The sequence below is a fragment of the Gilliamella sp. wkB18 genome, assembly GCF_001690875.1.
In the GTDB taxonomy this organism is placed as follows: domain Bacteria; phylum Pseudomonadota; class Gammaproteobacteria; order Enterobacterales; family Orbaceae; genus Gilliamella; species Gilliamella apicola_A.
Map to the genome: position 1 here is coordinate 1 of NZ_LZHM01000026.1, position 57,671 is coordinate 57,671.

Sequence of the window (57,671 nt, forward strand, 5' to 3'; positions counted from 1 at the left end):
TTGCCATTCTTTTACCGATTTATTTTTTTGTAATAATAGATAGACATAACCTTCTCTTAAGGTTCGATAAGCATATTTAAAATGGGTTAGCGCTTCTTCTGGCTCTCGGTCTGTTAGGGATAACATACCTTTGTCCCATTCAATCCCTTTAAAGTTTTTAGGTACCACACTTTTTCTAACTAAAAAAAGAGGAAAGCCCTTTTTTTGGCATGCACCACATTTACCATTGTTCAATATCATGTTTTCCTTGGCTTCATTAATCAGCTCAGGTGTTACAACTGGTGGCTCGTTATTGGCTTGAAGATCGTTGTCGTTAAATTCTGAGTTAGTATTGTTAATCTTTGTATTGTTTGCATCCATTTTATTTCCTTAGTTATTTTTATAGTTATTAAATAATCTTTGAAACGTTAAGTTTAAAATACATTGTGATAATAGCCTTTACGTGTGAAAAGCAATATGATTGTTCATAATAGGGATTTTTTTATGTTGGTACTGAGCACTATATTGTATTGAATCAAAAAAAGTAGTTTGAGCAGAGATATCATTTTTAGTCGATTGATTGAGCAAGGATTGTAATGTATTTACCTCGATATTTTTCTTTAAAAGATCAATCATAATTAGAGGTAAATAACGCAATAATCGATAAAATAACAAGGGCTGTTTAGCTACAACAATATTTTTTTGTCGATAACGCTGTTGTAATTGTTGCTGATGGAGATTGCTAAATTTATCCGTTTTCCAAACGGCGTGATAGCATCGGCTCAATAATGTTTTTTTTCCAATACATAAATGAAACCATACCAATGTGGTTTTAGCTTTTTCTTTTAGAAAGAGTAGATAATTGTTAAGTAATGCGAAGCTAGTTAAAAAGAATAATTGCCTTGCTCGTTGTTGTATTATATCCATGCTGATTTTAATAATCTTATTTTTAACTTTTTATTACTAGTATTGAATAATTAACATAGGTAATTTTTTGTTCGCCATAAACTACGTGATTTTTGGACATTATGCAATCTTTATTTATTCATTTATTCTTTAATTAAATTAGTTGGATAGCTTGAAAAAAGCGGTAATTAAGTTGATTTTTCCCTTATTTTTAATAAAGTTATCATTTTTTGTTTTGTTAATGTAGTTAATAATTTTAAAATTTATTTTTTATTAATCTAAGCGTTATTCTAGGCGTGAATTTATTATAAGATTAATGAAATTTTTATTTAATAATGCGTAAATATAATTTTTTGGTAAGACATTTTTTAACAATTAGGGTAAATTATTAAGTTATTAGTTGTACGATTTTTGATGAAATTTATTACTATTGATCGATAACGGATTATAGGATTACATATGCGTGATAACGAACCACAGGTATTAATGTCAATATTGACACAAGACACATGTTTGTCGCAAATTAAGGAAAGAGTTTCTGCATTAAATCAATTGTCTTATGTCGTTAACGAGTTGTTACCTTCACCATTAAATCAACAGTGTCGGGTGTCAAATTATCGTCAAGGAGTATTAATTATTGAAGTGAGTTCAGCTAGTTGGCTAACACGATTAAAATACGAACAAAGCAATTTGTTGTCAGGCATTCGTAAAAAACTTTTGCCTTCTTTATCTTCTATTCAATATCGAATTAACCCAGATATATTGATAATGCCATTACCACGCACCGAAAAATCAAAAAAAATAAATAATAATCAAAATTATATGACGATTAATAGTGCTAAGTATTTATACACTTTAGCACAACAAGCACCCGATAAATTAAAAAAACAATTGATTAAACTTGCTAACCATGCAAAATAAGCGCAGAGATTTGAGTACGATTTTTTATGCAATTTTATTATGAATAAATACAAGGAGTAAATATGGACAAAGATATAGTGATCTACCTTATTATTGGTTTTGCCGTAGGGTTTATTATCAGTTTTATTATTATGAATGTGATAAGCCCTAAAGCACGTAAGTATGCAAGTGTAAAACGCGAACTTGAGCAAGCGCAAGAAGAGTTGAAAACCCAAAAGCAGATCATTGCTAAACATTTTTCACACAGTGCAGAAATTTTAGATAATATGGCAAAAGATTTTCGACGCCTTTATCAACACATGGCAGAAAATTCTCAACAAATTATTGGTAATGATAATATACCCAATATTCGGATTGATTCAGAACCTAACGCGGATACCCAAAATAATTTGGTTTTTGAAAAACAGCCCAAAGATTATTCTGAAACCCCTCCAAATTTGTTTAAAACAAATGAAAAGTAATATCGATTTCGTTTTTTATATTAATTGGATCTTTCGTAAATATTATATTTTTTGAATAGTGAGAGTTGTAAAATGAACAATTCATTAAAAAAACAAAAAAAATTGTTAGGTGTAATTGCATTAAGTATCAGTATGAGCTTGTCCGTTTTTTCAAATGCTCATGCAAGCTTTTCAGCTACTCAATCCGCTGATAATACTGAAGTACCAAGTTTAGCACCTATGTTAGAAACCGTATTACCTTCCGTGGTGAGTATTAAAGTGGAAGGTGTGGCAAAAATGCAAAATACGATGCCAGAAGAATTTAGACGTTTTTTTGGCTATCCTGAAAATCAATCAAGAGCATTTACTGGTCAAGGTTCTGGTGTCATTATCGATGCAGAAAAAGGGTATGTGGTAACCAATAATCATGTTATTGAAAATGCAGATAAGATTACAATTAATTTAAACGATGGACATGAATATACCGCAAAATTGATTGGTAAAGATCCACAAAGTGATATTGCGTTACTTAAAGTCGAAAATGCTAAAAAGCTAGTATCCATTAAAATTGCAGATTCCGATAAATTACGAGTTGGTGATTATGTTGTCGCTATTGGTAATCCATTTGGTATTGGTCAAACAGTAACTTCTGGTATTATTTCAGCTCTGGCTCGTAGTGGACTTAGTATGAGTGGTTTTGAAAATTTTATTCAGACCGATGCGTCAATTAATCGTGGTAATTCTGGTGGTGCACTCGTTAATTTAAAGGGTGAATTAGTTGGTATTAATACGGCGATTATTGCACCAAGTGGTGGCAATGTAGGTATAGGTTTTGCAATACCAAGCAATATGGTTAAAAACTTAGCATTCCAACTTATTGAATTTGGCGAAGTGAAGCGTGGTGTGTTAGGTATTAAAGGTAATGAGTTAACCTCTGATATTGCCAAAGCTTTTGATATTGATGTGCAAAAAGGCGCTTTTGTTAGTGAGGTTATTGATGATTCCGCTGCGAAAGAAGCAGGTATTAAATCTGGTGATGTGATTATTTCTATGGACGGTAAACCTGTAGATAGCTTTGCTGAATTGCGTGCCAAAATTGCAACAACTGGGGCTGATCGTATCGTTAAATTAGGTTTAATTCGAGACGGTAAAAAAATTACGGTTGATGTTAAATTGAAACACAGTGATGAATCGAATACCGAGGCAAGATCACTTCATCGTTCACTTGAGGGGGCAATCTTAAGCAATGGAGAAGTTAAAGGTCAAAAAGGAGTATTAATTGAAAGTATTGCTAAAGGTTCAGCCGCTTCTCGGTTAAGTTTGCAAGAAGGCGATTTGATTACTGGTGTAAACAAAGAGCGTGTGAATAATATTGCTGATCTTCGTAAGATTATTGATAGTAAGCCGTCAGCCATTGCATTAAATATTATCCGTGGAAATAGCCGATTATATTTAATTCTTCGCTAAGTTTTATTAGTCATTATCGCTATTTTCTTCTTTTCGCCGGTGTTTTCACATCGGCGGAAATCGTCAATTTTAACATTTAGATAGATGTGTTAGAATCTGCCTACGTTCTTTTTTATAATCTAAATAATCATGCTTAAAAAAATCTTATGGCCAATATTGATTGGAGCCGTTTTAGCACTCGTTCTTTTGATTATTTTTCCGACTTTACGTAATGGAACTCAATCGAGCTTTTCAAGATCACTTTTTGATAATGCGCCAATAAGTTACTATGATGCAGTTAGAACAGCTGCACCTGCTGTGGTTAATATTTATAGCCGTTCGGTTAATGCCGTTTCTCATCAATCACAAAATAGTGCCATTACGCCTCTTGGATCGGGCGTGATTATTAATAATCAAGGTTATATCATTACCAATTATCATGTTATCGAGGGGGCAGAACAAATTATTGTTGCCTTGCAAGACGGACGAATTTTTGAAGCACTCTCAGCAGGGGCTGATAAGCTTGTGGATATTGCTGTGCTTAAAATAGAAGCAACGAATATCCCAACTATTCATATCAATACCTCGCGCGAACCCAAAATTGGAGATGTCGTTTTAGCTATCGGTAATCCTTATAATATTGGGCAAACAATTACTCAAGGTATCATTAGTGCAACAGGCCGTGACGGATTAAGTCCTTATCGACGACAGAATTTTATTCAAACTGATGCTTCAATTAATCATGGTAATTCTGGCGGTGCTCTTGTTAATACTAAAGGTGAATTAGTCGGTATTAATACCCTTACTTTTGCTAAAAATTTAGGCAATGAAGTCCCTGAAGGAATAGGCTTTGCAATTCCAACCGCTTTAGCAATGAAAATCATGAATAAATTAATTCAAGATGGCAAGATTATTCGCGGCTATATTGGTATTGATGGTTTAGAGTTTGCACCAACACAAAATCCAAGTGATATGCCAGTTGTGTTAGGTATTTTAGTAACAAATGTTGAAGGCCCTTCATTACAAGCAGGTATTCAAACTGATGATATTTTAGTTATGGTGAATAATAAACCTGTAAAATCGATTGTTGAAACAATGGATCAGATTGCAGAGTTGAAACCAGGCACTGTTGTCCCCATTATAGTTTTGCGAAATGGTGAAAGGATTGAGTTACAAGTGACAATCGGTCAGTTGTCTGTTTAATTAGTTTTTACTACTTGATTATCATGGCTATTGGTCGTATAATTTGCGATCTTATCATGTTATTTTAACACTTGTATGGTGTATAAATTTTGCTACTATAGCCGTTTATATAGCGATACAAACAAACTTTAGAGGCTTATTATGAAAGAAGGTATTCATCCAGAATATAAAGCAATTACTGCAACTTGTTCTTGCGGTAATGTGATTAAAACACATTCTACCATTGGTCATGATATTCACCTTGACGTATGTGGTGAATGTCATCCGTTCTATACTGGTAAACAACGTGATGTTGCAACTGGTGGACGTGTCGATAAATTCAAACAACGTTTTGCTATGGTTGGCGGTAAAAAATAATTTCCCCAAATGTACAGTTGGCATTCGTTAAAAAAGGCGCTTTATGCGTCTTTTTGCTTTCTGTAAATTAAATTAGCTAATTTTAGCCTAATTGTAATGCAATATCTTATTCATCAATTAAATCTGGGTTGATACCTAAATCCCGCATCATTTTTTGTGCTTGGCTTGGTATTCCATCTTCGCGATCTTTTTGTAAATCTTTATCACATGGTAATGGTTGACCTGTGTAAGCATGAAGAAAGGCTTCACATAATAGTTCACTGTTGGTTGCATGGCGCAAGTTATTAATTTGTCGTCTTGTACGTTCATCTGTCAATATTTTCAATACTTTTAAAGGGATTGATACTGTGATTTTTTTTACTTGCTCACTTTTTTTGCCGTGCTCTGCATAAGGGCTGATATACTCACCATTCCATTCCATCATATTTTTTTCACCGAATTACATTACAAATCATGTGGGTAATTCTAGCGTTTTTTTCATTTTGCTGCAATCTATACACCAAGATACTTAGACGTCTAGACATGTTGACGTCCCTATTTATTGTGCTATTCTTATACAACTGATGTTTTAATAAACGCAATCTTTTCTAGGAATGATATTATGGTCAGTCAATCTAAAATTTCACGCCAATGTGCTAAGCTAAACCAGAGTACTATTGCTGTTCGTGGGGGGTTAAATACCGATGATCAGTATGGTAGTGTTGTTCCAGTCATTACACCTTCTACTTGTTATCGATATCAAGAATTTGCAAAACCAAGGGAGTTCGATTATGGGCGGAAATCAAATCCAAGTCGGCGATTAGTAGAAGAAACTGTCGCACAATTAGAAGGCGGCGCAGATGCTATTTTAACCAATTGTGGGATGTCGGCTATTCACCTTGTTAGTGTCGCTTTATTAACGCCAAATGATTTAGTTGTTGCTCCCCATGATTGTTATGGTGGTAGCTATCGCCTTTTTAATAGTTTAAGCCAAAAAGGTTACTTTAAGGTAAAATTTGTTGATCAGTCTGACTCAGCGGCCTTGCAAGAAGCACTCAGCTTACATCCTAAATTAGTATTGATTGAAACGCCTAGTAATCCATTGCTCCGTGTTGTTGATATTCAAAAAATTGCGCAACAAGCACATAATATTGGTGCTTTGGTTTTAGTCGATAATACGTTTATGACGCCTATATTACAAAAACCATTGGAACTTGGTGCTGATATTGTTACTCATTCTTGTACTAAATTTTTAAATGGTCATTCAGATCTGTTGGCAGGCATTTTGGTATTTAAAGAGCAGCAGCTTGCTTCCGATGTTTTATGGTGGGCTAATAATATTGGTACACTGACTTCATCATTCGATAGTTATCTTTTGTTACGTGGATTACGTACTCTTTCCGCTAGAGTAAGATTACAACAAGATAATGCTCAGAAAGTTGTAGAGTTTTTAGTTAACCACTCTAAGATAAAAAAAGTTTATCACCCATCTTTATCGTCAAATATTGGACACGATATTGCCCAAAAACAGCAAAAAGGGTTTGGATCACTTTTAAGCTTTGAATTAGCAGGCAACCCTGAGATTATGCCAAAATTTTTAAAAGCACTTAATATTTTCACATTAGCGCAATCTTTAGGTGGCGTTGAAAGCCTTGTTTGCCACCCTGCGACAATGACACATTCTGGAATTAGTGCAAAAGCACGTGAAACAGCAGGTATTTCAGATCAGTTATTACGAATTTCAGTTGGTCTAGAAGATATTGATGATTTATTAGCTGATTTGGAGCAGGCTCTTGCCATAATTTAAATATTGCAGAGGATAATATATAAGGATTGAGGTGATAACTTCAATCCGTAATTTATTAGCTTTCGATTACTTTTTTAGTAAAGCTTTAACCTGTTTTTGATAGTAATTAGGTTGTTATTGGACATAAAATTACTGTAGATTTATTGTTGTTGTACGTTTTAAAACTAGTGAATATTTTTATGACTGCTGAAAGTTTTGTATCTTTTTTTCTATTGCAATAAAAACTTCATTAATTGAGTGTCGTTTTGCTCGCCCACAAACTTTTGCTATGTCATCACAAACTAGGCATTGTCTTGGTTGATTTGCAAATAACACTCGAGAAAGGCTTTTTTTGGTTACTGGATCAATAACATCAATATCCCATAATCGTCCTAATGGGTGGCTATTTTCAATATTAATGCAATATTGCTTTAGCTTTTCGGCACAATAATTTATTGAAAATATGGCTTCATAACCGGTTATATCGCAATAATGTTTTTCATCAATGATAGTAATATTATTTTTTAAAAAGCATTTGTGAAGTGCTTTGATAGCTTCATTAAAAAGGTATTTTGCACCACTACTATTTTTTATAGCACCAGGAATAACTAAACTTAGTGAGATTATAGGGTGCTGATAAAGCGTCAGTACAGATTGTTGGTTAACGACCCTTTTTTCCTTGGCAAGTAACATTTGCTCTAGGCTTATTGGCGTTCCATCATCAAATTTTATTAGCATTTTATTCGTTATAAAAGCGCACTAGCCTAACATTGTTTAGTTCAATGTTAGGCTATTACTTGGTTGTGATTAGTCTTTAACTTCACGCACTACGTCAATGATTGAACCGTCGCGGTAATGAACAATTCCAACAATTTTATCTTTAAATTCAATTGGTTTTGGTTCACCTGTTAAAGAAACCGCTCTTTGATACAGCTCTTCAATGCTCATCACTGGTAAATTTGCTGCTTTTAAGCGTTCAGCAATTTCTGGACGGTTAGGATTAACTGCAATACCATGGTCGGTCACTAACACATCAACACTTTCACCTGGAGTAACTAATGTTGTCACTTTTTTAATTACAGTTGGGATACGGCTACGGATAAGTGGCGCAACAACAATTGTTAAATTTGCACCAGCCGCTGTATCACAATGACCACCAGATGCACCACGCATTACGCCGTCAGAACCAGTTAATACATTAACATTGTAATCAAGGTCAATTTCTAAAGCACTTAAAATTACAACATCGAGTTCATCAACACTTGCACCTTTCGATGCTGGGTTTGCATAAACATTAGTTGATACTTCAATGTGATCTTTATTTCTACCTAAAGATTGCCCAGCCGTACCATCAAAACTTTGAGTATCTAATAAACGTTTAACTAAGCCTTTTTCATGAAGATCAACAATACTTGCTGTGATCCCACCTAGCGCAAATGATGCTGTGATATTTTTTGCACGCATGCGATTTTCTAGAAAACGGGTTGCTGCTGTTGAAGACGCACCAGAACCTGTTTGAATCGAGAAGCCATCTTTAAAATAACCTGAATGCTCGATCACATCTGCAGCGTAACGAGCAATCATTAGTTCACGTGGGTTACTCGTAATACGCGCAGCACCTACACTAATTTTTGTTGGGTCGCCTACTTCATCAACTTTCACAATGTAGTCAACTTGATCTTGGCGAATACTTGCTGGGTGATTAGGGTAACCAACAATATCTTCTGTCAGTAATACCACTTTTTTAGCAAATTGAGCATCAACCATGGCATAGCCTAGTGCACCACATTGTGATTTACCTGATACACCGTTTGCATTACCTTGTTCATCAGCAGTTGATACAGCTAAAAATGCGATATCAATATTAATTTCGCCACTTTGGATTAGCTTTACTCGTCCGCCATGAGAATGAATATGGACTGGGTTTTCCATTAAACCATGTGAAATAGCATCCGCTAATTTTCCCCGTAATCCAGAAGTATAAATTTTAGTTATAACACCTGATTCAATATGAGGAATTAATGCTGAGTTACAACTTAGTAGCGAACTTGATGCTAAAGTTAAATTTTTAATACCTAATTTGCTAATCGTTTCAACTACTTTGTTAATAACTTTATCACCTTCACGAAAAGCGTGGTGAAAAGAGATGGTCATGCCGTCACGTAATTCGCATTTTTTAATTGCTTGTTCAATAGAATCACACAATTTGCGCGTGTATTTAGACTCATCTTTTAAATATGGTGTTGTTGCGTTAGCATCAACAAAAGGCTTAATATTCTTGAGATTAGGATGCTGTTTAAGCAAATCATCAATTTTTTTATCTATAGAAGTAGTCATTTTTTAATCCTATCAAATTTCTTTACGTACACCGGAATATTTGGCTAATTCAATCACCTTTCTAGCGCGAGCAATAATTGGTGCATCGATCATTTTGCCGTTTAGCGAAATCACACCAAGACCTTTTCTTTCACCTTCTTCAGCTGCTTCAACGACTTTTTGAGCATTTTCAACTTCAGCTGCTGTTGGGGCATACGCGTTATGTAATAGTTCAATTTGTCTTGGGTTGATAAGTGATTTACCGTTATATCCGAGTTTTTTGATTAGGCTGACTTCTTTTAAGAAGCCTTCGTCATCATTAACATTTGAATATACTACATCAAAGGCATCAATTCCCGCTACACGTGCTGCATGTAAAACAGCACAACGAGCATAAAATAGTTCAGTACCGTCACCGCGTTCAGTCTGCATGTCAACAAGGTAGTCAAATGCCGCTAATGCAATACCAATTAAACGTGGAGATGATTTAGCAATAGAAATTGCATTAACAACGCCTTGAGCAGATTCAATAGCTGCCATTAATTTAGTGCTACCAATTTCACGCCCACACTCTTTTTCGATTCGTTCAACGTGTGCTTCAAGTTCGTGGATATCTTCTGCGCTATTGGTCATTGGTAAACGTACAACATCGACACCAGCTCTAACGACAGCTTCAAGATCTTTTAAACCAAATGGAGTATCAAGTGCGTTGATTCGAACAACTGTTTCAATACCATTTTCTTTATAAATAGGAAGAAGTAAAGTTTGTGCGACTAATAAACGCGCAGAATCTTTTTCCTTAATTGAAACGGCATCTTCAAGATCAAACATAATTGAATCAGGTTTGTATACAAATGATGTCGATAACATTGCAGCATTTGCACCCGGAAGAAATAACATACTTCGACGTAATTTTTTCATAGTAATTTACTCCAATCTAAGCTTTCTTCTTCAGCACCTCGTAACACTGCACACTGTACTCTTGCTTTAATAGCACAATCTAATGCACCTTTATCATCGATAATAATTAAACCATCTGTGACGTTAAGATCATTTAAAGTTTGATCTACAACTGCTCGTATTTGATCGCCAAATTGTTTATTAACATCACTATTAATAACAACTTCGATTCCTGAATTTGGCATGACTTTCACTAACAAATCGCTCGATTCGAGAGTCCCTGCCATGGCTTCTTTTTTGATTTTCATTTAGTTACCTTTTGAACGAATTAATTTTTTGACTGAATCTAAATTTTCCGCTAGATAATTCCAAGTGGTTTCTGGAACCAATCGTTTTACCTGTTCATATTGCTCTGCAGCAAGTAGCTTTCTTACCAAAGAAGCGGATATGATATCTTGCCCTTCAACAATACGTTGTATTTCAACCAACGTGATAACTGGATAATCGCTAACTTTTTCATCCTGTAACCAATAACCCATTGATGTGTTGTATGCATTAGTGACTTTACTGTATGGTTCAGTGCCAACAAATCGATAAGTAATATTAAGGGTTGGGGCAATATAATTACGGAAAATTAATAAATCGATTCCCATGTATGCGCTATCGATCTTATCATTGTCTTTCAAAAAATATGTAGGAAATGTTGCTCTTGAAATAATATATGAAGAACTTGCATGTACTGTAACATTTTTTAAGTGTTTGGAACCTTCTTTCACCAACTGTAATCTAACATCAAACGGAAAAAGCGAAACATTTTCATTAACCACAAAAACGTGTAACCAATCACATTGGTTTGCTGCATATTCTAGTAGATGTTGATGACCTTTAGTAAAAGGGTTGGCATTCATGACAACGCTGCCAATCTTGGCTCCATCTTTACGCTGTTCGCTAAGCTGTTTGCAATATTGTTTAATGCCAACGGGTGTATTTTCCATTAACACTATTAGGTCATTTATTTCAACAATCGGATAAAATCCACATCCTTTGAAAAAATCGATATTTTCAGGTTTTGTATATAAAAATAGATGAAAATGACCTTGTTCATTAGCATATTTAATGGCGTTATCTAGCAATGTTAAGTTAAGTTGATTACCCCGATAATTTGGGTCAATTGCAACGCATTTAATGATATTATCATCTAGACCTGCACAAGCCACAATTTTATTATCCATTCGGGCAATGATAAATGTGTCGACTTGAGGATCTAAGTCCAGATCCGATAAGGTTAATAATTGCTTTATCTGATCACGTTCTTCTAATGATTTAGATATATCTACTACTGAAAAATCGACCAAATTATACATGATGCCACCTATTTTTCTGCTACCACATAATTGGTTAAACGACCAATCCCTTTAATTTCAACTTCGATTTTATCGCCATCTTTCATAAATACCGGTGGATTACGCTTTTTACCAACTCCACCAGGTGAACCTGTAAGTATTACATCACCCGGTGATAATCGGGTAAAAGTGCTGATATAAGCAATTAATTCTGGTACTGTATGAACCAAGTTTTTTACTGAATCATGCTGCATTTCTTGATCATTTAAATATGTCGCTAATGTTAATACTGTTGGATCTGGAATTTCATCTGATGTAGTTAAACAAGGTCCAAATGCACCTGTACTTGGCCAGTTTTTACCTGCAGTAAACCAAGTATATTGCCAATCACGGATGGAGCCATCCATGTAACAACTATAGCCGGCTACATGCGATAATGCGTCTTCTGGTTTAATTCGGAAACATGATTTGCCAATAATAATCGCCAATTCACCTTCGTAATCTAACTCATTTGTAATAGCTGGTTTGATAATATTTGTTTTATGCCCAGTTTGAGAATCAGGAAAACGTACAAATAGTGTTGGTGCTGAACTTGTTTCGTTAAATTCTGCACGTTTTTCAGCATAGTTCATTCCAACACATAAAATTTTGTTTGGATTTGGAATAATAGGTAAATAAGTAACGTCTTGTTCATTAATGTCACTTGAGGCATTAAGGTAAGTTTTGGCAATAGATAACCCTTCATCATCTGCAAGCAACGATTTTAGGTCAACATATTTATCGCCTAACTTTTGACCTAAGTCAACAATGCCGTTGTCAGTAAGAAGACCAAAACTTGCTCTGCCAGAAACAAGATAACTTACAAGCTTCATGAATACTCCTTAAAAGCTGTTTGTGCTAATTGTTACTATAAAAATAAAAACAAACAACCCTAGTCAAAGCTAAGGTTGTTCTTTTATAACTCTAAAAACTATACTAGGAAATTGCCGAGAATGAGTAATGACACTGATACATTTATTGCACCACCAATACGTGTTGCGATTTGTGCAAATGGCATTAACTCCATACGTTCTGCTGCGGTTAGGATCGCTACGTCACCTGTTCCGCCTTGGCCACTTTGACAGCATGAAATAACTGCAGCATCAACAGGATACATACCAAGTTTTTTCGCTACAAAGAAACCTGTGGTTACTAAGCTTACTACTGTACAAACAATAACAACTAAATTTGTAATTGTGAATGCTTCAACAATTCTTTCCCACGGAGTGATTGCCACACCTACCGCAAATAAAATTGGATAGGTTACAGACGTTTGGAAAAATTTGTAAACAACTTGTGAACCACTCAATACTTTAGGTGAAACTCCAGATATTAGTTTAACAAAAACCGCTGCAAATAGCATCCCTACTGGTGCTGGAATACCTGTTACCTTATGGCCAATCATACCAACCATATACAGAATAGCCGCTAATAATACACCTGAAGCAAAAGTTGTTACATCAATAATAGATTCAGTTTTAGCTTCTTTTTTATCGGTAACTTCATCGTCTGCTGGTAATAGTCGACCGTTACCTGTTAAGTGTGGATAAATTTTACCTATACGGTTAAGAATACCACCACAGATAATACCGGTTAAACCACCTAACATTACGATTGGTAACACACGACCAAGCGCTTCACCTTGCTCCATACCTAAAATTGAAGCATATCCGATTGAAAGTGGAATTGCACCTTCACCAACACCACCAGCCATAATCGGTAATACTAAGAAGAAAAATGTTTCAAACGGTGTTAAACCAAGTAAATAACCAACACCAACACCAACTAACATTCCAACAATCTCACCACATACCATTGGACCAAAGATTCTTAAGAAACCTTGAATAAGGGTTTTCTTATCCATGTTCATAATACTACCAACAATGATACAACAGATGTATAAGTAAAGAATATGTGTATCTTTATAGAATTTAGTTGTTGCTTCAACAACCGATGTTGGAAGAATATTGTAATATACTAGTGCAGATGGAATAAAAGTAGCACAAATAGCCGCAGCCCCCATCTTGCCAACAATCGGTAAACGCTTCCCGATTTCACCACAAAGGAAACCAAAGAAAGCACAAGTTACTATCATAACAACAATTTCGCTAGGTAATTTACCAGTAACCAGAACTTCAGCGAAAATAAGGATACCAGCAATTATAAATAAAGGAAGCGGAATTACACCAATTTTATAATTGTCCATAAATCGCCACCAGTTATATGGCCAGCCTATTTGTTTTTCTTCAAAGTGCTTAACCTTTGATTCTTTTTCATTATGCGTTTTTCCAATTGAATTGAAATCCACCATATGTTTTTTTTCTCCAAAATAATTTGATTTTCTCGAATTTGATTGGCGCGTATCTTGACAAAAGATTGACATAAATTTTGTGATTTAAATCATATTTTAACTATGGTTTTTATGGTTTTAAAGGATCTATGTTTTTTAATGCTATGATACACTCATTCTTATTTTAATTTGAAAAGTAAATGTAAAAATGCGAAAAAAAATTCACTTCTCATTTACTACTAAGTTATTTGGTTCTCTTTTGCTCTTTTCCTTGATAATTCTTGCTCTACTGCAAAGCTATATTTGGAATACAACAGAAACAAATTTATATCGAAGTTTAGGTGAAAAAGCCCAAATTCAAGCAAAAGAATTAGCCGTTGTACCAAGCTTAATCAAATACGTTAAAGAAAAGAATACAAATAAAATAGCCGATTTTATTATTGATATTTTTCAACAAAGTGATGCTAGTTATATTGTTATAGGTGATGCTAATGCTCATCGTCTATTTCATACGGCTAACAGTCCTTTATACTCACCAATGATTGGAGGAGATAATCAGGAAGTACTTAATGGTAATAGCAGTATTACTATTAGCGAAGGTTCGCTTGGTTTAGCATTACGAGGTAAAGCACCTATTGTAGATCAAGGTAAAGTTATTGGGATTGTTTCTGTCGGTTATATGATAGATGATATCTACGCTATACATCTAACACAATTTATACCTTTTATTTTTTTCTGTTGTTTTTTATTTTTTGCTTTATTCATCTTTTCATTTTGTTTTTCAAAAGCAATCAAAACACAGATGTTTAATTTAGAACCCAAAGAAATTGCGTTATTAGTCAAAACACAAAAATCCATCATGGCGTCAATTTTTGAGGGGGTTATTGCTATCGATCTTAATTATAAAATTATAAATATTAATCAATCAGCAAGAAATATTTTAGGTATTAAAGTGAGTGATGAAGCATTGCCTAATCATGATTTGAGTGATTTTATTCAATCGACAGATATTTTTTATGGTGAAGATAAAGAAACTAAGGATCTTCATGACCATATTTGCCAGTTTAATCATATTGTTGTGATTGCTAACCGTATACGGATAATTGTTGATGATAAAATTCAAGGCTGGGTAATTACTTTCCGTAACTTTGATGAGATCAATTTATTGAGTATGCAGTTAACCCAAGTTACTCAATATGTGGATAATTTACGAGCCTTAAGACATGAGCATCTTAACTGGATGGCAACTTTATCCGGATTAATTTGTATGAAGCGTTATGATGAAGCACAATCGTTTATTGCATTACATTCAACTGACAATCAAAATAATTTAGATTTTATTACTCAACATTTTAAAGTTCCCGCTGTATGCGGTTTATTAATTGGTAAATATTCTAAATCACATGAAATTGGTTTAAAATTAGTGTTCGATCCTGCTTGCCAATTAACTGCTTTACCCGATCTAATAACCGAAACAGAATTTATGTCAATTTTAGGTAATTTACTAGATAATGCATTTAATGCCAGTTTGCAAAATAATCTTGGTGATAAAACAATTTATCTATATTTAAGCGATGCAACTGATGAAATTGTGATTGAGGTGAGTGATCAAGGTTGTGGTATCGATGATAGTATCCGTGATTCAATTTTCGAGCCAGGTGTTACCTCCCAAGATACTAAAGAGCATGGTATTGGCCTGCATCTTGTTTCGACTTATATCAAGAAAGCAAATGGTTATATTATATTTGAAGATAATAAACCCTATGGGACCATTTTTTCTGTTTTTATACCTAAATAGGATGAGTAAAGTATGAATGAAATAAAAGATGACATCATTAGAGCACTTATTGTTGAAGATGAACCCCTTTTAGCTGAGCTAAATGCTGAATTTATTCAAAAAGATACCAAGGTTAAAGTTATAGGTATTGCATCGAATCTTGCCGAAGCAAAAATTATGATTGAAAAACTTAAGCCAACGCTAATTTTGCTAGATAACTATTTACCTGATGGTAAGGGCATCGATCTATTTGAATATATCCTTAATAATAATTTAGATTGTTATGTAATTTTTATTACCGCAGCAAGCGATATGGATACTTGCAGTAAAGCAATTCGTTATGGCGCTTTTGATTACCTAATTAAACCCGTTTCTTATCAAAGATTGAAACACTCTTTAGAGCGTTTTGAACTTTTCTTATATCGGCAAAGTCTACAAAAACATGTTAATCAACGTAGAATTGATGAACTATTTAATTTGCAAACTAAAGATTTTGTTGATATGAATCGACACTCAAAAGGCATTGAAGAAATCACTTTACAAAAAGTTAAGGATCTTTTTATGCAAACCAATAAGCCTCAAACTGTTGATGAAATTGTTGAAAAAGCAAAAATCAGTAAAACTACAGCTAGACGATACCTTGAATATTGTGTACAGATAAAACTATTAACAGTCGAACTTAATCACGGAAAAATTGGTCGCCCAGAAAGACTTTATAAGCGATTAGGTAAATAATTGTTTTTATATTACAACCGTTCCTATATATGATTGATAATTATATAAATATGCTTATTTGTTATTTTATTCTAAAAGAATTTGATGCTGGATTAAATTAATCCAACTTAGATAGCTTAAGTTTGCCTTATCAAATAAAAGGAGTAAACATAAGTTTATAAGGTAAAGTAGTTATGCCCCAAAATGATGAGATAAATAAAGATAACTTTTTATCATCAAAATTAATTATGTTGATACGCCATTTGGTAATAAATTATATATGTTACCAATTAAAGCTTGTCGTTATCACTATTTTGGTACAGATTATTTACCTAAATAATCATATAATTTTTTAAAGATAACCGTGTCAGCCATAATAAAAGTGAATAAACATCGGTTATCATATCCTTTGCTCGAATAGTAGTCCTAACATTTACATAATAGAAGATTAAAAGAAAATTACCGTTTGCTCACCATTTAGCAAAAATCAAGTTTTGAGCAAGTAATAAATAGCTTGATTATGTTCGTAAAGCCAAACAGGTTTCTTAATCAATGATAATCCTACCATTTAGAGGCTGAACTGGCCGGTTATTATCATGATGCATGATTGAGTGGAATTTTTCAATTTGTTCTTTTGAAGCACTACTTTCATGTTCTAAAACAATCCATCTTACACCCTCTGTACATGGTGGTGTGGTAAGTGAACCACTAAAACGGTAAAAATCCAATACTTCCGGTAATAATACTTTAATATCAATTGTCCTATCTAATAAAATACTATCATCAACCGATATTGGAATTTGGTGCCATGCTTTTTCCAATTCTAAATTGGTTTTACCTTCTTTAAACATTAAAGCCATAACAGTCAGATCGCCATTTTCGTTTTGATAAACAAAATGTGCCTCCATTGGGTAATGCTTGCTGTTAATTTCATTCTCACTTGGCGAATGAAAATGAAATTGTTGCAAGGTAAAAGTTTCATCATCTAAAATTAACGTATTTTGCCCTGTAATGTTGATTTGCACAGTATGACCATTGTTTATCATTTCTTGTTTGCCAAATTCGAAAGTAAGACTCAGTTCACTATGACGGGTTTTAAGCACATGCTGTATATTGATAGGAGATTGATTTTTGCCATTTTCACAAGTTGAAAAATCAGGCGAAAGTTTTCCCCAATTTTCAGGTTTTTCTTGCCCTTCGTAGCCCCAATGTGGAGTATGTTCAGCAGCGAGACAAAATAAACTAGCGGCAGTTAGAATGACCGCAATGACTATATTAACCTTCATAATTTAACCATATTGTCGGACTCATGATTGAATTATAGACCTATTAAATCAGCCTTGCTATCTAAAAATTAACGGCTAAAAAATATTGTTTGTAGAGGAAAAAAAAACCTGCCATAAGCAGGAGTTAAAATATTGGAATTAGGAAAGTTGGCTCCTCCAACAGGACTTGAACCTGTGACATACGGATTAACAGTCCGCCGTTCTACCGACTGAACTATGGAGGAACAGTCAACGGACAGAATATTAACCATCTATAGTTATTCTGTCAATCGTAAAAATACTAAATAAAACCAATTGCTCATCTTGTAAACAAATTATGTTAAAATAGAGAATCAATTTAACAATTGCTAGAATATGTTTTATGAAAAAAAATATTTGTGTTTTTTGTGGTGCGAGTGAAGGAATCCGTCCAGAATATCGAGTGTATGCCGAACAATTAGGTAAAATATTAGCTCAGCAAAATAGGCGTTTAATCTATGGTGGTGGTAATAAAGGTTTAATGGGGATTATTGCTAATGCAGCACTTGCTCATGGTGGTGAGGTGATTGGTATTATTCCTGAACATTTAGTCAAGGCTGAAACAGCACACCACGGTATCACACGTTTAGAAATAGTGGATAATATGCATCAACGCAAAGCAAGACTTTCGGAATTGGCTGATGGTTTTATTGCAATGCCAGGAGGAACGGGAACTTTAGAAGAACTTTTTGAAGTTTGGACAGCAATGCAAATAGGTTATCATGAAAAGCCCGTTGCATTATTTAATGTGTTAGAATTTTGGCAACCAATGCTTAATTTTTTGCAACATGCAGTGAATGAAGGTTTTGTTCGAGATAGTTTTTATAAAACATTAATTGTTTCGGAAGATCATCGAACTATACTACAACGAATGGATCATTTTATCCCTAAAGATTTACAGCGCTGGGTAAAAAAATAGCTTAAATGTCATATTATATAAAAACGCCATCACTTGATGGCGCTTTTTCTTATATTATTAACAAACATTAAGCGACAGCTGTAGCTTCCGATTCTGGCTGTTTAATAAATGCATAAGCAACACCAGCAATAACGGCACCAACAACGATAGATAATAAGTAACCTCCAACTGGTTTAACCACGCCTGGAATCGCTAAAGCAAATAACCCTCCATGTGGTGTCATTAATGTTGAACCGAAGGCTAACGCCATGCCACCAGTAATAGCACCACCAATAATACAGCATGGAATAACACGTAATGGATCGCGCGCAGCAAATGGAATTGCCCCTTCAGATATAAAACATAAACCTAATACCAATGAAGCTTTACCACTTTCTTGTTCAGTTTTAGCAAATTTTTTGCGTGCAATAAGTGTCGCAATCCCCATTGCTAAAGGTGGAACCATGCCACCAGCCATAACAGCTGCCATTGGCATATATTGATGTGATGAAATTAATGTTGTCCCAAACAAATACGCTGCTTTATTGATAGGTCCTCCCATATCAGTGCACATCATGCCGCCTAAAACAGCCCCTAAAAGAATTGCGTTCGTGGTACCCATTGATCTTAACCATACATCTAAATGAATCATAATCCATGCAATAGGTGTAGCAAAAATAAGCTGCATGACTAACCCTGTTATTAATGTTGCAAATAATGGCACAATAAGAATAGGTTTTAATGCTTCAAGAGTTTTTGGTAATGGCAAATATTTAGAAATACACATTGCTAAATAACCAGCAAAATAACCAATAATAATACCACCTAAAAATCCTGCGCCAGTCGATACCGCAAGTAAACCACCGACAAGTCCTGGTACTAAACCAGGTCTATCGGCAATCGAATAAGCAATATATCCAGCAAGTAATGGTACCATCAATGAAAAAGCAAGTTCACCAATTTGAGCTAGATGAGGTTCACCCACTAAAGTTTTAACCAAAACACCTTGGTTATTTATTACTTCTTTAAACTCACCTAATGCAAATGATAGAGCGATAATCAAACCGCCAGCAACCACCATTGGTAACATGTAAGAAATACCCGTTAATAGATGTTGATAGACACCTTTTTTATCATTATTTGCCTTAGCTGTTGAGGAGTTTGCTATTGGCTGATAAACTGTTGCTTCTTCAAATGCTTTATCAAATTCTTGCGCTGTTTTTTTCAGAGCTGGACCTGTTTTGGTGCGATAAAGTTTTTTACCTGCAAATTTACTCAAATCAACATCAATATCACAAGCCGCAATTACAACATCGGCTGAAGCCACTTCTTCTGGTGTTAATTCATTACCGACACCAACTGAGCCACGTGTTTCAACCTTACACCACCATCCACGTTTTTTGGCTTCCTCTTCAATCGCTTCTGCCGCCATAAAGGTGTGAGCAACACCTGTTGGACATGCGGTTACCGCAACAATACGTTTTTGACCATTATTTGGGATAGAAGCAATAGTAGTATTAGCTGATTGTTCATAAACAGTTGCTTTACTTTGTGCTTCATTCAAGATTTTTTTAGGATCAGCAAAAACTTCATTGAAATCACTTACTATATAAACTTTTTTGCCAATAACTGATTTTTCACTAATATTACCACCACCAACAGAAATGATGGTATCAGCTGATGTTGCATTATCAACAATATTTAAATTTAAAGAATTAGCTGCTAACGCTAATTCCGCTTTAGCTAAGCGCCCGTTAACTGGGCCTGCATTACTGCCTTCAATAATGTATATATTCATGAATACTCCTATCCCGCGATTATTTCAATTTTTTCCAACATGTTGGTAACCGCTTGGCGGTCTGAGATACCAACACCTGCTTGTTCAACTGATAAAGCGGCAATACTTGATGCAAATACTAAGGTGTCTTTAATTGATTGATTAGTTAGTAAACCATACAGTAAACCACCGACCATTGAATCACCAGCACCAACCGTGCTAACCACCTTGCATTTAGGCGGCTTGGCTAGCCATGCTTCATGTTTTGTTACCCATAAAGCACCTTTACTTCCTAGTGAAATTACTACGTTTTCTACCCCTCTATCAATAATTTCCATGGCTGCGGTTTTAATTTCTGACAATGTGGATAATTTTCTCCCTACCCACATTTCAAGCTCTTTATCATTTGGTTTAATTAACCAAGGTTTAGCTTTAAGCCCTGCGATTAAAGCTTCACGGCTACTATCAAATACCACCTTAGGACAAATAGCTTTAACTTGCTTCATCCATTCAGTGAATTTCTCAAGAGATACTCCTACTGGCAAACTACCACTAATGGCTACCATATCAATGTTTTTTAACCATTCTAATGAATTGGTAACAAAAGTTTGCCAATCTTGATCACTAATAGTAAAACCTGAAAAGTTTAAGTCTGTTACTTCGCTATTTTCTTCAGTTAGTTTAACGTTAATACGTGTACGACCATCGATGGTTTGAAATTTATCAACAACATTTAGTGAATCAAATAATAAATTAAAACCATCACGATTTTCTTTACCTAAAAATCCACCAACCGTTAATTTAATACCAAGATCAGATAATACTTTGGCAACATTGATACCTTTACCCGCTGCTAGCAAAGCGTTAGTTTGAACTAAATTAACATCACCAAGTTCAACTTTAGGGCAAAAACCTAATAGATCATAAGCAGGATTTAAAGTAATTGTTGCAATACGATAAGTCATTTAAACCCCCTCACCTAAACCGCTTTCAATAGCTTTACCAATAGCATCAAGCGCTTGTGCAGCATCATCACCTTCTGCTGTAAATTGTAATCGACTACCCTTTTTAGCACCAAGTGCAACAATTTTCATTAAGCTAGTAGCACTGACTGGTTCTCCTTTTCCATCAAGATTTGCGACTGTTACTTTACTACTAAACTCTTTGACTAATTTAACTAGTACAGATGACGGACGAGTATGTAATCCGTTCTCATTTGGTACGACAAATTCACGGCACAAAATATTATTAGCAGTTGTTGTCGTTGATGTGTTTGGTGAAGTATGCTCAATATTTGTATTATTGGTTTCAGTGCATATTTCAGCACAACCTGAGGTAAGTAAACTTATTAGTTTTTCAGTATTGGCAGTCAGTAGGTGTTCCAATTTTTGGTTGAATGTTAATGATGCCAAATGTTCAATAATGTCTGAAACAGAATCATCTACAACAGACATGGTAATGAGCATTTTGACGGGATTTCCTTCTTCACTCAAATTGCTGACAGTACGACTAATTGCAATCGCATTTTTCAAATTCCCTTCTTTGCTATCGTTTAACCAAACACCACTACCTAAATAACTTGGTCTACTATCTAAAACATTTACGAGAAAGCTTGAATCTACTGCATGTTGTTGTTTTAAACGCGATGCATTTAATGCTTGTAGTGTGGATAAACTATCAGCAGAAATATCTAATAATAATGATGATTCATTTACAACAAATTGACTATCTTCTGGACTTATTTTTCCTGTTAAAATGGCAACTGCTTCGTCAGCAGATTGAATTTTTCTGATTCGTTCCTCTACCCCATCGGCACCAAGAACATGTGTCAATTGTCGAAGTAGCTCTAAATGCTCATCAGAGCTCGCAGCAATACCTATAGCAAGATAAGCTTTTTCTCCATCATCTCCCCATTCTACACCTTCAGGAAAGCAGAATACTTGAACGCCTGTTTTTTTAACTAAATGGCGAGTTTTAGGTGTACCATGCGGTATCGCAATACCAATACCTAAATAAGTTGCAGCCTGATCTTCACGCTCAAGCATCCCCTCAACATATCCTTCTTCGACAAAACCAGTACTAGTTAATGCTGCGGCAATCTTCTTAATTGCCTCAATTTTATTGGTTGCTTGTTCATTTAAATGGATATCTTCTTTAACTAAATGAAACATATAATAAATACCTCTGGGTTAAAATGTTGGGTCGACTAAAATGACTCAGCAAATCTAAATCCTTTTATGAATCAATTCTGCAATAATGAATAGATTAACATTAATTATCCAATAAATTATTTCTATTAATAAACAATATGTGATCTGGATCTAACTTTTTATTCTTTTATTTTAATTAAAATTTTTAGATTTATTATAAATATTTTCCATTATGTAGTTTTATAATTTTGTAGAGAATTAACGTCAAATATAAATATGATTCATATGGATTAATGTAAACTTTCATGCTCAACGTTATAGCTAAAGCATTTTATAAAATAACCATTTAATATTTCAAGAACATTAAGAAAGTTACGAGAGCAAATTATAAGAAGCACAAAGGAAGTTGCTAAATTCCGTTTGGTCATTTATGTTTTTAAATATTAATTGAAAACCATTCCGACATATTGCATGCGATAATTATTTGTATATTGAAAATTAACATCTCTATAAATTTTTAATTTAATATTATTAAAATCATCAAGGCACATTTGGCTTACTGGCAAATTTAATAATATTGGAATATCCATTATTTTCTAAACCCCAAATAATACCAATAAAACATGCTTTACCTATTCTAAGTTTTGCTATTATTTAATATAGGTAATACTTTGTCATCATTTGTGTTTATTTATGGCGCAATTAGTAATAAATTGCGATATTTTGAGAATGAACTTTTTCTATTTTAACAGTGGTTTCAAAGACATCTTCTAAAATAACTGAGTTCATAATCTGTTCTGGGGTTCCTTGATAAACTAACTCACCATTTTTCATCGCTAAGATATAATCTGAATATACGGATGCAAAGTTGATATCATGAATAACAATCACAATGGTTTTACCCAGCTCATCGGCTGCGCGGCGCAATTGTTTCATCATGGCAACAGCATGTTTCATATCAAGATTATTGAGTGGTTCATCAAGTAATACATATTTAGTATCTTGACATAACACCATAGCAACATAAGCTCGTTGCCGTTGACCACCAGATAATTCATCTAAAAAGCGGTCTTTATATTCAGTAAGATCTAAAAAATCGAGCGCTCGATAAATATGGTTATAATCATCAGCATTTAAACGCCCTTTGGTATAAGGATAACGCCCAAATCCAACTAGTTCAAAAACAGACAATCTACTGGTAAAACGGTTTTCTTGTCTCAATACTGATAAATAAGTGGCAAGTTTATCACTTGGCGTATTAACAACATCCATATTTTGAATTTTAACTTGTCCTTCATCAGCTAATAGAAGACGACTTATAATTGATAATAGCGTCGATTTCCCCGCTCCATTTGGACCAATAATAGCAGTAATTCCACCTTGTGAAATCGTCGCGTTGACATTTTTTAATACAGATACTGTTTGATAGCTTTTACTAACATTATCAATTTTTATCACTTTGGAACCTTTTTTAATAATAAGAAGATAAACAAAGAACCACCAATGAATTCAATGACAATGGATAATGCACCAACCATATTTAATACTCGCTCTAAGAACATTTGTCCACCGACCAGAAAAATAACACCTAACAAAAAAGCAGTAGGCAATAAAAAACGATGTTGGCTTGATCCACAAATACTATAAGCTAAATTAGTAATTAAAAGCCCCAAAAAAGTAAATGGACCGACTAATGCCGTTGACACTGACACTAAAACTGAAACTAGCAATAATATAATAGTGACACTTTTTTGATAATCGATACCCAAATTGATTGCATTATCCCGACCCAACGCAAGTACATCAAATTTAAATCGCATTTGCCATAAAAATAGACCAACAATAGCTACTATTACTAACGAAAAGATAATCAATATAGGCTCTGCACGTGTAAATGTAGCAAAAATACGACTTTGAAGCACAGCGAATTCAGACGGGGTCATCAAGCGTTGCAATAGATTAGAAAAACTACGGAATAATGTGCCTAAAATAATTCCTATTAATAATACCAAATGTAAATTTTTCTTGAGTCTAGTAAACAAACCTCGATATAAAAATAAAGAGAATAGAATTAATAAAAGTGATTCGAATACAAATTTACCAATAATACCAATATAAGGAATACCTTGTGAATCAATACAAAAGATTACAACTGTTTGAATAAGTACAAATAGTGATTCAAATCCCATAATAGAAGGTGTTAATATTCGATTGTTGGTAACTGTTTGAAAAAGCAGTGTTGATGTCGCAGCCGAAAAAGCGACTAAAATCATAGTTAGCATTACCCACGTTCGATGCTTCAAAATATAGCTAATATTGCCTTTAAGGTTGAAAGTCATAAAACATATTATGCAAACTAGAGCAATAATTAACAATAAAAGAACTCTTTTTTGACACAAAATATGGCGTTTTTGATTAACTAACATGACGTTTTCGACTCAACAATATTAAAAAAATAATAGCGCCAACTACGCCAAGAATAACACTCACGGGGATCTCAAAAGGATAGCGAATTACACGCCCAATAATATCGCAAATTAAAACTAATCCACTACCAAACAAACAGATCCATGGCATGGTTTTACGAACATTGTCTCCAAATAATAAACTAACAATATTTGGTACAATCAATCCTAAAAATGGTAAAACTCCAACAACTACAACGACAATACCGCCAATTAATGCAATAACAATAAGCCCTGTAAACATAACACGACGATAGTTAAGCCCTACATTAATAGAAAAATCACGCCCCAAGCCAACTACAGTAAACTGATCCGCACACCAACAAGCAAGTAATGTCAAACCACCCACCAACCATAATAATTCGTAACGGCCTTTTAAAATAGCTGAAAAATCACCCGATTCCCAACCACCAAGTGATTGTAATAAATCAAAATACATGGCAAAAAATGTAGTAATAGCGCTAATAACTGCACCTAACATAATGCCAATAAGAGGTACCATTATTGCAGACTTTAAAATAATCTTTCGAGAAATCGCCATAAATATCATTGTGCCAATCATAGCAAATAGGCTAGCAACAACCATTTTAGTCATAACACTAGCGCCAGGAGCTAAAACCATCATAACTAATAAGCCAAGACTAGCCGATTGAGTAGTGCCAACTAAAGAAGGTTCAACAAATCGATTTTGTGTTAATAATTGCATAATCAAACCTGCAACACTCATGGCGCTACCTGCTAACAATAAGGCAACAGTTCGAGGAATACGGCTTACAAAAAAAATCTCACGCATATTGCTATCTGACCATAAATCAAATAGTGTCACATGCCCTGCACCAATAAATAAACTTATTGCAGTCATGATCAATAAAATGAACACACCTGCAATAAAATAAAATGATTTAATCATGCTTTACATTAATGCGCTGGTTCACTTTGCAAAGCGACACCTATTTGATCCATCAAACGGCTATAGGTTTGAATACCGCCAGCAATATACATGGAAGAAGAATCTAAATAAACAATATGGTTTTGTTGCCATGCAGCAGTTTTTCGGATCAATTCGTTGTCAAGTACTTGTTGTGCAGACTGAGCTTCTTTATTACCAATTGCATTATCTCTATCTAACACAAATATCCACTGCGGATTAACACTCAAAATAAATTCAGAGGTAACAGCATTACCATGACGACCAGCTTCTTGGAAAGTAGTTGCTGGCTGAAAACCGAGCACATCAAACACAAAACCAAAACGAGATTTTGAGCCATAAGCCGACATTTTACCGCCATTAATCATAATCACAAGCGCTGTGCCAGCCGTAGTTGTCTTGGTTTTCAATTGTTCGATTTTTTGATTAAAATCGGCAATAAGTTTCTTAGCTTCATTTTGTTTATTGAAGATTGAGCCTAATTGTTCTGTTCTTTGAGTTAAACTACTTAAAAAATTATTTGGGTCAATATCTAAAGAAATCGTCGGAGCAATATCATTCAATTTTTTATAAGCATCAGTAGCGCGACCTCCAGCAACAATAACATCTGGTTGAATTGAACTTAAAACTTCATAATTTGGTTCAAATAAAGTGCCCACATTAGTGTAGTCTTTGCGTCCATATTTAGATAAGAAAGTTGGATAATGTACATCTGATTGAGGCACTGCTGTCACAGGAATATTTAATGCGTCCATGATATCAAGTGTTGCAGTATTAAAAACAACAATTTTTTTAGGATTTTCAGGCAGATTAGTTTTACCTTGAGCATGTTCAATGATAAGTGTATTTGCAGAAGTTTGCTGTTCTTTTTTATTGTCACATCCAACCAAAACAAGCAAAACAGCAAGTAAAACTAAAAATTTCACTTTGATATATGAATACATTGTAACTCCTAATTATCAGCCAAGTAAAAAAACAAAAACGATAATTATAATAATTATCATTTACATCATGATTGTAACTAAAAATTTTGTTCTATTCAATGTACTTTAAATGTTTAAAAAACTAATATGTAATAAAAGGCACATTAAATCGTACTGAAATGAATGGATTAAAAAGCTATCGATTTTTTTATTCGATAGCATAATTAATATTGATAATTAGAGTTGTTTAGTGTGATCAAGTGATAAATCTTTAAGTTTTCTAGTTAAGGTATTTCGCCCCCAGCCTAGCAGATGAGAAGCATCTTGTTTATGGCCTCGAGTAAAATCAAGCGCACTTCTTAATAAGATTCGTTCAACATCATTTATTGCTTCAGTCAAAATTCCTGTTTTACCATCTACTAATGCTTGCTTTGCCCATTGTTCCAGCAATACTTTCCAATCAACTTCTTGTTGAGAAAAGTGGCTTGTAGGCAATGTGTTATTTTCATTTGTAACCACTGTTTTAGCTGTCGATAATTGCAATAATTCTGGCGGTAAGTCCTGAACTATAACTTCTTTATTTGAAGACATTACGGTAACCCAGCGACAAATATTTTCAAGTTGACGAACATTACCTGGCCAATTAAAGCGACATAAAACATTTAAAGCTTCCGAACTAAACACTTTACTTTCTACCCCCAATTCTTTTGCTGCTGTATGTAAAAAATGTTCTGATAGTTTTGGTATATCTTCAGTTCGATCGCATAGCGGTGGCAATAAGATACGAATTACATTTAAACGATGAAAAAGATCTTCTCTAAATTTCCCCTCACGAACCCTAGCTTGTAAATCTTGATGAGTAGCTGCGATAATACGAACATCTACTTTGACAGGTGAATAACCGCCAATACGATAAAATTGCCCATCAGCAAGCACCCTTAATAATCTGGTTTGAACATCAAGTGGCATATCACCAATTTCATCGAGGAATAATGTACCACCATTCGCCTGTTCAAATCTTCCATGCCTAATTTGAGCCGCTCCAGTAAACGCTCCTTTTTCATGTCCAAAAAGTTCTGACTCAATAAGATCTTTAGGTATGGCTGCCATATTTAGCGCAATAAAAGGGGATTGTGAGCGTGGACTATGGGTATGTAGTGCTTTTGCAACTAATTCTTTCCCCGTCCCTGATTCACCATTAATCAATACACTAATTGATGATTTAGAAAGCCTACCAATAATACGAAAAACTTCCTGCATTGAAGGTGCTTCGCCAATAATGCTTGTAGAGGCTTTGGTTGTAACACGATGATGTGACTTGTCACGTTGATTTTGTAATATGGCTCGTTCAACAAGCTGAATAACCTCATCAACATCAAAAGGTTTGGGGATGTAATCATAAGCTCCTTTCTGATAGGAATTCACTGCTGCATCAAGATCAGAATGTGCAGTCATTATGATCACCGGTAAATTGGGTTCATGTTCTTTGACATAATGAAGTAAAGTTAATCCATCTAATCCTGGCATTTTTATATCCGAAATTAATACAGCAGGTTTTTGCACATGTGTGGTTAATGCATCAATGACTTCTTGTCCCGTCGCAAAGCTAACACAAGTAAAATGGGCATTTTTTAGAGCTTTTTCTAACACCCATCTAATTGAGCTATCATCATCAACAATCCAAACATTCATTTTAACTTACCTCATTGTTTAATTGGTAAATATACCGAGAATTCTGTATGTCCAGGCCAACTGTTAAATTCGATTTTTCCATGATGTTGGTCAACAATATTATGTGCAATGGAAAGCCCGATACCTGTTCCTCCTTCATAACCACTCACCATTGGATAAAAAAGTGTGTCTTGTATATGAATAGGCACACCAGGTCCATTATCTTCAATATCTATGCGTGCACATAACCGATAACGTTGTCCATGTAAAGTAACTTGAAAAGCTGTCCGTGTTCTGATCGTAATTGTACCTATATTTGACCCGATAGCTTGCAAAGCATTACGAACAATATTTAAAATTACCTGCTCTATTCGTTCAGAGTCATGAATAAAATCAGGTAAGCTTGGATCATAATCACGCAGAATTTTAATATTGGTTGTCTTTTCTAAACACAGCAAAGCATAAGTGCGCTCTATTGCTTGATGGATACTTTGCTCTTTTTGTTGCAAGCGTTGTTGTGGTCCTAATAATCTATCGACAAGATTTCGTAATCTGTCTGCCTGTTCAATAATGATTTTTGTATAATCTTGTAATTCATTTTTAGGTAATTCGCGTGATAATAGCTGAGCAGCACCTCGAAGCCCTCCTAGTGGATTTTTTATTTCATGAGCAAGCCCTCGAACTAATTCACGAGCAGCACTCTGTTGAGCTTGTTGCAATTGTTCTTGGCTAAGACGTTTATGGCTATTTAATGGAGTCATTTCAATTAAAATCTGTCCATTAACTAATAGTTGAGCGGTCAATGTTAAAATATGCAATTCATTATTGATAACTAAATTGACTTCATTATCTGTAAAACCCTGATTTTGCTCTAATGTACTGAGCATTAAATCTATATCCAAAGAAAAGTATCCCAGCAAATCAGGAAGATAACTTTCTAATAATTTTTTTGAACTTTGTGCTAATAATTGCTGCGCAGCAATATTGGCATACAAAATATTAAGTTTAGTATCAAGTAATAAAATACTTGTAATCATAGAATCGAGAACAAGATTAGCATCAGATTCATTATTAAATGTCATCGTTGGTTTTCCGTCCTGATTAGAAACCACCGCAAATTAACGGTGGTTTGATAGGTTAAATTACTATATAGTTTATAGACTATAGTACATTTCAAACTCAACTGGGTGTGGTGTCATACGTACACGATCAACGTCTTGACGTTTTAAATCAATGTATGCATCAATAGTATCGTTAGTAAATACGTTACCACGTGTTAAGAATTCACGATCTGCATCTAATGCATTAAGTGCTTCTTCAAGTGACCCCGCAACCTGAGGAATTAATTTAGACTCTTCTGGTGGTAAGTCATATAAGTTTTTATCCATGGCATCACCTGGATGAATCTTATTGATAATGCCGTCTAAACCAGCCATTAACTGAGCAGCAAATGCTAAGTATGGGTTAGCTGCTGGATCTGGGAAGCGAACTTCAATACGTCGCGCTTTAGGACTAGTAACAACTGGGATACGAATTGATGCAGAACGGTTACGAGCAGAATATGCAAGCATAACTGGTGCTTCATATCCTGGAACTAGGCGTTTATAAGAGTTAGTTGCAGGATTAGTAAATGCATTAATTGCTTTAGCGTGTTTAATAATACCACCAATATAGAATAATGCCATTTCAGAAAGGCCAGCATATTTGTCACCAGCAAAAAGATTTACGCCATCTTTAGCAAGTGATTGGTGACAGTGCATACCAGAACCGTTATCGCCAAACATAGGCTTTGGCATAAATGTCGCAGTTTTACCGTAAGCATGTGCCACATTTTGTACAACATATTTGTAAATTTGAACTTCATCAGCTTTTTTAGTTAATGTATTGAAACGGCAGGCAATCTCATTTTGGCCAGCTGTTGCAACTTCATGGTGGTGAGCTTCAACCACTAAGCCAAGTTGTTCCATGATTAAACACATTTCAGAACGAATATCTTGTGATGAATCAACCGGAGGAAGTGGGAAATAACCACCTTTAACGCTAGGACGATGGCCTTTATTACCTTCTTCATATTTTGTGCCAGAGTTCCAAGCAGCTTCAATATCATCGATATGTACAAAGCTACCTGACATTGGTGAACCGAAACGAACATCATCAAATAAGAAAAATTCTGGTTCAGGGCCAAAAATAACTGTATCAGCAATACCTGATGATTTTAAAAATTCTTCGGCACGTTTAGCAATTGAACGCGGGTCACGATCGTATCCTTGCAGCGTTGCTGGCTCTAAAACATCACAACGTAGATTTAATGTTGCATTTTCAAAAAATGGGTCGATTACCGCCGTTGAAGGATCCGGCATTAATACCATATCTGATTCATTAATACCCTTCCAACCAGCAATTGATGAACCATCAAACATTTTGCCATCTTCAAAAAAATCATCATCAATTTGATTAACAGGGATAGTTACGTGTTGCTCTTTACCTTTAGTATCTGTAAAACGTAAATCAACAAATTTAACATCATTTTCTTTAATTAGTGTTAAAACTTTTTGTATAGACATGTAGCTTCTCCATTGAGGACAAATAATTGTTCAGTATATGGCATACTCGCCAAGTAATTTATTTATGTAAATAGAGTGTATGCAAATATGATGCCATTTTTTTGTGTTTTTTTAATCATTTTTATTATGTAAATAATAACACAAACATCACAACGCACCAAAACAATGCATTAAGCACCAAATAGATGCACTAAAATAAGACATATAATATGTACACAAGTTATATTGTTATGTTAATTAATGCTTAATATATTTACTAAATAAATTTAGTTAAATTATCTTCAAAAGATGACTCATAATTTTATATTAAATATTTCTCAACTCGATTTTAACTTCATTGAATATCGAACTTTAATAAGCGCATAAATCTGGTAGTGTTAAACAATTTAATCAAACTATTAAGCTAATAACTCAAAAACTTTTTAACACTTTACTTGTTACAAAGATTTTAAGCATACTATGGCAAGTTTTCTTATATTTCTACTATATTTCAGTTTGTAATATCGTTATAATCTGCGTTTATATCGAAAAAATTAGGTAATCATATAAGTATGGAATTTCTTACACTCGAATTACTACCTTTTATAAAAAATCATATTTTACTTTCACTCGGTTGGATTATTTTAGTTATTGCAATTATTGTATTGACCATCAAAAGTAAATTATCTAAGGTTCAAAACATTAATAATGCTCAAGCAATTAATTTAATAAATAAACAAGATGCAGTTGTTGTTGATGTTCGCTCAGCAGATAACTTTAAAAAAGGGCATATTACTGAGTCTTATAACATTTTGCCAATTGATATTAAAAATGCGAATATTAAGCCAATTGAAAAATTTAAAGAAAAGTTTGTTGTTTTAGTTGACGAAAATGGTTTATCATCAACGGCTATTGGTGAAATCCTTGTAAAGCAAGGCTTTTTGCATGTCTTTACATTGAAAGATGGCATTGTAGGATGGAATAGCGAAAATTTACCATTAGTAAGAAAATAATATAATTTTAAAATAAGGTTTTATCATGACAGAACAAAACAATACACAACGTTCAGAAACACAATTTGCGATTCAACGAATCTACACTAAAGATGTTTCTTTTGAAACCAACAATGTACCTGAGATATTTACTAAGCAGTTCCAGCCTGCTATGAATGTTGAGCTAAATTCTTCCTCTCAAGTGTTGAATGAAAATGTATTTGAAGTTGCATTACGCGTTACAGTTACAATGAAATCACAAGATGAAGTAGTTTATATTTGTGAAGTAACTCAAGCAGGTATTTTTTCTGTTGTTGGATTCAATGATGCTCAATTACAACATTGCCTCGGCGCTTATTGTCCTAATATTTTGTTCCCTTATGCACGTGAAACTATTTCTGGTTTAGTTAGTAAAGGTACATTCCCTCCAGTAAATTTAGAGCCAGTTAACTTTGATGTGTTATTTATGAATTATCTTCAACAACAGCAACAACAAGCTGAAGCTAATGTTGGAGCCGAATCTGAAACAAACGAAACGCTACAATGATTTTTCTAAATTAATTAACATTAACGATAAATTAATAAATTGTTATGAAAAAAAAAGCTGTAGTGACAGTAATTGGAGCAGGTTCTTATGGAACCTCCTTAGCTATTTTACTCGCTCGTAATGGGCATCCAACTCTGCTATGGGGTCATAACCCTGATAAAATGGCTGCTCTACAGCAAGACAGACAAAATAAGCAATTTTTGCCGGATATTGCTTTTCCTGATCTGCTTCAAATTGAAAGCGATTTACAAACAGCTGTTTTAGCTGCCCCTATTTTGTTGATTGTTGTACCAAGCCATGCCTTTGCAAATATTCTGATACAAATTAAACCTTTTTTGCGCCAAGATACTAAAATTGTATGGGCTACAAAAGGGCTTGAGGTTAATACAGGGCGAATGTTACAAGATGTAGCTAAGGAAATTTTAGGTGATAAAATCCCATTAGCGGTTATTTCTGGTCCAACTTTTGCTAAAGAAGTGGCATCTGGATTACCAACGGCAGTAACTGTAGCATCAACTGATGAGCATTTTTTGAATCAACTGCAAACTTTGTTTCATTGTAGCAAAAGCTTCCGAGTCTATAGCAGCAAAGATTTTATTGGAGTGCAACTTGGTGGCGCAATCAAAAATGTTATTGCTATTGGAGCTGGATTATCTGATGGTCTTGGTTTTGGCGCCAATGCCAGAACAGCATTAATCACACGTGGACTTGCCGAAATGATGCGTTTAGGTGCTGCATTAGGCGCAGATCCAGCAACTTTTATGGGGATGGCAGGATTAGGTGATTTAGTTTTAACTTGTACCGATAATCAATCTCGTAATCGTCGTTTTGGAATGTTACTGGGTCAGAATAAATCCATTCAAGAAGCTCAAGATGCTATTGCCCAAGTTGTTGAAGGTCGCAATAATACAAAAGAGGTCTGGTTATTAGCCCAAAAATATCATGTAGATATGCCAATCACTGATCAAATTTATCAAATCCTTTATGAGCATAAAGACCCCAAACAAGCAGCGATGGCATTACTTAGACGATCACAAAAAGAAGAACTAAAAAGCTAATTTTTATACTCAAACACTTAGTTACCGGAAACTTTTTAACACAAAATTATACTAACTTGATACCTAAGTATTATAAAAACGTACCAATTCCTTTTTCTTTTGCTTTAAGATAGATATCGTAGCCAATATACACGTCTAATACTGCTGTACCAACAGTTTTAAACAGCGTAATTTGCTGATCATTTAGACGGCATTGAGCTGGATCTATCACTAAATCTCCTAACTCTAAAAAATCATCTTCTGATACCAATTGTTGTTTAATTGGATCAATAATATCGCCTGCTTCAGCAAATACACCTTCTTTAGTATCAACTACACGAATATTAGCCTTTTCAACAATACATTCTGGAATTTCATGCATTTCTGGCGTATAAGCACCCACTCCATTAACGTGCGTGCCAGGTTTTACTTTTTCGCCATTAAATGTCACAACTTTTGAGGTTGTAACCGAAGTAATAATATCAGCCTGGCTAATATCATCATCCAAATTTTTTGAAAAATAAAGATTAGTAGAAAAATGGGCAAAACGATGTCTCATCTCTTCTGTAAATTGTTTCGCTTTTTGTGTATCAATATCAAAAATAGCAACGTCAGTAAGTGAACGAACAGTTAACATTGCCTCTAATTGAGATACTGCTTGCCCACCAGTACCTATCAATACTGCTCGACTAGCATTTTTACGCGCCAGCAAATCGGTTGCTGCACCTTGAACGGCTCCTGTACGAAGCTGAGTGACAAAAGTACCATCTAACATAGCACAGACTTCACCTGTTTGCGGGTCTAACATTAAAACTTGAGCTGGTACTGATGGTTTACCCAATTTAGGATTGTCAGGAAATACCGAAACAATTTTTATACCCGCAATATCGCTACCTTTAATATGTGCGGGCATAAACAAACATTGTCCCTTTTGCATATCAAAATTTATTCGTAACGGCACATCACTGTTTCCTTGGCTATAGATTTTCAAGGCTTGTTTATCTGCAGCTATTGCATCTTTCATTGTATAAAATCTTTCAATATCATTGGCTGTTAAAATAAGCATTTTTATTCCTTATTGATTTTCTATATTTTTTAAACTTTAGTATCTAATATCTATTTTTTAGAGCAAGATTTATTGTTAATTAAACCATAAAAAACTGTTTTATATAACAAAAATCGCAGTTCTTGTATATCTTTTATATTTTCACTATTATTACTGCGTGTACTTTTGCACGATACTTGAGAAATCAAATGTTATTTAAAATATTAAAATTTTTCTTAAAGATCCTATTCCATGTAAGAATTCATGGTAATTTTGAAAACTTAAAACAAGATAGACTTCTTATTACCCCTAATCATGTATCTTTCCTTGATGGTATTCTAATCGGCGTATTTTTACCCGTAAGACCTGTTTTTGCTATTTATTCGGGTTATATTAATCACTGGTTAGTCCGCTTAGCAAAGCGTTATGTTGATTTTGTGCCAATGGATCCTCTCAGTCCAATGGCCATTAAGCGATTAGTTCGAGAAATCGAAAAAGGGCGCCCTATAGTGATTTTTCCCGAAGGAAGAATTACTGTAACTGGTTCTTTAATGAAAATTTATGATGGCGCTGCTTTTGTCGCCGCACGTTCTCAAGCCACCATTGTACCTGTTTGGATAGAGGGAGCAGAATTTACCTTAACTAGCCGTTTAAAAGGATTATTTAAACGTCGTTTATTCCCTAAAATAACCATTCATGTGCTTGAGCCAACATCAATTGCGATGCCTGACGCCCCTAAGGCTAGTGAAAGGCGCTATATTGCAGGTGAAAAACTTCATCAAATTATGATGAATGCACGCATGGCAAGTCGTCCAAAATTAACGTTGTTTGAAGCATTATTAGAAGCGCAAGTTCGCTATGGCGTTAAATCAAGAATGGTGCAAGACCCGACAACTCACGAAGCATCTTATCGCAATTTATTAAAACAAATTATAGGTGTTGGTTGTATTATTGCCAAAATTACTAAAAATAAAGAGCGAGTAGGTGTTTTATTACCCAATGCGACCATTACTGTTGCAACTATTTTTGGTTTGTCAGTAAAAAATCGAATTCCAGCAATGCTTAACTATACTGCGGGAACAAAAGGCTTAAACTGTGCCATTACTGCGGCTGAAATAAAAACGATTATTACTTCACGCACATTTATTAGAAAAGGGAAACTTGATTATCTACTTGAAGAAATCAAAGACGTTAAGTGGTGTTTTCTTGAAGATTTGCGGAAAAACTTAACTTTAAAAGATAAGTTTTATGTTGCAGTGCATCAATATATTCCACGCTTAATTAAATATCAACAATCAAGCGATGACGAAGCACTAGTATTGTTTACCTCTGGTTCAGAGGGGAACCCTAAAGGTGTTGCTCATAGCCATGCTAGCTTACTTGCTAATGTTGAGCAAATTCGAACGGTTATTGATCCAACTCCAGCAGATCGATTTATGTCAGCACTGCCATTATTTCATGCTTTTGGTATTACAGCAGGATTATTCCTGCCGCTATTTTCAGGTAGCCGTACATTTTTATATCCAAATCCATTACATTACCGTATGGTTCCTGAAATTATTTATGACCAAAACTGTACAGTTTTATTTGGTACGCCAACTTTCTTGGCAAACTATGCCCGTTATGCGCACCCATATGATTTTATGCGTTTACGCTATGTTGTTGCAGGCGCTGAAAAATTATCAGATGCAGTACGAGAACAATGGAAAGATAAATATGGTATTCGTATTTTAGAAGGCTATGGCGTTACCGAATGTGCGCCTGTTGTAGCGCTTAATGTTCCTATGGCATTTAAAACTGGTACTGTAGGACGATTACTGCCGGGCATGGCATCAAGATTAATTCACATTCCAGGCATTAGCAATGGAGGCCAATTACAAGTCAAAGGGCCTAATGTGATGAAGGGTTATTTAAGGGTGGAAAATCCCGGAAAACTTGAAGAGCCAGTTGCAATTGATGAAAGTGGACAAGCCGAAAAAGGTTGGTATGATACCGGCGATATCGTTGCTATTGATAGTGAAGGTTTTGTAACAATTAAAGGACGCTTGAAGCGATTTGCCAAAATTGCCGGTGAAATGGTTTCATTAGAAAGTGTTGAATCCTTAGCAAAAAAAGTTGACTCTGATGCAATGCACGGTGCAACAGTTAAAGCCGATGCTGCTAAAGGTGAAGCAATTGTCTTATTTACTACCTCAACAAAATTAAATCGAGAGCAACTTAATCTGGCATCTCAAGAATTGGGCATTCCGGCATTAGCCGTTCCTCGCGATATTCGTATAGCAAAAGAGTTACCACTACTAGGTACAGGTAAAATTGATTTTATTACTTTACGAAAAATGGCTGACGAATAAATAAACGAAGAGATGTTATATGAAACCACATTCACTATTAAGCAAAGGCATGGTTGCAACCATGCTGGCGCAGTTTTTTTCAGCATTTGCTGATAATGCAATCTTTTTTGCGATCTTAGCTTTCATCAAAAATTTACATTATCCAACATGGAGTCAATCGGTATTACAGATTAGTTTTGTACTGCCATTTATTATCCTTTCGCCTTTTGTTGGTCAATTTGCTGACAGCATATCAAAAGGTAAGGCAATGATGATTTCAAATAGCATCAAATTATTAGGTGCAGGCTGTATTTGTTTAAATATAAGCCCTTTTGCTGGCTATTTCCTAGTCGGTATAGGCGCTGCGGCCTACTCTCCTGCTAAATATGGAATTTTAGGTGAACTTACGACAGGTGATAATTTAGTTAAAGCAAATGGGTTAATAGAAGCATCAACCATTGCAGCCATTTTACTTGGTTCGCTGGCTGGTGGTCATATTGCCGATCTTAATGTGAGCGCTTCCTTACTTGCGTGCGTGTTAGTGTATGGGCTGGCAGTTATTGCTAACTTTTTTATTCCTAAATTACCTGCTGCACGACAGGATATTTCATGGCAATTTATAGGCATGATCAAGGATTTTGCTAACACAATCAAAATTACCTTCACCAATAAGCAAATCTTATTTACATTATTAGGTACTAGTTTGTTTTGGGGAGCAGGTATTACTTTACGTTTTCTTTTAATTAGCTGGGTTCCAGCTATCTTAAATATTCATGACAACGCAACACCAACAAACCTTAATGCAATAGTTGCTATCGGCATTGTTATTGGCGCAGGTCTAGCTAGTACATTTATTGCTATTAACAAAACCTTACGCTGCGTTCCTGCTGGTATAATGATGGGCATAGCGGTAATTGCCTTCACTTTGCAAGGGAACATAATTTCGTCTTATATTTTACTCATTGTTATCGGAGCATTAGGTGGCTTCTTTTTGGTACCATTAAATGCTTTTATTCAAAAAATGGGGAAAGATTTGGTCGGTGCCGGCAGTGTTATTTCGGTACAAAATCTAAGTGAATACTCAGCGATGATGATAATGTTAGGGCTTTATACGTTAGCCGTTGCTTTAAATTTATCGGTTACTGCTATCGGTGTTGGTTTTGGGGGTTTATTTGCTTTAGTTATATTTTTGTTATGGTTAGGATTAAAAAATAATGAATCACATTAATTTATCAGCAATGCTAACAGAAAGGCGTAATCCTAATAGCGAAAAAATAGATAACTGTTCAACATTAGAAATGCTACAAATCATCAATAATGAAGATAAAAAAGTCGCATTGGCTATTGAAAAAGAGTTACCCAATATCGCAAAAGCTGTTGATGCAATTAGTTTAGCATTTTCAAATCAAGGTAGACTAATCTATATCGGTGCTGGCACATCAGGACGACTAGGTATTTTAGATGCAAGTGAATGTCCACCAACTTATGGTACATCACCAGAACAAGTTATTGGTTTAATTGCTGGGGGCAAAACAGCCGTTTTTAAGGCGGTTGAAAACGCAGAAGATAACCCAGAATTGGCAATTACTGACTTAAAAAACATTAATTTTAGCTCAAATGACGTTTTAGTGGGCATTGCTGCTAGTGGGCGCACACCTTATGTAATAGGTGCTATGCAATATGCTAAATCAATTGGAGCAACAGTTATCAGCTTATGCTGTAACCCATCAGCACCCATGATTACTTTAGCCAATATCACCATTACACCGATTGTTGGTGCAGAAGTGATTACCGGTTCATCAAGGATGAAAGCTGGCACAGCACAAAAATTAGTCCTCAACATGTTAACCACTGCTAGCATGATAAAAATCGGCAAAGTCTATAGTAATTTGATGGTTGACGTAGAAGCTACCAACGCCAAGCTTGTTGAACGGCAAATATCTATAGTTATGCAGGCTACCGATTGCAGCCGTGAAAAAGCCATTGCAGCATTAGCAGAGAGTAACAAACATTGTAAAACCGCTATTTTAATGATTCTTTCAGGTTTAAATGCAGAGCAAGCAAGACTGAAACTTAAAAAAGAAAATGGTTTTATTCGTCAAACGCTGTAACATAAACTAACTTTGTTTTAATAAAAAATAGAAAATTTATGTTGTTATCAAAATGTGATAGATACATAATTTTTCAAATTATTTTATGTTATAAAATAAATGCTTTTATTTTTATACTATTTATATTATTTAATTAATATAAAATTAGGAGGTAGTTGTATGGTAGGAATCATCCTAGCAACTCATGGTGAGTTTGCTGAAGGTATTCTACAATCAGGAACGATGATATTTGGAGAGCAAGAAAACGTTAAAGCTGTTACCTTGTATCCAAGTGATAATCCGGAAAGTTTAAAAGAGCGAATGCTTGAAGCAATAGCTACATTTGATAATCAAGATGAAATACTTTTTTTAGTTGATTTATGGGGAGGCACACCATTTAATCAGGCTAACAATTTATGTGGAGAGCATAGCAACTGGGCTATTGTAGCCGGTTTAAATCTACCTATGTTAATTGAAGCCTATTCCTCGCGCTTTTCAATGGAAAGTGCAAAAGAAATTGCTGCTGCAATTATTGAACCAAGCAAAGAAGGAGTTCGAGCAACAGTCGAAATACCAACACAATCTTCTGCTTCTACTAAAAACGCAAATACTATCCCCGAAGGAACAGTACTCGGAGATGGTAAGATGAAAATCGTGTTAGCTCGTGTTGACTCACGCCTATTACATGGGCAAGTGGCGACAGCATGGACAAAATCAACCAATCCGAACCGGATTATTGTTGTTTCTGATTCGGTTGCAAAAGATGAATTAAGAAAAAAACTCATCCAAGAAGCAGCGCCTCCTGGTGTAAAAGCAAATGTAGTTCCAGTTAAAAAAATTATTGAAGTTTCACGCGATCCTCGTTTTGGTAATACCAAAGCGCTACTTCTATTTGAAAATCCACAAGATGTACTACGAACCATAGAGGGCGGTGTCGATATCAATGAACTTAATATTGGTTCAATGGCCCATTCCGTAGGAAAGGTTATGGTTAATAAAGTGCTGTCAATGAATTCTGATGATGTTGATACATTTGAAAAATTAAAAACAAAAAATGTGAAATTTGATGTTCGCAAAGTACCTAATGACTCTAGCAGTAATATGGACGAATTATTGAAAAAAGCGAAAGAAGAATTGGCGCAACAAAAGAATTAGTTTATTTAAGGGGTTATATTATGACATTGTCAATTATTGCTATCATTTTAGTGATAGTTATTGCCTTTCTAGCTGGTATGGAAGGTATTTTAGATCAGTTTCAGTTCCACCAACCTTTAGTGGCTTGTTCTTTAATTGGACTTGTAACAGGTAATTTAGAAGCAGGGGTTGTATTGGGCGGTTCGTTGCAAATGATTGCACTCGGTTGGGCCAATATTGGGGCGGCAGTAGCGCCTGATGCAGCTTTAGCATCGGTTGCTTCATCAATTATTTTAGTATTAGGTGGCCAAGGTATAGCTGGCGTATCTACCGCTATAGCTGTTGCTATTCCACTTGCAGTTGCAGGGCTATTTTTAACCATGATTGTGCGAACTATTGCAGTTCCATTAGTACACATGATGGATGCGGCAGCAGAAGAAGGTAATATTCAAAAAATTGAATGGTTACAAATTTTAGGTATCTGTTTACAAGGTTTACGTATCGCAATCCCAGCTGCTGCGTTACTCTTTATTCCTGCTGAAATTGTTAGAGGTGCACTAGAAGCAATGCCAGAATGGCTAACAACGGGAATGGCTATTGGTGGTGGAATGGTCGTTGCTGTTGGTTATGCGATGGTAATCAATATGATGGCAAACCGGGAAGTATGGCCATTTTTCATTATCGGTTTTGTCGTTGCAGCGATATCGCAATTAACACTGATTGCACTTGGTGCTTTAGGTATAGCATTAGCACTAATTTACCTCAATCTTTCAGAACGTGGCAATTCATCCAATGGTGGTAGCAAAGGTGATCCACTTGATGATATTTTAAATGATTACTAGGAACTTGGAGAAGAAAATGACTGATAGAATCCAATTAAACAAAAAAGATCGTTTAGCGGTTGCTTGGCGCTCAACTTTCCTCCAAGGGTCTTGGAACTATGAACGTATGCAAAATGGTGGATGGGTCTATTCAATGATCCCAGCTATCAAAAAATTATATACCACTAAAGAGGCTCGCTCCGCTGCTCTTAAGCGTCACCTAGAATTTTTTAATACTCACCCTTATTTAGCTTCTCCAGTACTTGGGGTAACTCTTGCACTTGAAGAAGAACGAGCTAACGGTGCTGCTGTTGATGATGTAGCAATTCAAGGGGTAAAAGTTGGGATGATGGGACCACTAGCGGGTGTAGGTGATCCAGTATTCTGGTTTACCGTACGTCCAATGCTCGGTGCTCTTGGCGCTTCACTTGCGCTAAGTGGTAATATTATGGGACCAATTTTATTCTTCTTAGTATGGAATATTATTCGTTGGGGCTTCATGTGGTATACCCAAGAATTTGGTTACCGCACAGGCTCTAAAATAACCGATAATTTATCTGGCGGATTACTACAAAAAATCACCAAAGGAGCTTCTATTTTAGGGATGTTTGTACTGGCGGCCTTAGTACAAAGATGGGTATCAATTAAATTCCAACCAGTCGTATCTACTGTCAAGCTAGACAATGGTGCTTTTATTGATTGGAATACATTACCAGCAGGTGCTGAAGGCATTCAACAAGCATTAATTCAAATGCAAAGCGGATTATCACTGACTCAACAAAAGGTAACCACCTTACAAAATAACTTGGATCAGTTAATACCTGGACTTGTTCCTTTACTATTAACCTTCTTTTGTATGTGGTTACTTCGTAAAAAAGTATCACCAATCCTAATTATTTTGGGATTATTTATAGTAGGTATTGTTGGTCATGTAATCGGCCTTTTATAAACATATAGCTATGCCTACATATATTTGGAAAGTATGATATTTAAAAATAGCTCCAACTTTCTATTTAATATTACATTAACCTTTTCATCACATAATGTGATGAAAAGGTGTCATTAATCATTTGAACTTTGCATGGATATAGGGTAGATGGTTCAATCATTAAATACTAAAATTGATTTGACAGTGAAAGCAACCGCATTTACAGGCTTATCTGAATACGGCAATATAATAATTGGTAACAAAGCCTTTGAGTTTTATCATCAACAAGATCCACGCAAATATATCCAAATACCATGGAATGAAGTTGACTATGTGATTGCTTCTGTATTATTAGGTGGTAGATGGATTCCTCGTTATTCAATACAAACAAAAAAAAATGGTACATATACCTTTGCATCTAAAGAGCCCAAGAAGGTATTAAAAGCCATTCGAGTTTATGTTGACGGGCAAAAAATGGTCCGGTCACTTGGCTTTTTTGATGTTTTAAAGAGAGCTTTTTTTCACAAAAAGAACAAAAAATGAAAATCACTATTTTGTTATATTTATCGATTTTCACTTAAATTAAATGAATTATAGTTGGTATCATTTTTATCCATCCTTTTTTAAGTTAGTTTAAGTCCACCAATATAGCCTCCATCATCAACAAACAACCATTGCGCTTTTTGCCAAAAAGAGTATAATCCTATGGCTTTGATTTTGTCCGTGTTGGACAAAAAGAAGATTATTTTTTAACTTAAGAGGATGTTATGGTAACTATTCGTTTAGCTCGTGGTGGCTCTAAAAAGCGCCCTTTTTATCAAGTAGTTGTTACCGATAGCCGTAGCCCACGTGATGGTCGTTTTATTGAGCGCGTTGGTTTTTTTAATCCAATTGCACAAGGTAAAGCAGAGGAATTACGTTTAGATCTTGATCGCGTAAATCATTGGGTTGGTTTAGGTGCAACTGTTTCTGATCGTGTTAATGCACTAATTAAACAAGCGCAAAAAGCTGCTTAATTTAGTAATTGATAATCACTGTAATGATGAATACTGAGAATCTTATTGTTGTTGGTAAACTTGGTTCAAGCTACGGCATTCGCGGATGGCTCAGAATTTTTTCGTTTACAGAATTCCCAGATAGCATTTTTGATTACACACCTTGGTATATTCAGCGTGCTGGACAATGGCAAGAGGTAATTGTAGAGAGCTTTAAACCGCATAATCATGATATGATTGTGAAACTTAAAGGCATTGATGATCGTGATCAAGCCATTGCATTAACCAATATTGAAGTGTTTGTTGATGCAGAAAAATTACCTGCACTTAGCAATGGTGATTTTTATTGGAAGGATCTCATTGGTTGCCGAGTTAAAACAGTTAATAACTATGATTTAGGACAGGTAACTGATTTGATGGAAACCGGATCTAACGATGTATTAGTGGTTAAAGCAAATCTAAAAGATGCATTTGGCGCAACAGAACGTTTAATCCCTTTTGTTGATAATCAATTTATAAAACAAGTTGATTTAACAACAAAAATGATTGTGGTCGATTGGGATCCTGCTTTTTAATTGGTAAGGTAAAACTATGTGGATTGGCGTAATCAGCCTTTTTCCCGAAATGTTTCAAGCCATTACCTGTTATGGCGTAACTGGTCGAGCCGTTAAAAATGGACTGTTAACAGTAGAATATTGGAACCCTCGCGATTTTGCGCATGATAAGCATAAGACTGTCGATGATAGGCCTTATGGTGGTGGTCCCGGCATGTTAATGATGGTTCAACCACTTAAAGATGCAATTCATGCGGCAAAAACAGTTGCAGGTAACAATACAAAAGTAATCTATCTTTCCCCACAAGGGCGCAAATTAGACCAACAAGGTGTTTGCGAATTGTCACAAAATCAAAATTTAATTTTGATTTGTGGACGATACGAAGGTATAGATGAACGCGTTATTCAAACCGAAATTGACGAAGAATGGTCAATTGGGGATTACGTGTTAAGTGGTGGTGAAATACCAGCGATGACCATGATTGATGCATTAGCAAGGTTTATTCCTGGCGTGCTAAATCACCAATCATCGGCAAAAGAAGACTCTTTTGCTAACGGTTTACTTGACTGTCCACACTATACTCGGCCTGAGGTGTTAGATGGAATGGCGGTACCTGACGTATTAATGTCTGGTAACCATGAAGCGATTCGTCGTTGGCGATTAAAACAATCACTAGGACGAACTTGGTTAAGAAGAGAAGATCTTCTTGCAAATCTAGCTCTGACTGATGAAGAGCAATGTTTACTCACTGAATTCCAACAAGAATACGGTGACAAACTAAGCAATTAATATTTCAGTATAACTAGTAAGAGATAATATTATGAAAAATGCAATTATTCAGCAATTAGAACAAGAACAAATGAAAAAAGACATCCCGTCTTTTCGCCCAGGTGACACGGTTGAAGTAAAAGTATGGGTTGTTGAAGGTAATAAAAAACGTCTTCAAGCTTATGAAGGTGTTGTTATTGGCATTCGTAATCGTGGTTTGCACTCTGCATTTACAGTGCGTAAGATTTCGAATGGTGAAGGTGTTGAACGAGTATTCCAAACTCACTCACCAATTGTTGATTCAATTACTGTGAAACGTCGCGGTCAAGTACGTCAAGCTAAACTTTACTACTTACGTGAACTTCGTGGTAAAGCGGCTCGCATTAAAGAGCGCCTTAACTAATTTTTTATTGGTTGATATTTAAAACCAGATAAAGGTGGTCACCTCGATGGTGACCGTTTTTATGTCTAAAAGAAATTATTTATGTTAATTTTAATTAGTTAGAAAATTAAAAGTAGTTTTATTCAAAAGGGAATGCTATGGGTAACTATCTTATTGATATTCTTGCCACAACAGTTAAATTATTTGCATTAATGACTCCTCCAGCAGTTTTAAGTGCATTTTTGAGCGGTACTAAGCAATATGATGAATTATTAAGGCGCAAAACAGCGCTAAAAACCTCATATGCTGTATTTATCATTGGTATTGTACTGTTTTTCTTTGGCAATACTATGTTTAGTGTTTTTGGCTTTACTCTAGATGCATTCCGCATAGGCTCTGGTGCATTACTTTTTATCACAGCGGTTTCACTAATGAATGATTCTCCTGAAAAAAACAAAATTAGTAGTGATGAAGATATCAGTGTGGTACCTCTTGCAATTCCACTTTGTATGGGACCCGCTTCTATTGGTACTATCATTGTTATGGGAACAAGTTCAGTAGGCTTTGCTGCCAATATGGTTGGTGCCGTCTCTTTATTCATTGCTTCTTCAGGAATTTATGCAATGCTGTTATGCGCAAAAAGCATTGCAAAAGTATTAAAAAATACAGGTATTGCAATTTTATCGAAACTGACCGGGCTATTAATATCAGCTATAGCCGCACAAGTTGTCTTTACCGGAATATCTGCTTTTATAAAATAACCTAGCATGACTTTTATAATTTCTTCAAACTGCTATATAAAATAGATAAAATACATGTTTTAAATGTCTTAGATCTGATTTAATTCAGAATAGTATGTAATTACCATTAGGTAATCACATACTTAATTGACTAAGTATGTTCATCACTAATCTAATTTAGTAGTTATTGTGAAGTTTACGTTTTTTATAGAAAAAGTAAGTCAGTAAAATGATTATGACTAAGATAACTTCAGATAATAAAATAAAGTGACCCGATTCGCCAAACCATACTCCAACAATAATCACAACATTAACAATAATTGAAATTGCAGCTAACCAAGGAAATAACGGAGATTTAAATTTAATCATCTCTTTGGAATATTTACCATTAATCACACCTTTTCGGAATTGATACTGGCACCAAGCAATAATGATCCAAGCAAAACAACCTACTTGCCCTGTGGCTGCAACTAAATAAAGATAAAGTTTTTCAGCAGCAATATACTTCGATAATAACGATACTGATGCAATACTTGAAATAAATAAAATTCCTTTTGTTGGTACTCCTCGCCTATTTACTTTTGAAAAATACTTAGGAGCTAAATTATCCTGAGCCATAGACCATAACATCCTTGAGCTTGCATAGATTGCAGAATTAGCCGCAGATATTGCTGCACAAAAAATCACAAACAACATTGCATATGAAGCAAATTTAATACCTGCGCGGTTAAATACCCAGACAAAGGGGCTAATCTCACCATGTATTGTTCCATAGGGATAAACAAACGCTAATACTGCAATCGATAAGACATAAAACAATATAATTCTAAAAGCAACACCTGTAATAATTTTCGGTAAAACTGCCTGTGGTGACTCAGCTTCACCTGCTGCACTACCAATTAATTCAACACCTTGAAAAGAATAAGTCACAATAGTCATACAAACCAATATGGCTGAAAAACCATTGGGAAACCAACCATTTTCTGTTTTTAACGTAGGTAAAACCTGTGTATCAACATATTGATGATAAAGCAGATAAATACCTGTTCCTATAAACGCAATAATTGCAAAGACTTTAATGGTTGAAAACCAGTATTCACTTTCACCAAAAGCTCGTACTGAGGTTAAGTGTACTAAGGTTAAAATAACAAGAATTAATAAGCTAAAAAGATAGATAGGAATTGAATTAAAAAAATGATAAGCAATCATCGCAGCAGCCGTTAAATCTGCAGCCATAGACAGCACCCAGCTTAACCAATATAACCAACCAATGGTATAGCTCCAAATTGGATTCGGTATAAACATTAATGCATAATGTTGAAAAGAACCAGCATGAGGAAAGGCACACGATAATTCACTTAAACATAGCATGGTTGAAAGCATAATACTACCAGCTAACAAATAAGCAATAATAGTGCCTAGCGGTCCAACATCGCTAAGAGGTGCTGCAATACCAATAAATAGTCCTGTACCAATTGAACCACCTAAAGAGATCATTAAAAGATGGCGATTCTTTAAATTCTTCTTTAAACTACTAGTACTAGGATAGGAACTTCCTTGATATTCTGATGTTACCATGTAAACCACCTAGTCAGGAATAAAAGCTGCTGGAAACCAGCAGCAACATGAATACATGAATGAATTAATAAATAAACCGTTTGTCTACGCCACTCGCTTGGCACGCCATAAGTAAAGCAGTATAATCAAGTTCAAAACCAATCACATCACCAACTCGTAATGTATTAGGAACATCCTCAATATCAACAATAGTATGATCACTCGTTTGCCCTAAAATAGTAATACTATCATTAATAGGAGTACAGTTTTCAGCAGGTACATCTTGACGGCCAAAAGCAAGTAGTGCCCGTTTACGAGTTCCATGATCAATAAATGTCTTACTATTCAAGAAAGCATCAACACCTAATTCTCCAACAGGAACGGTTGGTTTACTATTAAGTTCAATGATTTGTGCATATAATTTATAGATATTACTGCATGCTTTACCAACAGGCTTATTGGAATGATGAAATTCATCAAGATATTTCATTTCAACATATTCAATACCAAACTCATGTAACCCACCAATTCTTATGTGATTTAACCCTTCTGGCCAAATATTTTTATCTAACAAATGATAGCTGGTACAATTTCCTGCCGATAGATATCGTACTTTAATACTACAAGTTTGCTCTACTTTACGTGCTATATGTAAAAAATCCACCCCATTTTTAACCGTCGGTAATACCGTACCATAGCAATTAAAATTGGTTCCAAGTCCATAAAGTTCAATTCCTGGTAAAGCAAGGATTAATTTTACCATATCAATAATTTCATCAATATTTTCAAACCAAATACCTTCTCGTAAATCTCCCATATCTACCATCAACAAAACTTGATGAACTTTTTGTTGCTTAACAGCTTCATCAGAAAGTGATTGAATAACTTGCTTTTCGCTATTTAGGCTAATATCCGCGTATTTAACCACATCACTAATTTCACTTAAACAAGGACTACGTAATAAGCATGTTTTACAATTTAAAGCATCTTTCAATTTTTTTAAATTGTAAGTTCTTGATTCGGCAATCACATCAATACCACCATCAAGAACAGCTTTTGCTGTTTCAATACAGCCATCAAAAACTTTATTAACAGCCATTACATCAATACCGTGTTTGGCTAAAATAGTTTTTTCAACACGAGCATTTTCTTTTAATTTACATAAATCGATTTCCAATATAGGTTTGTACATATTTACTCCTCTATATTTTACTGTTGTTGCAAATGATTACGTCTTTGAGCTCGATGATAGATCCATTCAGCCAATACAATAGCAAGCACTGCACCACCAACAATTTTAGCGATATACTCAACATATCCACCCATATCAATTTGGGCTGGGGGAATAAATACTAATATCACTGCGAACAATGTAGATAGAAACCCTAAAGCCGGTAAAATAATCGGAAGGACTTTCCCAGGAATTTTAAAGCTACGCGGTACATCGGGTTGAGCAATGCGTAAACGATAATATGCAATAAACATCACTAAGTAAGGGATGAAGTAACAAATTGTAGTTAACGCTGTTAACATCCAATACGCAGCAGCTATACTTGGTGAAACGAATGTTGAAAAACAAAGTACCGTTACGATAATAGCTTGAACAGTTAATGCAAAAGCAGGGGTTTGATATACTGGGTGTAAATGGCCAATGCGCTCACCCAGCAAATTATCTTCTTTTGATGCTTCTTGTAACATATAGATAGGACCAACTAGCCATGAGTTAATTTGTCCTAATGCGCCAAAAAATAAACAGATTGCCATAACAGGAAGCAACCAAGGCATATGTAACTCTTTTGCAGCCGCTTCCATTGCTTGCATAACACCCGCTACGATATCAGTATCGGCTGCGGGTAATAAAGTATTAATAGCCCATGTTCCGACCATATAAATACCAACAATTACCACTGCTGAAACCAGCATTGCTTTTGGAAAGTCTCGTTGTGGATCTCGTGTACGCCCTGCAATCATTGGAGCCACCTCAAGGCCAGCAAATGCGAACATCATGCTAGATAGGAAAACAATAGTATCCCAACTGCTTAAATCTGGCATCCAATCACTGAAATGACTGTAATTAGTTGCCATTGGATGATCTGTAAATAACCAAACAATAGCAAGTAATATGATAATAGCTGCTGGGATAAATACACCGAGCCATGCACTCACACTATTGATAATTTTAGTCCATTGCATGCCACGAATATTCATCAGCGTTAGAATCCAAAATACCACCATAGATCCTACCCCAATAAACACCTCATTTTGGGCTAATTCGGCACTAAACATATATCCAATTGCAGTAAAACCAAATTGCAACATTAACGGGAAGAAGAGCACACAAGAAAACAAGAAACAAACAACTACTATCCAGCCAATACGTTTACCAAAAGCTTCTTTTACCCAAACAAAGATTCCACCATCTTTTGGCCAGCCTGTTGAAAGCTCACCACAAACCATTGCTAATGGAAAAAATAGACAAAATGCAGCGATGAGCCAAAGTATCATTGCAGATGCCCCATAAGGAGCAACATTCGGGATTTGACGCAAGCTGAGTATCGCAATGACATTCATAAACACAATGTCTTTAATACCAAGCAAGCTTGAATCTTTAGAATCACTCATAGTAACCTCACATTATAATATCTGGAGCCTAAAAAATCTCCAGATAGTTCATGATTAATATACGTCGTATCCAACCATATCTTCGTAAGTGTCTTCTCGTCTAATCAACCTATCCTTGTCTTTTTTATCTATCATCACAACAGCGGTACGAGGGCGATTGTTATAAACTGTTTGGCTTTCAATGGTATAAGCACCAGCATCCAAGAAAACCACAATATCACCAATCTGTGTATCTTTTGGCATTAAGAACTCTTCGCCTTTTACACCAACATGGTAATAATCACCGCCATCACATAAAGGACCAGCTAATTTAACATATTCATCATGTGCTTCATTGATTTTTGAAGCATTATAAACATAGAAAAACCAATCGAAATGTTGACTATCAGAAAGCACACTATAGCCAGCATCCACAAATTTCCATTCAACATGCTCTTCAATATTGCCGTCTAAATCATAGTTAGTTTTACGTTTTTCACAGGCTATTTCGGTTACAAGCACGCCAGCTGATCCAGTTACTTTACGACCTGGTTCAATACAAATTTCAACATCAGTACGCCATTTGTGTACTTCATTAATAACGGCATCAGCAAATTCTTGTGCAGTAATTCCCGCATACATGTTATCTTGCAATGGATCGCCATTCTCTTCGTCATACTTATATGGAACAGGAATACCACCACCTACGTTGATTAAATCAAATTTAATGTCAAGCACTTCTTCTAAACGGCGTGATTCATCAACTAATACTTTAGTTGCTTTAGCAAAAGGTTCTGATTCTGGAACCTGATCACCAACATGCATATGTAAACCACGTAAATGCACATAAGGCATTTCAATAATACGACGACAAGTCTCTTCCGCTTGCTCTAGATCAATGCCAGATTTAGCATGATACGCTGTTACCAATTCTGCGTGGGTTGCTGATGGAACATTTGGCTCAACACGCACACAAACATTTGCCACTTTTTTCAAGCGCCTTGAAATTTCATCAATAATATCAAGTTCATATAAACTATCCACATTGATAATATACAGATCATTTTCGATAGCATACTCTAAGTCCACCGGTTTTTTCACTACCCCATTGAACACAATTTGGCTGCCACTAAAACCAATTTCCAAGCATTTGCGCACTTCAAACATTGAGTTCGCTTCGGCATAAATTCCTGCATCTTTAATTGCTTTAAGAACGCCCATTACTGAACAAGTTTTTGATGCATAGAAAATTTTAGTATTTGAATGAGCCTTAAATGCCTGTTTAATTTCTTGTACATTACGGTCAATTTCCTTTTCAGAAAAAACATAAAAAGGGGTTGGATATTTTTTTGCTAATTCTTCTAAATTAACGCCCTCAAAACATAATTTACCGTTTTGAGCACTAAAACGTCGATCTTTCATTATAAGATCTTTACGTAATTTATTGTAATTAGAAATAATTTTGTCGGACATATGACCTCCAGTTAATTAATACATAAAAACTACATAAGAAAACAAGCAAAAATAGCTTATTGCATCCAATGCAATTGATAGATCAATTTGAAAAATATAATAATTAAATAAATAGGTAAAACATTTCTGATAAAAATATTTGTCATTAAATAAAACAGACTACTATGACAAACATTCATTAATTTTATTAAAGATGATAGAAAGGCATTTAATAAAAGAACACGTTTTAGCAAACAATCCAAATTTCATAATGTACTAATATTATGATAGTCAATCTTGAATAATTACAATCTTTGGAAATATTTAAATTTTTTTGGTTTAACACATTGGCAAAGCCATTATCGATAAGGTAAATATACTATTACAACAGAAAAGCGTGACCTTAATTGCTATCTTAAAGATAAGACCATAGGAAATAATAGTAGCTAAAGTTTAACCTAATTTAAAAAAAGAAGATAGTATTTTGTAGTGATGATTGTCAAAAGATAATATCATCTCGATAATTATCAAATTATCGACTACTTACTCACCATTTATCCTCTTTACAATTTCAATAAAGAAATAATCAATATAATAAAATTAAATCACAACTTATCAATAGCAAATTTATTAATTAAAAATCCTCAGCACAAGCAAAAGCACTGCTCCAAGCCCATTGAAAGTTGTAACCTCCTAGCCAGCCTGAGACATCGACAACTTCACCAATAAAATAAAGGTTGGGGTGTGTTTTAACTGCCATAGTTTTGGATGACAACGCATCAGTACTTACACCACCAAGAGTCACCTCAGCAGTACGATAACCTTCTGTCCCATTTGGAATAATACGCCAATGTGTTAACACATTATACAAGTCTTGCTGTTGTTTAAGATTAAGTTGCTTAACTGTTATATCATTTATCAAATTGATCTGTATTAACACTTCAATAAGCCTTTTAGGTAAAATCTGTGCTAAGCAGTTTTTTATCGTTTGATTACGATTTTGCTCTAATAATGGTTTAAACGATGATTCGAATGTAAAATCAGGTAATAAATTAATAGTAATTGGCTCACCAGCCTGCCAATAGCTCGATATCTGCAAAATAGCAGGCCCAGAAATCCCTCGATGAGTAAACAATAAATTTTCTTTAAAACTAATTCTTTCATTAGAAACTTCAACAGCAACGGCAATACCTGACAAGGTTGATAACACATCAAGTAAAGGTTTATGCAACGTAAGTGGTACTAGTCCCGCTTTTACTGGCACTATAGGAATATCAAATTTTTCAGCAATTTTATAACCAATTGAAGTCATACCAAGAGCTGGCATAGATAGACCTCCCGTTGCGATAATAAGTTTACCAGTATCAATAATACCTTGAGAAGTATGTAATTTAAATCCTATTCCATCACTGCTAATATCTTCAACCTGAGTCTGCATCATAAAATTAACATGCCCTTTCTTGCTCTCGTTTAATAGCATATCAACAATATCTTGCGCTGAATTATCACAAAATAATTGGCCATGATCTTTTTCATGGTAAGCAATACCATAGTGATTTACTAATTGGATAAAATCCCATTGTGTATATCGTTTCAATGCGGATTTACAAAAGTGTGGATTTTCAGAAATATAATTACTTGGCTCGACAGTAAGATTAGTAAAATTGCAATTACCACCACCAGACATTAAGATTTTACGACCTAATTTTTTACCATTATCAATTACTGTAACTTCATAACCTTTTTGTCCCAGTAAGCCTGCACAAAAAAGCCCAGCAGCACCAGCACCTACAATCGTAATTTTAGTTTGCATTATTAATACTTCAAAAATTAAAAGATAACAAATTATAACAGTATACAATTATCACTCATAGCCATTGGACGGAACAGAATTGGTATACTGAAATAAATGCTTTCCTGAAACTTTTCAATAAGAAAAAGAATTCATACTTAATATATTTATGCTAATTGTTGAATGCGTAGTTTTAACTTATAAAAAATCATAAAGATATATACTACTATTAGATTCATTAATAACCCCAATATAAATTATTAGAAAATTGACTTATAAGTAATATTTATTTGACCAAAAAAGTTTTTTTAATTAACGTCACATTTAATATGGGATTAAAGCCTATACCTTCTTATAAAAGCGATGAATTAGAGGCAATGATATGTTATATAACCAGCATCATGAAAAAGATAACTGTGGATTTGGTTTAATTGCTCACATTGAAGGACAACCAAGTCATAAAGTGGTGCGTACTGCAATTCACGGACTTGCCAGAATGCAACACCGTGGTGCCATTTTATCAGACGGTAAAACTGGCGATGGCTGTGGACTTTTATTACAAAAACCCGATCGATTTTTTAGATTAGTGGCACAAGATGCGGGCTGGCGTTTAGCAAGTAATTATGCTGTTGGTATGTTGTTTTTGAGCCAAAATGAAAAAGAAGCTCAAATTAGCCGTGATATTGTCGAAGAAGAATTAACCAATGAAACCTTATCAATTCTAGGTTGGCGTGAAGTACCAATTGATAAAAGCGTACTTGGTGAAATTGCCCTATCCTCATTACCAAAAATTGAACAAGTATTTGTCAATGCGCCCGCTGGGTGGACAAAAATTGATTTAGAACGTCGCCTATATATGGTACGCCGTCGAATTGAAAAACGGGTACAAGACGATACATTTTACGTTTGTAGCTTCTCAAATCAGGTCAATATCTATAAAGGCTTATGTATGCCTAAAGATTTACCTCGATTCTATCTAGATTTGGCTGACATCCGAATGGAAACAGCAATTTGTTTATTTCATCAACGTTTTTCAACCAATACTGTTCCTCGTTGGCCATTAGCGCAACCTTTTCGGCATTTAGCTCATAATGGTGAAATAAACACTATTGAAGGTAATAGACAATGGGCACAAGCACGTTCCTATAAATTTAAAACGCCACTCATTCCGGACTTACAAGATGCGGCACCTTTTGTTAATGTCACAGGTTCTGATTCAAGTTCATTAGATAACATGCTTGAGCTATTTCTTGTAGGAGGAATGGATATTGTACGAGCTATGCGCTTATTGGTTCCACCTGCATGGCAAAATAATCCTGACATGAACGAAGATCTGCGTGCTTTTTTCGACTTCAACTCAATGCATATGGAACCTTGGGATGGTCCTGCCGGTATTGTAATGTCTGACGGTCGTTATGCCGCATGTAACTTAGACCGTAACGGATTACGTCCTGCACGTTATGTAATAACGACAGACAAACTCATTACCTGTGCATCCGAAATCGGTATTTGGGATTATCAACCAGACGAAGTCGTCACTAAAGGACGCGTTGGTCCAGGTGAATTGTTAGTTATCGATACTGAAGAAGGTCGCATTTTACAATCGTCTGAAACAGACAACGATTTACAAAAACGTCACCCATATAAAGAATGGATGGAAAAAAATGTTAAAAGACTGATCCCTTTTGAAAACCTACCTGATGATAACATTGGCTCTCGATATTATGACGATATCTTGCTAGCAACTTATCAAAAACAATTTGGTTATAGTGCTGAAGAGCTAGACCAATGTATTCGAGTGCTAGGTGAAAACGGTCAAGAAGCCACTGGCTCAATGGGCGATGACACACCATTTGCGGTACTATCAACAAGGCCTCGCTCAATTTATGATTATTTTCGTCAAAAATTTGCTCAGGTAACAAATCCCCCTATCGACCCACTACGCGAATCACACGTTATGTCACTTTCAACCAGTATTGGTCGTGAAATGAATGTGTTTGCCGAAGCAGAAGGTCAGGCGCATCGTGTTGCGTTCAAATCCCCTGTTTTGGTCTATTCAGATTTTAAACAATTAACAGCATTAGAATCACGTTATTACAAATCAGAATCCTTAGATATCACTTATGAAATCGATGGTAGCCTGCGCGATGCCATTGAACAATTATGTGGTGATGCTGAAGCAAAAGTTCGCAATGGCACGGTATTATTGATTTTATCAGATAAAAATATAGCGCCTGATCGCTTACCAATTCCTGCGCCTATGGCAGTTGGAGCTGTTCAGCAACGCTTAGTTGAAAAAAACTTACGTTGCGATGCTAATATCATTGTCGAAACCGCAAGCTGCCGTGATCCACATCAATTTGCGGTACTTCTTGGTTTTGGTGCAACCGCAATTTACCCTTATTTAGCCTACGAAATCTTAGGCCAAATGGTCGATAATAGCACAATAAACAAATCTTACCGTGAAGCCATTCTTAATTATCGTAATGGAATTAACAAAGGCTTATATAAAATTATGTCAAAAATGGGCATTTCAACTGTCGCCTCTTACCGCTGTTCAAAACTATTTGAGGCAGTTGGCTTAAATAAAGAGGTCGTTGAACTTTGTTTCCAAGGAGTTACTAACCGTATTAATGGAGCCAATTTTGATGATTTTGCACAAGACCAATTTAACTTATCAAAAAATGCATGGCTGAAAAGAAAACCATTAGAACAAGGTGGGTTACTTAAATATGTTCATGGTGGTGAATATCATGCTTATAATCCTGATGTAGTACAGTCACTACAAAAAGCGGTCAATAATGGCAATTATGAAGATTACAAACGCTATGCCGATATCGTCAACAACCGCCCTATTGCCACCTTGCGTGATTTATTAAAGCTCAATCCACCTGAAAACGCAGCTATTCCACTTGATCAAGTCGAACCAGAAGAATCACTGTTCAAACGCTTTGACTCGGCAGCCATGTCAATTGGTGCGCTAAGCCCTGAAGCACATGAATCCCTTGCCGAAGCAATGAACACGCTCGGTGGTTTTTCAAATTCAGGCGAAGGCGGTGAAGATCCAGCTCGCTACAACACCATAAAAGTATCACGCATAAAACAAGTTGCATCAGGTCGTTTTGGTGTAACACCAAGTTACTTAATGAGTGCCGATGTTATTCAAATCAAAGTAGCACAAGGAGCAAAACCGGGGGAAGGTGGTCAGTTACCTGGCGACAAAGTCACCCCATATATTGCTAAATTGCGTTTTTCTGTACCGGGTGTCACACTTATTTCACCACCACCTCATCACGACATTTACTCGATTGAGGATTTGGCACAATTAATATTTGACCTAAAACAGATTAACCATAATGCCATGATTTCGGTTAAATTAGTATCAGAGCCAGGCGTTGGCACAATCGCAACGGGAGTTGCTAAAGCCTATGCCGACTTAATTACCATTTCTGGCTATGATGGTGGAACAGGCGCCAGCCCATTAACTTCAGTCAAATATGCTGGTTCTCCTTGGGAATTAGGGTTAGTTGAAACTCAGCAATCATTAGTCGCCAATGGGTTACGTCACAAAATACGTTTACAAGTAGACGGTGGTTTAAAAACGGGCACTGATATTGTCAAAGCAGCTATTTTAGGTGCTGAGAGTTTTGGATTTGGAACAGGACCAATGGTTGCCTTAGGTTGTAAATATCTGCGTATTTGCCACCTTAATAACTGTGCAACGGGTGTTGCAACGCAAGACGAAAAACTGCGTAGCGAACATTATCATGGCCTGCCAGAAAAAGCGATAAACTATTTCCGCTTTATTGCGCGTAACACGCGAGAAATTATGGCCGAGCTAGGTGTCAGTCGTATCGTCGATTTGATAGGACGCACCGATCTGTTATTAGAACTTGATGGCATCACGGCAAAACAACAAAAACTTGAACTATCAGGACTGCTTGAAACAGCAAAACCTATTGATGGCAAACCAGTTTATTGTATTGAAGACAATAAACCATTTGATAAAGGTGTGCTAAATAAAGAGATCATCACACAAGCACAACAATTTGTTGATAATCGCCAAAGCCAAAGCTTCTATTTTGATATACAAAATACCGATCGCTCTGTAGGTACTAGTTTATCTGGCTATATTGCCAAAAAATATGGTGACCAAGGTCTTGTTGCTGATCCTATTTCGCTTAACTTTAACGGCACTGCGGGTCAAAGTTTTGGTGTTTGGAACGCTGGAGGTGTGGACTTAACACTCACAGGCGATGCCAATGATTATGTTGGTAAAGGCATGGCTGGCGGTCGTATTGTGATTCGACCACCGCAAGGCTCAGCATTTTTAAGCCATGAAGCAACCATTGCCGGTAATACCTGCTTATATGGTGCAACTGGAGGAAAACTCTTTGCCGCTGGACGTGCTGGAGAACGATTTGCGGTACGTAATTCTGGTGCAATTAGTGTTGTTGAAGGCATTGGTGACAATGGCTGTGAATATATGACAGGCGGTATTGTCTGCGTATTAGGCAAAACAGGAGTTAACTTTGGTGCAGGTATGACAGGTGGTTTTGCTTATATTTTAGATGAAGATAGTGATTTCCATAAACGCATAAATAAAGAGTTAGTGGAACTATTGAATGTTGCTGATTACTCAATTCACGAAGAACATTTACGTGGTTTAATAATGGAGCACGCTCAACTTACCCATTCATCACGCGCGGAAGAGATTTTGGCTAATTGGGATGATTATTCAAAACAATTTGTATTAGTCAAACCAAAATCGAGTGATGTAACAGCACTACTTGGGCACCGCAGTCGCTCATCAGCAGAATTACGTATTCAAGCACAGTAAGGAGAACACG

50 protein-coding genes, 1 tRNA gene and 3 pseudogenes are annotated in these 57,671 nt (G+C 35.3%); 26 read left to right on the plus strand and 28 right to left on the minus strand.

All coding sequences use genetic code 11. The features are described 5' to 3' along the window. Together A9G48_RS01320 and A9G48_RS01325 are read right to left on the minus strand one after the other, a co-directional pair. Nucleotides 1-360: toxin VasX (locus A9G48_RS01320; RefSeq protein ID WP_141672931.1), on the minus strand; the 360-nt coding region annotated here is incomplete at its 3' end. A 78-nt stretch (nucleotides 361-438) separates the two neighbouring features. After that, on the minus strand, nucleotides 439-906 hold the full coding sequence (locus A9G48_RS01325; RefSeq protein ID WP_065569533.1) for a hypothetical protein: 468 nt from the start codon (nucleotides 904-906) through the stop codon (nucleotides 439-441). A 438-nt stretch (nucleotides 907-1,344) separates the two neighbouring features. Here A9G48_RS01325 and A9G48_RS01330 point away from each other — a divergent pair, with 438 nt between their 5' ends. The 5 genes from A9G48_RS01330 (at nucleotide 1,345) to rpmE (ending at nucleotide 5,252) form a co-directional block, all read left to right on the plus strand. Beyond that, a complete protein-coding gene (locus A9G48_RS01330) occupies nucleotides 1,345-1,806 on the plus strand; it encodes a DUF721 domain-containing protein (RefSeq protein ID WP_065575682.1) in 462 nt (153 codons plus the stop codon). Nucleotides 1,807-1,868: 62 nt separating this feature from the next. Continuing rightward, complete coding sequence (locus tag A9G48_RS01335; protein WP_051825300.1) at nucleotides 1,869-2,267, plus strand: YhcB family protein; 399 nt, start codon at nucleotides 1,869-1,871, stop codon at nucleotides 2,265-2,267. A 72-nt stretch (nucleotides 2,268-2,339) separates the two neighbouring features. Further along, nucleotides 2,340-3,713 carry a Do family serine endopeptidase gene (locus A9G48_RS01340; RefSeq protein WP_034946696.1) on the plus strand — a complete coding sequence of 458 codons (1,374 nt, stop codon included), beginning with the start codon at nucleotides 2,340-2,342 and terminating at the stop codon, nucleotides 3,711-3,713. Between the two features lie 129 nt (nucleotides 3,714-3,842). Then, the gene (gene degS, locus A9G48_RS01345) at nucleotides 3,843-4,895 is read left to right on the plus strand and encodes an outer membrane-stress sensor serine endopeptidase DegS (RefSeq protein WP_034946699.1); all 1,053 of its coding nucleotides are present in this window, start codon (nucleotides 3,843-3,845) and stop codon (nucleotides 4,893-4,895) included. A gap of 141 nt (nucleotides 4,896-5,036) precedes the next feature. Further along, on the plus strand, nucleotides 5,037-5,252 hold the full coding sequence (rpmE, locus tag A9G48_RS01350) for a 50S ribosomal protein L31 (protein WP_034946702.1): 216 nt from the start codon (nucleotides 5,037-5,039) through the stop codon (nucleotides 5,250-5,252). 106 nt (nucleotides 5,253-5,358) lie between these two features. Here the strand turns inward: rpmE and metJ are convergent, their stop codons facing one another. Continuing rightward, on the minus strand, nucleotides 5,359-5,676 hold the full coding sequence (gene metJ, locus A9G48_RS01355; protein ID WP_034946705.1) for a met regulon transcriptional regulator MetJ: 318 nt from the start codon (nucleotides 5,674-5,676) through the stop codon (nucleotides 5,359-5,361). 177 nt (nucleotides 5,677-5,853) lie between these two features. On the opposite strand from metJ, the gene metB reads away from it, so the two are divergent. After that, on the plus strand, nucleotides 5,854-7,038 hold the full coding sequence (metB, locus tag A9G48_RS01360; RefSeq protein ID WP_051825302.1) for a cystathionine gamma-synthase: 1,185 nt from the start codon (nucleotides 5,854-5,856) through the stop codon (nucleotides 7,036-7,038). Between the two features lie 177 nt (nucleotides 7,039-7,215). On the opposite strand, the gene citX is transcribed toward metB, so the two are convergent. From citX to A9G48_RS01395, 7 genes and pseudogenes are all read right to left on the minus strand, one after another. Next, nucleotides 7,216-7,755: a citrate lyase holo-[acyl-carrier protein] synthase gene (citX, locus tag A9G48_RS01365; RefSeq protein ID WP_034946708.1), complete on the minus strand. Its 540-nt coding sequence runs from the start codon at nucleotides 7,753-7,755 to the stop codon at nucleotides 7,216-7,218. Between the two features lie 69 nt (nucleotides 7,756-7,824). Then, nucleotides 7,825-9,354 (minus strand): citrate lyase subunit alpha, encoded by a 1,530-nt coding sequence (citF, locus tag A9G48_RS01370; protein ID WP_065569535.1) that lies wholly within the window; start codon nucleotides 9,352-9,354, stop codon nucleotides 7,825-7,827. Between the two features lie 12 nt (nucleotides 9,355-9,366). Continuing rightward, nucleotides 9,367-10,254, minus strand: coding sequence for a citrate (pro-3S)-lyase subunit beta (gene citE / locus A9G48_RS01375; RefSeq protein WP_034946711.1), 888 nt, complete (start codon nucleotides 10,252-10,254; stop codon nucleotides 9,367-9,369). Continuing rightward, nucleotides 10,251-10,541, minus strand: a complete 291-nt coding sequence (gene citD, locus A9G48_RS01380; protein ID WP_034946714.1) for a citrate lyase acyl carrier protein — start codon at nucleotides 10,539-10,541, stop codon at nucleotides 10,251-10,253. The genes citE and citD overlap by 4 nt, the downstream gene beginning before the upstream one ends. After that, nucleotides 10,542-11,597 carry a [citrate (pro-3S)-lyase] ligase gene (gene citC / locus A9G48_RS01385; protein ID WP_051825308.1) on the minus strand — a complete coding sequence of 352 codons (1,056 nt, stop codon included), beginning with the start codon at nucleotides 11,595-11,597 and terminating at the stop codon, nucleotides 10,542-10,544. Nucleotides 11,598-11,605: 8 nt separating this feature from the next. Further along, nucleotides 11,606-12,448, minus strand: coding sequence for a fumarylacetoacetate hydrolase family protein (locus A9G48_RS01390; RefSeq protein ID WP_034946717.1), 843 nt, complete (start codon nucleotides 12,446-12,448; stop codon nucleotides 11,606-11,608). A gap of 98 nt (nucleotides 12,449-12,546) precedes the next feature. After that, nucleotides 12,547-13,833 (minus strand): annotated as a pseudogene (locus A9G48_RS01395) (2-hydroxycarboxylate transporter family protein); the annotation flags it as partial. A gap of 280 nt (nucleotides 13,834-14,113) precedes the next feature. On the opposite strand from A9G48_RS01395, the gene A9G48_RS01400 reads away from it, so the two are divergent. After that, nucleotides 14,114-15,703, plus strand: a complete 1,590-nt coding sequence (locus tag A9G48_RS01400; RefSeq protein ID WP_065575683.1) for an ATP-binding protein — start codon at nucleotides 14,114-14,116, stop codon at nucleotides 15,701-15,703. 21 nt (nucleotides 15,704-15,724) lie between these two features. Then, a complete protein-coding gene (locus A9G48_RS01405; protein WP_034947061.1) occupies nucleotides 15,725-16,417 on the plus strand; it encodes a response regulator in 693 nt (230 codons plus the stop codon). Nucleotides 16,418-16,941: 524 nt separating this feature from the next. Here A9G48_RS01405 and A9G48_RS01410 read toward each other — a convergent pair. Both A9G48_RS01410 and A9G48_RS01415 read right to left on the minus strand, forming a co-directional pair. Next, nucleotides 16,942-17,682, minus strand: coding sequence for a carbonic anhydrase (locus A9G48_RS01410; RefSeq protein ID WP_034946723.1), 741 nt, complete (start codon nucleotides 17,680-17,682; stop codon nucleotides 16,942-16,944). A 148-nt stretch (nucleotides 17,683-17,830) separates the two neighbouring features. Further along, nucleotides 17,831-17,906 (minus strand) — tRNA-Asn (locus A9G48_RS01415). Between the two features lie 137 nt (nucleotides 17,907-18,043). Here A9G48_RS01415 and A9G48_RS01420 point away from each other — a divergent pair. Continuing rightward, a complete protein-coding gene (locus tag A9G48_RS01420) occupies nucleotides 18,044-18,619 on the plus strand; it encodes a TIGR00730 family Rossman fold protein (RefSeq protein ID WP_034946726.1) in 576 nt (191 codons plus the stop codon). A gap of 67 nt (nucleotides 18,620-18,686) precedes the next feature. Here the strand turns inward: A9G48_RS01420 and fruA are convergent, their stop codons facing one another. The 10 genes from fruA to glnA form a co-directional block, all read right to left on the minus strand. Then, entirely contained in the window at nucleotides 18,687-20,396 is a 1,710-nt protein-coding gene (gene fruA, locus A9G48_RS01425) for a PTS fructose transporter subunit IIBC (protein WP_034946729.1), read from the minus strand. A gap of 8 nt (nucleotides 20,397-20,404) precedes the next feature. Further along, entirely contained in the window at nucleotides 20,405-21,340 is a 936-nt protein-coding gene (gene fruK / locus A9G48_RS01430) for a 1-phosphofructokinase (RefSeq protein ID WP_034946732.1), read from the minus strand. Then, complete coding sequence (gene fruB / locus A9G48_RS01435; protein WP_034946735.1) at nucleotides 21,341-22,546, minus strand: fused PTS fructose transporter subunit IIA/HPr protein; 1,206 nt, start codon at nucleotides 22,544-22,546, stop codon at nucleotides 21,341-21,343. A 681-nt stretch (nucleotides 22,547-23,227) separates the two neighbouring features. Continuing rightward, the gene (locus A9G48_RS01440) at nucleotides 23,228-23,983 is read right to left on the minus strand and encodes an iron ABC transporter ATP-binding protein (RefSeq protein WP_065575684.1); all 756 of its coding nucleotides are present in this window, start codon (nucleotides 23,981-23,983) and stop codon (nucleotides 23,228-23,230) included. Further along, nucleotides 23,980-24,951, minus strand: a complete 972-nt coding sequence (locus tag A9G48_RS01445; protein ID WP_065575685.1) for an iron chelate uptake ABC transporter family permease subunit — start codon at nucleotides 24,949-24,951, stop codon at nucleotides 23,980-23,982. Before A9G48_RS01445 ends, A9G48_RS01440 begins: the two co-directional genes overlap by 4 nt. Beyond that, nucleotides 24,941-25,897 carry an ABC transporter permease gene (locus A9G48_RS01450; protein WP_065575698.1) on the minus strand — a complete coding sequence of 319 codons (957 nt, stop codon included), beginning with the start codon at nucleotides 25,895-25,897 and terminating at the stop codon, nucleotides 24,941-24,943. Before A9G48_RS01450 ends, A9G48_RS01445 begins: the two co-directional genes overlap by 11 nt. Before the next feature lie 11 nt (nucleotides 25,898-25,908). Beyond that, nucleotides 25,909-26,862: a siderophore ABC transporter substrate-binding protein gene (locus tag A9G48_RS01455; protein ID WP_141672932.1), complete on the minus strand. Its 954-nt coding sequence runs from the start codon at nucleotides 26,860-26,862 to the stop codon at nucleotides 25,909-25,911. Nucleotides 26,863-27,078: 216 nt separating this feature from the next. Then, nucleotides 27,079-28,533, minus strand: coding sequence for a nitrogen regulation protein NR(I) (glnG, locus tag A9G48_RS01460; RefSeq protein WP_065575686.1), 1,455 nt, complete (start codon nucleotides 28,531-28,533; stop codon nucleotides 27,079-27,081). A gap of 11 nt (nucleotides 28,534-28,544) precedes the next feature. After that, on the minus strand, nucleotides 28,545-29,594 hold the full coding sequence (gene glnL / locus A9G48_RS01465) for a nitrogen regulation protein NR(II) (RefSeq protein ID WP_065575687.1): 1,050 nt from the start codon (nucleotides 29,592-29,594) through the stop codon (nucleotides 28,545-28,547). Between the two features lie 72 nt (nucleotides 29,595-29,666). Then, a complete protein-coding gene (glnA, locus tag A9G48_RS01470; RefSeq protein ID WP_034946750.1) occupies nucleotides 29,667-31,076 on the minus strand; it encodes a glutamate--ammonia ligase in 1,410 nt (469 codons plus the stop codon). Between the two features lie 551 nt (nucleotides 31,077-31,627). Here glnA and A9G48_RS01475 point away from each other — a divergent pair. The 3 genes from A9G48_RS01475 to gpsA are packed head-to-tail and all read left to right on the plus strand — an operon-like array spanning nucleotide 31,628 to nucleotide 33,652. After that, nucleotides 31,628-32,068, plus strand: a complete 441-nt coding sequence (locus A9G48_RS01475; protein ID WP_034946753.1) for a rhodanese-like domain-containing protein — start codon at nucleotides 31,628-31,630, stop codon at nucleotides 32,066-32,068. Between the two features lie 25 nt (nucleotides 32,069-32,093). Then, complete coding sequence (gene secB / locus A9G48_RS01480) at nucleotides 32,094-32,594, plus strand: protein-export chaperone SecB (RefSeq protein WP_034946756.1); 501 nt, start codon at nucleotides 32,094-32,096, stop codon at nucleotides 32,592-32,594. Nucleotides 32,595-32,638: 44 nt separating this feature from the next. Continuing rightward, nucleotides 32,639-33,652, plus strand: coding sequence for an NAD(P)H-dependent glycerol-3-phosphate dehydrogenase (gene gpsA / locus A9G48_RS01485; protein WP_034946759.1), 1,014 nt, complete (start codon nucleotides 32,639-32,641; stop codon nucleotides 33,650-33,652). Between the two features lie 70 nt (nucleotides 33,653-33,722). Here the strand turns inward: gpsA and A9G48_RS01490 are convergent, their stop codons facing one another. Continuing rightward, nucleotides 33,723-34,697 carry an ornithine cyclodeaminase gene (locus A9G48_RS01490; RefSeq protein WP_034946762.1) on the minus strand — a complete coding sequence of 325 codons (975 nt, stop codon included), beginning with the start codon at nucleotides 34,695-34,697 and terminating at the stop codon, nucleotides 33,723-33,725. Between the two features lie 188 nt (nucleotides 34,698-34,885). Here A9G48_RS01490 and aas point away from each other — a divergent pair, with 188 nt between their 5' ends. The 13 genes and pseudogenes from aas to A9G48_RS01550 all read left to right on the plus strand — a co-directional run bounded on the left by aas (nucleotide 34,886) and on the right by A9G48_RS01550 (nucleotide 45,440). After that, entirely contained in the window at nucleotides 34,886-37,027 is a 2,142-nt protein-coding gene (gene aas / locus A9G48_RS01495; RefSeq protein WP_065575688.1) for a bifunctional acyl-ACP--phospholipid O-acyltransferase/long-chain-fatty-acid--ACP ligase, read from the plus strand. A gap of 19 nt (nucleotides 37,028-37,046) precedes the next feature. Beyond that, the gene (gene lplT, locus A9G48_RS01500; protein ID WP_065575689.1) at nucleotides 37,047-38,234 is read left to right on the plus strand and encodes a lysophospholipid transporter LplT; all 1,188 of its coding nucleotides are present in this window, start codon (nucleotides 37,047-37,049) and stop codon (nucleotides 38,232-38,234) included. After that, a complete protein-coding gene (gene murQ, locus A9G48_RS01505) occupies nucleotides 38,221-39,117 on the plus strand; it encodes an N-acetylmuramic acid 6-phosphate etherase (RefSeq protein ID WP_065575690.1) in 897 nt (298 codons plus the stop codon). The genes lplT and murQ overlap by 14 nt, the downstream gene beginning before the upstream one ends. 159 nt (nucleotides 39,118-39,276) lie before the next feature. Then, nucleotides 39,277-39,652 (plus strand): annotated as a pseudogene (locus A9G48_RS12080) (PTS sugar transporter subunit IIA); the annotation flags it as partial. A gap of 56 nt (nucleotides 39,653-39,708) precedes the next feature. Beyond that, nucleotides 39,709-40,251, plus strand: a pseudogene (locus A9G48_RS12085) (PTS system mannose/fructose/N-acetylgalactosamine-transporter subunit IIB); the annotation flags it as partial. A gap of 26 nt (nucleotides 40,252-40,277) precedes the next feature. Then, nucleotides 40,278-41,072 (plus strand): PTS mannose/fructose/sorbose transporter subunit IIC, encoded by a 795-nt coding sequence (locus tag A9G48_RS01515; RefSeq protein ID WP_065575700.1) that lies wholly within the window; start codon nucleotides 40,278-40,280, stop codon nucleotides 41,070-41,072. A gap of 16 nt (nucleotides 41,073-41,088) precedes the next feature. Further along, the gene (locus A9G48_RS01520; RefSeq protein ID WP_065575692.1) at nucleotides 41,089-42,000 is read left to right on the plus strand and encodes a PTS system mannose/fructose/sorbose family transporter subunit IID; all 912 of its coding nucleotides are present in this window, start codon (nucleotides 41,089-41,091) and stop codon (nucleotides 41,998-42,000) included. 147 nt (nucleotides 42,001-42,147) lie between these two features. Then, nucleotides 42,148-42,522 carry a DUF956 family protein gene (locus A9G48_RS01525; RefSeq protein ID WP_034946779.1) on the plus strand — a complete coding sequence of 125 codons (375 nt, stop codon included), beginning with the start codon at nucleotides 42,148-42,150 and terminating at the stop codon, nucleotides 42,520-42,522. A 224-nt stretch (nucleotides 42,523-42,746) separates the two neighbouring features. After that, nucleotides 42,747-42,995 carry a 30S ribosomal protein S16 gene (gene rpsP / locus A9G48_RS01530; protein WP_034946782.1) on the plus strand — a complete coding sequence of 83 codons (249 nt, stop codon included), beginning with the start codon at nucleotides 42,747-42,749 and terminating at the stop codon, nucleotides 42,993-42,995. A 26-nt stretch (nucleotides 42,996-43,021) separates the two neighbouring features. Then, complete coding sequence (gene rimM, locus A9G48_RS01535) at nucleotides 43,022-43,549, plus strand: ribosome maturation factor RimM (protein ID WP_034946785.1); 528 nt, start codon at nucleotides 43,022-43,024, stop codon at nucleotides 43,547-43,549. A 16-nt stretch (nucleotides 43,550-43,565) separates the two neighbouring features. After that, a complete protein-coding gene (trmD, locus tag A9G48_RS01540) occupies nucleotides 43,566-44,318 on the plus strand; it encodes a tRNA (guanosine(37)-N1)-methyltransferase TrmD (RefSeq protein ID WP_034946787.1) in 753 nt (250 codons plus the stop codon). A gap of 31 nt (nucleotides 44,319-44,349) precedes the next feature. Beyond that, nucleotides 44,350-44,700: a 50S ribosomal protein L19 gene (gene rplS / locus A9G48_RS01545; RefSeq protein ID WP_034913735.1), complete on the plus strand. Its 351-nt coding sequence runs from the start codon at nucleotides 44,350-44,352 to the stop codon at nucleotides 44,698-44,700. A gap of 137 nt (nucleotides 44,701-44,837) precedes the next feature. Continuing rightward, on the plus strand, nucleotides 44,838-45,440 hold the full coding sequence (locus A9G48_RS01550) for a MarC family protein (protein ID WP_034946789.1): 603 nt from the start codon (nucleotides 44,838-44,840) through the stop codon (nucleotides 45,438-45,440). A 156-nt stretch (nucleotides 45,441-45,596) separates the two neighbouring features. On the opposite strand, the gene A9G48_RS01555 is transcribed toward A9G48_RS01550, so the two are convergent. The 5 genes from A9G48_RS01555 to A9G48_RS01575 all read right to left on the minus strand — a co-directional run bounded on the left by A9G48_RS01555 (nucleotide 45,597) and on the right by A9G48_RS01575 (nucleotide 52,842). Beyond that, entirely contained in the window at nucleotides 45,597-46,997 is a 1,401-nt protein-coding gene (locus A9G48_RS01555; RefSeq protein WP_034946794.1) for an amino acid permease, read from the minus strand. 64 nt (nucleotides 46,998-47,061) lie between these two features. Then, nucleotides 47,062-48,168, minus strand: a complete 1,107-nt coding sequence (locus tag A9G48_RS01560) for an alanine/ornithine racemase family PLP-dependent enzyme (protein ID WP_065575694.1) — start codon at nucleotides 48,166-48,168, stop codon at nucleotides 47,062-47,064. A gap of 17 nt (nucleotides 48,169-48,185) precedes the next feature. After that, the gene (locus A9G48_RS01565) at nucleotides 48,186-49,598 is read right to left on the minus strand and encodes an APC family permease (protein ID WP_034946802.1); all 1,413 of its coding nucleotides are present in this window, start codon (nucleotides 49,596-49,598) and stop codon (nucleotides 48,186-48,188) included. Between the two features lie 54 nt (nucleotides 49,599-49,652). Beyond that, nucleotides 49,653-51,050: a diaminopimelate decarboxylase gene (lysA, locus tag A9G48_RS01570; protein WP_034946805.1), complete on the minus strand. Its 1,398-nt coding sequence runs from the start codon at nucleotides 51,048-51,050 to the stop codon at nucleotides 49,653-49,655. A gap of 613 nt (nucleotides 51,051-51,663) precedes the next feature. Then, nucleotides 51,664-52,842, minus strand: coding sequence for an NAD(P)/FAD-dependent oxidoreductase (locus A9G48_RS01575; protein WP_065575695.1), 1,179 nt, complete (start codon nucleotides 52,840-52,842; stop codon nucleotides 51,664-51,666). 361 nt (nucleotides 52,843-53,203) lie between these two features. Here A9G48_RS01575 and gltB point away from each other — a divergent pair, with 361 nt between their 5' ends. Next, the gene (gltB, locus tag A9G48_RS01580; RefSeq protein WP_065575696.1) at nucleotides 53,204-57,661 is read left to right on the plus strand and encodes a glutamate synthase large subunit; all 4,458 of its coding nucleotides are present in this window, start codon (nucleotides 53,204-53,206) and stop codon (nucleotides 57,659-57,661) included. Nucleotides 57,662-57,671: the final 10 nt, after the last annotated feature.

What these genes read in the sequence shown, in the direction of transcription:
- A9G48_RS01325 (WP_065569533.1), bottom strand. Translation starts at nt 906, where the DNA reads ATGGATATAATACAACAACGAGCAAGGCAATTATTCTTTTTAACTAGC.
- A9G48_RS01330 (WP_065575682.1), top strand. Translation starts at nt 1,345, where the DNA reads ATGCGTGATAACGAACCACAGGTATTAATGTCAATATTGACACAAGAC.
- A9G48_RS01335 (WP_051825300.1), top strand. Translation starts at nt 1,869, where the DNA reads ATGGACAAAGATATAGTGATCTACCTTATTATTGGTTTTGCCGTAGGG.
- A9G48_RS01340 (WP_034946696.1), top strand. Translation starts at nt 2,340, where the DNA reads ATGAACAATTCATTAAAAAAACAAAAAAAATTGTTAGGTGTAATTGCA.
- degS (WP_034946699.1), top strand. Translation starts at nt 3,843, where the DNA reads ATGCTTAAAAAAATCTTATGGCCAATATTGATTGGAGCCGTTTTAGCA.
- rpmE (WP_034946702.1), top strand. Translation starts at nt 5,037, where the DNA reads ATGAAAGAAGGTATTCATCCAGAATATAAAGCAATTACTGCAACTTGT.
- metJ (WP_034946705.1), bottom strand. Translation starts at nt 5,676, where the DNA reads ATGATGGAATGGAATGGTGAGTATATCAGCCCTTATGCAGAGCACGGC.
- metB (WP_051825302.1), top strand. Translation starts at nt 5,854, where the DNA reads ATGGTCAGTCAATCTAAAATTTCACGCCAATGTGCTAAGCTAAACCAG.
- citX (WP_034946708.1), bottom strand. Translation starts at nt 7,755, where the DNA reads ATGCTAATAAAATTTGATGATGGAACGCCAATAAGCCTAGAGCAAATG.
- citF (WP_065569535.1), bottom strand. Translation starts at nt 9,354, where the DNA reads ATGACTACTTCTATAGATAAAAAAATTGATGATTTGCTTAAACAGCAT.
- citE (WP_034946711.1), bottom strand. Translation starts at nt 10,254, where the DNA reads ATGAAAAAATTACGTCGAAGTATGTTATTTCTTCCGGGTGCAAATGCT.
- citD (WP_034946714.1), bottom strand. Translation starts at nt 10,541, where the DNA reads ATGAAAATCAAAAAAGAAGCCATGGCAGGGACTCTCGAATCGAGCGAT.
- citC (WP_051825308.1), bottom strand. Translation starts at nt 11,597, where the DNA reads ATGTATAATTTGGTCGATTTTTCAGTAGTAGATATATCTAAATCATTA.
- A9G48_RS01390 (WP_034946717.1), bottom strand. Translation starts at nt 12,448, where the DNA reads ATGAAGCTTGTAAGTTATCTTGTTTCTGGCAGAGCAAGTTTTGGTCTT.
- A9G48_RS01400 (WP_065575683.1), top strand. Translation starts at nt 14,114, where the DNA reads ATGCGAAAAAAAATTCACTTCTCATTTACTACTAAGTTATTTGGTTCT.
- A9G48_RS01410 (WP_034946723.1), bottom strand. Translation starts at nt 17,682, where the DNA reads ATGAAGGTTAATATAGTCATTGCGGTCATTCTAACTGCCGCTAGTTTA.
- A9G48_RS01420 (WP_034946726.1), top strand. Translation starts at nt 18,044, where the DNA reads ATGAAAAAAAATATTTGTGTTTTTTGTGGTGCGAGTGAAGGAATCCGT.
- fruA (WP_034946729.1), bottom strand. Translation starts at nt 20,396, where the DNA reads ATGAATATATACATTATTGAAGGCAGTAATGCAGGCCCAGTTAACGGG.
- fruK (WP_034946732.1), bottom strand. Translation starts at nt 21,340, where the DNA reads ATGACTTATCGTATTGCAACAATTACTTTAAATCCTGCTTATGATCTA.
- fruB (WP_034946735.1), bottom strand. Translation starts at nt 22,546, where the DNA reads ATGTTTCATTTAGTTAAAGAAGATATCCATTTAAATGAACAAGCAACC.
- A9G48_RS01445 (WP_065575685.1), bottom strand. Translation starts at nt 24,951, where the DNA reads ATGTTAGTTAATCAAAAACGCCATATTTTGTGTCAAAAAAGAGTTCTT.
- A9G48_RS01455 (WP_141672932.1), bottom strand. Translation starts at nt 26,862, where the DNA reads ATGTATTCATATATCAAAGTGAAATTTTTAGTTTTACTTGCTGTTTTG.
- glnG (WP_065575686.1), bottom strand. Translation starts at nt 28,533, where the DNA reads ATGAATGTTTGGATTGTTGATGATGATAGCTCAATTAGATGGGTGTTA.
- glnL (WP_065575687.1), bottom strand. Translation starts at nt 29,594, where the DNA reads ATGACATTTAATAATGAATCTGATGCTAATCTTGTTCTCGATTCTATG.
- glnA (WP_034946750.1), bottom strand. Translation starts at nt 31,076, where the DNA reads ATGTCTATACAAAAAGTTTTAACACTAATTAAAGAAAATGATGTTAAA.
- A9G48_RS01475 (WP_034946753.1), top strand. Translation starts at nt 31,628, where the DNA reads ATGGAATTTCTTACACTCGAATTACTACCTTTTATAAAAAATCATATT.
- secB (WP_034946756.1), top strand. Translation starts at nt 32,094, where the DNA reads ATGACAGAACAAAACAATACACAACGTTCAGAAACACAATTTGCGATT.
- gpsA (WP_034946759.1), top strand. Translation starts at nt 32,639, where the DNA reads ATGAAAAAAAAAGCTGTAGTGACAGTAATTGGAGCAGGTTCTTATGGA.
- A9G48_RS01490 (WP_034946762.1), bottom strand. Translation starts at nt 34,697, where the DNA reads ATGCTTATTTTAACAGCCAATGATATTGAAAGATTTTATACAATGAAA.
- aas (WP_065575688.1), top strand. Translation starts at nt 34,886, where the DNA reads ATGTTATTTAAAATATTAAAATTTTTCTTAAAGATCCTATTCCATGTA.
- lplT (WP_065575689.1), top strand. Translation starts at nt 37,047, where the DNA reads ATGAAACCACATTCACTATTAAGCAAAGGCATGGTTGCAACCATGCTG.
- murQ (WP_065575690.1), top strand. Translation starts at nt 38,221, where the DNA reads ATGAATCACATTAATTTATCAGCAATGCTAACAGAAAGGCGTAATCCT.
- A9G48_RS01520 (WP_065575692.1), top strand. Translation starts at nt 41,089, where the DNA reads ATGACTGATAGAATCCAATTAAACAAAAAAGATCGTTTAGCGGTTGCT.
- A9G48_RS01525 (WP_034946779.1), top strand. Translation starts at nt 42,148, where the DNA reads ATGGTTCAATCATTAAATACTAAAATTGATTTGACAGTGAAAGCAACC.
- rpsP (WP_034946782.1), top strand. Translation starts at nt 42,747, where the DNA reads ATGGTAACTATTCGTTTAGCTCGTGGTGGCTCTAAAAAGCGCCCTTTT.
- rimM (WP_034946785.1), top strand. Translation starts at nt 43,022, where the DNA reads ATGAATACTGAGAATCTTATTGTTGTTGGTAAACTTGGTTCAAGCTAC.
- trmD (WP_034946787.1), top strand. Translation starts at nt 43,566, where the DNA reads ATGTGGATTGGCGTAATCAGCCTTTTTCCCGAAATGTTTCAAGCCATT.
- rplS (WP_034913735.1), top strand. Translation starts at nt 44,350, where the DNA reads ATGAAAAATGCAATTATTCAGCAATTAGAACAAGAACAAATGAAAAAA.
- A9G48_RS01550 (WP_034946789.1), top strand. Translation starts at nt 44,838, where the DNA reads ATGGGTAACTATCTTATTGATATTCTTGCCACAACAGTTAAATTATTT.
- A9G48_RS01555 (WP_034946794.1), bottom strand. Translation starts at nt 46,997, where the DNA reads ATGGTAACATCAGAATATCAAGGAAGTTCCTATCCTAGTACTAGTAGT.
- A9G48_RS01560 (WP_065575694.1), bottom strand. Translation starts at nt 48,168, where the DNA reads ATGTACAAACCTATATTGGAAATCGATTTATGTAAATTAAAAGAAAAT.
- A9G48_RS01565 (WP_034946802.1), bottom strand. Translation starts at nt 49,598, where the DNA reads ATGAGTGATTCTAAAGATTCAAGCTTGCTTGGTATTAAAGACATTGTG.
- lysA (WP_034946805.1), bottom strand. Translation starts at nt 51,050, where the DNA reads ATGTCCGACAAAATTATTTCTAATTACAATAAATTACGTAAAGATCTT.
- A9G48_RS01575 (WP_065575695.1), bottom strand. Translation starts at nt 52,842, where the DNA reads ATGCAAACTAAAATTACGATTGTAGGTGCTGGTGCTGCTGGGCTTTTT.
- gltB (WP_065575696.1), top strand. Translation starts at nt 53,204, where the DNA reads ATGTTATATAACCAGCATCATGAAAAAGATAACTGTGGATTTGGTTTA.